Source organism: Pseudomonas sp. Sample_16, from assembly GCF_004307665.1.
Classification (GTDB): domain Bacteria; phylum Pseudomonadota; class Gammaproteobacteria; order Pseudomonadales; family Pseudomonadaceae; genus Aquipseudomonas.
The window spans coordinates 3,467-61,137 of the sequence record NZ_RCOB01000219.1; the positions used below are offsets into that span (position 1 = coordinate 3,467).

Sequence of the window (57,671 nt, forward strand, 5' to 3'; positions counted from 1 at the left end):
GAGCAAGCTCCCTCGCCACAGGTTCGGCGATCAATCCTGCGGATCGAGGTTATCCAGCACGCGATTCACCGCCAGTTCCGCCAGCATGATGATCTGTGCGATCGCCAGCGCCGTGTTGCGCTGGCTGCCTTCCAGAAACGTAGCAAAGTCATTGGTCATCACACTCGCCGAGGCCAGTGATTCGCAGGCGTGCGCCAACAGCGTTTCGTTATTGATGTCTGGAGCGATGAAGAACATCGGGCTGGGACAGCGCGGAGGGTTGGGAGTGGGTTTGAACATGGCAATACTCCTAGAGTAGTGGAGCTGCCACGATTCGCTGCTAGACGAAAACAGGGTGGCAGCTGTACGCGGGCTAGCAGACCAGGACTCTAGAACCCGGTAGACCCGAAGGTCTTCCCGCGCACGGCCGCCATAACGTGAACTGGCGGGCAGATCACGATGGGTGGACGTCATGCGTCTAAAGTATCCAGGCTGCTAGACCCGATCGCTGAATTTGCAGCGATACGGAACAATAGAGTCCGGATACCAAGCACACAAGTCGGCGGATTCTGGCGTAGCTGTAGGCAAATAGGCAAGAAAACCAACTTCGCAGAAACGATCTGAAATCCATTGCCTACAGACTTTTCCCACGCGCTTGATGTCGACCGCTGCCAGGCTCACTATGATTTCCCGACGCCTTGATTCGCTGACGGAGTAGCAATATGGATCACACACTGAAAATTCTCGGTAAAGCCTCGTCGATCAACGTCCGCAAGGTGCTGTGGACCTGCGAGGAACTGGGGCTGTCCTTTGAGCGCGAGGATTGGGGCAGCGGTTTTGCCTCGACCCACAGCCCCGAGTTCCTCAGGTTCAACCCGAACGCCCAGGTTCCGGTGATCATCGATGAAGCCGGGGTGTTGTGGGAGTCCAATACCATTTGCCGCTACCTGGCCGGCAAGCACCAACACCACCATGAATTACTGCCCGGCGAACCGGCCGCCCGCGCCCGGGTGGAGCAGTGGATGGACTGGCAGGCCACTGATCTCAATTCATCCTGGAGCTACGCGTTCATGGCGCTGGTGCGCAAGGACCCGGAATACCAGGACGCCCATCGCATCGAAGTCGGCGTGCGTGGCTGGAACCAGAAAATGGCCATCCTCGAACATCAACTCGCGACCACCAAAGCCTATGTCGCTGGCGCGCGGTTTACCCTGGCCGATATTGTCATCGGCCTGTCGATCAACCGCTGGTTGATGACGCCGATGGAACGCCCCGATTACCCGGCCATCGATGAGTATTTCAAACGTCTGGCGCAACGCCCCGGCTTCCTCAAGCATTGCTGCAACGGCTTGCCTTGAGCACGCGATCTGGGCGGTAGGGCTCTGCCGCCCAGCGGCAAGGCCTTACCGCAAACACGTTTACCCGCTGCAAGAAAAATACATAACGCACTGATTTATTTAGCTTTAAATGTTCAGGCACAGACTTTGCTCAGCGCACCTCACCACAAACACCTACAAGGTCTCTCCTTATGTTGGTCAGTGCAAAGTCAAATCTGGTCACACCACTCCCCAAACGTCCTGGTGAAGATCCAACCGCTGAAGCCGCCGCCGGTCTGCAAAGCGTCATGACTCAAGCCCTGCAAAACAACGTGCAGGCACAAACCGCGCAAACCGACACGCAGGTTCAGGAATCAGCGACCCAGATCGCGACGCAACAGGTCAGCGAGGCCGCCAAAGTGAGCGACAACGTCGATGAGGCGTTCGCCAAGACCCGGGTGAATCTGCAAGCGGTCTACGCGCCACTGCCGGATGACGTCAAAGACCGTTTCAAGGGCGGTTCGGCTACGGATGAGTTCAAGGACTACATGAGCAAAACGCCGGAGCAGCGCCTGCGTGATGCGATCCTTCAGGAGATGGGGCTGACTCAAGAGGAGGTAGACGCCATGCCCCCGGAGAAACAGCAAGCGATCGGTGAAGAGATCGCCCAGCGCATGGAAGACAAGAGGAAGATGGCCCAGGCCGAGGAAGCCAACGAACGTAACCACGACAAGCCGGGCGCCGAGGCCGTGGACAAACTCATCGCTACGCTTTAAGGCATTGCACGAGATAAAGAAGGGTCCCTCTACCGGGACTCTTCTTTATTTGTTGCTCTTAATTCAACTGCAAGGTCGAGTTGAATTGACTGATCGCATCCACCACGTGTCGCGACCCTTGCTGAATTTCCAGGATCACCTCCCCCGCCTCGTTCGCCAATTCCACACCGAGCCCCGTTCGACTCAAGCTCGACTGCATGCTCGACACGGCACTCAATGACAAATCGTGGTTCTTGCGCACCACGTCGACAATCTCCAGCGTCGCCTGACTGGTGCGGGCGGCAAGGCTGCGCACTTCATCGGCCACGACCGCAAAACCCCGCCCATGCTCGCCGGCGCGGGCGGCTTCGATGGCGGCATTGAGCGCCAGCAAATTAGTCTGATCGGCAATGCCACGGATGGTCTGCACGATAGTGCCGATGATGTCCGACTGTTTGCTCACCGCGTCGATACTCAGCGCGGCCTGATTCAGATCCCGGGAAATGTCCTGGATGATCTGCACCGTTTGCTGCACCACCTCGGAACCTTTGCGTGCGCAGGCGTCGTTTTGCACGGAAGTGCTATGGGCCGATTCAGCAGCGGTTTGCAGCGTGGTCATCTGGTGGGTGATGTCGCTGGCGAACTTCACCACCTTGTACAACCGCCCTTTGGTGTCGAACAACGGGTTGTAGGACGCTTCGAGATAAATCGTCTGACCCTGCTTGTTCTTGCGCTCGAATCGGTGCGAGTGATATTCGCCGCGATTCAGCGAAGCCCAGAACGCCTTGTAACTTGCCGATTCGGCTTCGGCCCGGTGACAGAACAGACTGTGATGCTGCCCGATCACTTCGTTGAGCGAGTACTGCATGGTTTTCAGGAAGTTTTCATTGGCGGTGATCACTCGCCCGTCGGGGGTGAACTCGATCACCGCCATGGAGCGACTGATAGCTGCCAGCATGCTCTCGTTTTCGTGTTCCTTGTTGACTCTGGCCGTAATGTCGGTGGCGACCTTGATCACGCTTTTGACTTGCCGATCGGGGCCAAACACCGGCATGTAACTGGCTTCGAGCCAGATTTCCTTGCCGTTCTTGTTCAGGCGCAAAAAGGTGCCGCTGACCGGCTCGCCACGGGCCAGATCACGCCACAACTTGGCGTACTCCTCGCTACGGTAAAACGCCTCTTCGCAAAACACCCGATGGTGCTTGCCGCGAACTTCTTCTGCGCTGTAACCCATGACGCCGCAAAAGTTTTCATTGGCGTCGAGGACGATACCCTCCGGGGTGAATTCAATCATCGCCATCGAACGACTGACGGCTGCCAACTTGGCATTGGCCTCGGTCAGTGCGCAACTGAAACGCTCGATCTCCAGCAGGTCAGCCTTGTGATGTAGGTTGAACATGGTCTTATCACCCTATTGCTTGCGCGGTCTTTTGAATTATTGAAAGTTGCTGGTCTTTCAAATCCACCACTACGTTCCACAGAACAGGCACACGCGCCCCTCCAAAAGAGGAAGGACCAGTCAGGTGATTAATGATGTTCAATCGGAGGGTCCCTGGCGCGACACTCTCATCAAGACATCCTTCTCTTGATAACCCGCAGGCGGGTCAACCCTAACGTGCTCTTAACGAAATTCCCTTTCCACAACAGCTCCATTGAATGCATCGGTGCCTTGGATTGCGCACTCTGGGAGTCACCGCGTCGTTGCGGTCGACATGGTTAGTTACACGAGAGCATAGACAGACGAGTGAGGCTTGCAAGGCCACTAGTCGGCCAGCATTGGGTACAAAATCGGTTCAGCGTCAGGCGAAGACCTGGGAGGGAGCGATGACAGGCAAGGCTTGATCAGCGGGGGCGAATGGGCGTGAGTCTTGGGATTGATTGCGAGCAGGCTCGCTCCTGAAGGAGATCTGCGGTGATCAACATTTTTGTGAACACCGGGAGACACTGTAGGAGCGAGCCTGCTCGCGATGGCTATCTACACGTCACCCCGAAACTACAAACTGGCACTCACTTTCGTAGCCACCTCACCCGGCACCCAACCCTTCCAAACCTGCGGCTGTTCACGCAAAAACGCTTCGGCGACTTCACGGGGTTTCTGGCGTTTTTCACTCATCTGCCCCAGCGTCTGGTTGAGCAGATCAATCGGCAAGTCGACTTTTTCGAAAAACGCCACCAGGTCGGGATACTGCGCCTTGAACGGTGCCGATACGCCAATGGCCAGGCTGGCCGGCATCGAGCTAGTACCTATGGGGTTTGGGTTACTGGCGTCGGCCAGGGTTTTCCAGGCTTGGGCATCGAACGGCGGTTCTTCGAGTTTCACCAGTTTGAAGCGACCTAACAGCGGCGTTGGCGACCAGTAATAGAACAACACCGGTTTGCCTCGACGAATCGACGACGCCACTTCGGCATCCAGCGCCGCGCCGGAACCGGTGCGGAAATTGACGAAACTTTCGCTCAGGCCGTAAGCCTTGAGCTTCTGGCTGTTGACGATCTCCGAGGTCCAGCCCGTAGGGCTGTTGAGGAAGCGGCCACGCCTTGGGTCTTCCGGATCGCGGAACACATCTTTGTACTTGGCCAGGTCTGCCACCGACTTCAGCTCCGGCGCCAGGGGTTTGATGCCGCGTTCCGGGTCGCCCTTGATCACATACTCCGGCACCCACCAGCCTTCGGTGGCTCCCTTGACGGTGTCGCCCAGGCCGAACACTTTACCTTCCGCGGCAGCCTTGACCCACGCGGGGCTGCGTCCGGCCCATTCTTCGCCGATCACCTGGATGTCATTCTTCGCCAACGCGGCTTCAAGGCTGACGGTGCTGCCCGGCAGCGTGTCTGTCGGGTAGCCATAACCTTTCTCGACGATCAGCCGCAAGATCTCGGTGATCAGGCTGCCGCTTTCCCAGGTGATGTCGCCAAAATGGATAGGTGCCGGTTTTTCCGTCGCAGGGGCCTGGGTGGCAAACAGGCTCAGGGCCAGCAGCGAACTGCCGAGCAGGGTTTTGATCGATCTCATGCGGACCTCTTGTTTGGCAGGGGGCGGTTCAGGGATTGATTGGCGCTGTGGCGGATGCACAGAGCCTCGGAGCGAGTCATGTAGACGCTGACCGAACGCAGGGAAATGCCCAGCTCGGCAGCGATTTGCGGGTAGGTCAGACCGTCGACCCGCGACAACAGAAAGGTCGCCCGAACGTTGTCGGGCAGACGCGACAGTGTGCGGTCAAGGCTTTGCAGGGCCTGGGTCGATTGCGCCAGTTCTTCAGGTGAAGGCGATAACGGCGGATCCAGCTGCAATATATGGTCGACATGCTGGCGCTCCAGGTCGCGCCGGCGCCAGAGTTGATAGATCAGGCGTCGCGTAATGGTGGTCAGCAAGGCACGCGGTTCGCGGATGGCAAGCGGCTTTGGGGCTTCGAGCAATTGCACAAAGGCTTCGGCGGCGATGTCTTCGCAACCGCAACCCACGTGCTGGCGCAACCGTGCACAAAGCCAAGGGTAATGCGTGCGGAACAGTCTGCTTATTACGTAATGATGGGAACGGTCGATGCCGGACATAGAGGCTCCAAGGTCTAGGGGGTCACTGGATGTCCGGTCATCCGGTGAGGTGATCCTAGCAATGGGCCTTATTCATTAACAATACTAAAAATGCATTTTTATATTGCTGAAAAGAATATTAACGCAGTTGCCCGTATCCCAATGTTTCAGCTTCGCGTTGATAATCGAGTATCACTTGATAGTCACCTTCACTGGCCGGCAACACTTCTCGCAAGCCAAGGACTTCAGCTACCTGCGGCAACTCGCCGAGGGCCTGATTCATCACGTGTCGAATCTTTTCCGCTTGCCCGGCGCAAAGGCTTGCTGCGGTGATGTAGGGCAAGGTCGGGCTGAAAGCGCTGCGAGCTACGACCCGCAAGCCAGCCACTTGCGCTTCGGCGTGACGGGCGAGAAAAGCGAAGGTCACACTGTCGATGGCCGCCAGATCAGCACGGTTCTGCTGTAACCAGCGCAAGCTTTCGCGATGACTGCCGCTGGTACCGACCGAGGCAAAAAACTGCCCGTCCCGATGCAGCGGCGCCAGACGATGACGCAACAGGTTCATGCCGCTGTTGGAGTCTTCGCCATTGATCACCCCACGGCTGCCAAGAAATTCCGGCAAGGTTCGTCGTCGATCGTCGGCGCGGCTCAACAACAGGCTGCAATGGTGGCCGCCGCTACTGTCCGGCAGCTCGTAACGCGGACGTCCCAGCACCCTGACCTTGCCACGCAAAGCCGTCATCAGCGGATAGCCGCAGGTTTGTGTCAACAGCAGTTGCGGGGATAGCCACAGGTCCATCAAGGACAGACTTTCGGCGCTGCGGCGAGTGACGCCCAGGTGTTCGACGATACGTGCCAGCCACTGTTCGTTGACTTGTTGAACAGGCTCAGGAGCAACGTACATCAGTAATTCAGCAATCTGTTGAGTCATCAAAATCCTCCATACAACGAAGATCCCAAACGAGCCTGCTCGCGATGGCTATGTCACATTCAACACATCTGTTGATTGGCCCAACGCTATCGCGAGCAGGCTCGCTCCTACAGGGTACAGAAGTGGCCTTACGTCAGTGAAACGGATGCAGCGGACTGTCGATCGCCCTCACCCCATGCTCACGCCAAAAATGGCCATAGCCCTGCACCAGAAACCCGCCGCTGCGCGCCAGCCATTGCTCGCGACGCATGCGGTAGGCGCGGGGCAAGTCATACCAGGGCAGTCCCGGCAAATCGTGGTGCACCAAATGCAGATTGAGGTTGAGGAACAGCCAGCGCCACGGCCAGGCCGCTTCATTGAGTACGGTGCGTTGCTCCGGTGCCGCATGCGGGCGGTGTTCATAGTAGGAGCGAATCATCGCAATCGACAGCGCCGGCACGCTGACCAGCAACAGGTAATGCCAGATCGGCAGCACGCTGAAGTGGGCGATAAACAGCAACATCAACAAGGTCACGGCGCCATGGCTGAGCCACATCAACCAGGCTTGGCGATCGCCCTTTTTCAAGCGTTTCAGTTCATCCCGGGCCAGACCCAGCAGGGCAACTGGCGCTCCGAGCAGAAAGCGGCCGAGCATGGTTTTATTCAGCCAGTGCAGGCTTTTTTTCAACCAGGAGCTGCCTTGCCACTGCTCGGCACTCAGGTAACGGCTTTCCGGATCGCGACCGGGGATGGTCAGGTCTTCATCGCGGTGATGCAGCAAATGGCTGTCGCGATACAAGGTGTAGGGATACCAGACGGCGAACGGCGCGTAGCCAAGGATTTTATTCAACAGCGGCCAGCGCGTCGGATGACCGTGAAGCAGTTCGTGCTGCACCGACAGCCACAACACCACCACGGGAATCAGCAACCCGGTACTCAACCACAAGCCCAGGGAGTGACTGGCCATCACGAGGGCGAACCACGCGCTGTAGACGCCAATCAACAGCAACCAGGTCGGCCACTCGGTGCGGGCGGTCAGGCGTTGGCGTAGCGTTTCGATTTCTTTTCGGTGGGCAGTATCGAAGTAATGAGGCATGGCGTTGCTCGGATCGGGGACCAATCCTCTTCTGTGCAACGACGCCTGGATTTCCTGCAGATTATTTTCAAACTGATCGCTCCCGCATTGCGCGGGAGCGAACGATCAGCGCAGGCTCAATGCCCGAACACATTGACCTTTTTGGCTTTTTTGTCGGCGCGTTTTTCAATAGCGGTTTTCGCCGGCTTTTTCTTGTCCGCTTTCTTTGAATCCATACCTTTGGACATGATGCGTACTCCACTCACAGGGGATGTGAGATCAGGTATACACCTATCTTTGCAGGTGCGTTCTTTTATAATCGCCCGCTTCGCGTACCGACAGTCCGAGACCATGCCCGACACCCGTTTCAGCCGACTCGATGAGCCGCTTTGGCCATTGATGAACAAGTTCTACCGCGCCCATCAATCGTCGATGAAAGCGGTTCGAGAGGCGCAATTGTGGGTGGCCCGGCGCGACGAAATCGTCGGGGCGTTGTGTTTGCGTCCGGTTTCCGGCGGGCATTGGTTGACCGGTTTATTTGTCGATCCGGCGTGTCGCGGGCAAGGCATCGCCGCAGCGTTGATCAGCGCGGCGGTAAAGGAGTGCGAACTGCCGGTATGGCTGTTCTGTCATCCCGACCTGCGTGGTTTTTATGAGCGCTGCGGTTTTACCTTTGACCCGCCAATGCCCTACGCGATGGTCGAGCGACTGAGCCGCTATGCGCGCAGCAAACCGATGATTGCCATGGGCCTGGCACCGGCGATCAGGGCTCGTTGCGCGTAAACGGTGGATCAATCGTCGGCGTTGGGATCGAGGTCCGGAAACATCACTTCGGTGAAGCCGAACTTGCTGAAATCGCTGATGCGCGACGGGTAGAGCCGGCCGATCAGGTGATCGCACTCATGCTGCACCACCCGCGCGTGGAACCCGGATGCAATGCGCACGATCGGCTCTCCCTTGGGGTCGAAACCTTCATAGCGGATCTGCTGGTAGCGATCCACCGCGCCACGCAAGCCGGGCACTGACAGGCAACCTTCGAAGCCCTCTTCCATCAGCGGGCTCAATGGCGTGATCAACGGGTTGATCAGTATCGTTTGCGGCACCGCCTCGGCGTCCGGGTAACGTTCGCTGTGCTCGAAACCGAAGATCACCAGTTGCAGGTCAACACCAATTTGCGGTGCAGCCAGGCCGACGCCACCCACGCTCTCCATGGTCTGGAACATGTCATCGATCAGTTGCCACAATTCGGGGCTGTCGAACATTTCGGCGGGCACCGGCGGAGCAATGCGCAGCAGGCGCTCATCACCCATTTTCAGGATTTCACGAATCATGGTCAGGTTTCGTCAATGGTCGGTTTGGGTTGTGAATGATCGCGGCCAAGTCCCGATACGTGCTGTTTTTCATGGACAGGGCCCTTCTCGCCGGCAACTTTCTCGCCAGGGTCCTTGCCCTCGCGGGACATGTGCTCGATCACCGCATTCATCTCCGCGCCGAGCAGCAACACCGCCGCGGAAATGTAGAAGTACAGCAACAGCACGATGATCGCACCGATACTGCCATACATGGCGTTGTAGTTGGCGAACTCCTTGACGTACAAACCGAAGCCCAGCGACGCAATGATCCACACCACCACGGCCAGCACCGAGCCGGGGGTGATGAAGCGAAATTCCTGTTTGACGTCAGGCATGACGTAATAGATCAGCGCCACCGCGACCATCAACAGGATCACGATCACCGGCCAACGCGCGATGGTCCACAGGGTGACGATGAAGTACTCGAGGCCCACTTGCGAGGCGATCCAGCTCATCACTTGCGGCCCGAGTACCATCAGTGCGGCGGCGATCAGCAGCATGCCGGCGATGCCGACGGTGTAGATGATCGACAGGGGAAAACGCTTCCACGCCGGGCGACCTTCAACGACATCGTACGCCGCGTTCATCGCACTCATCATCAGCCGCACACCGGCTGAGGCGGTCCACAGCGCAATCACGATACCCACCGACAGCAATCCGCCCTTGGACTGCTGAAGCTGGTCGATGACCGGGTTCACCTGTTCCAGGGCCTGGGGCGGCAGCACCAGCTCCGATTGCAGGCGCAGCCAGGAAAAGAAATCCGGCAGGTGCAGGAAACCGATCAGGGCAATCAGGAACAGAATGAAGGGGAACAGCGAAAACAGCATTTGATAGGCCAGTGCCGAGGCATAGGTCGACATCTCATCGTCGACGAACTCGGTGACCGTGCGCACCATCACACGGTGGATGGGCAGACCTTTCATGTCCGGGAAAATCATTAGCGTCTCCATTCGCCGCAATCAGGATGGGATGTAGTCATGGCGACTCAGGGGCCGTTTTCTTAGATCAAAGTAGCCTACCTGGCGACTTTGAAACAATTTCCTCAATCAAGTTCAGGCTGACACAAAAACGGCCATCTGTGGATGGCCGTTCGAGGCTTGTTCAAAGGCCGGATCAAGCCTTGTCGACACCTTTTTTCACGGCATCCTTGGCCTTGCCGACGGCTTGTTGAGCTTCGCCTTTCTTTTCCTGCACCACGCCTTCGGCGCGCATCTTGTCATTACCGGTGGCCTTGCCGACGCCTTGCTTGACGTTGCCGGCGGCTTCGTTGGCCATGCCTTTCACTTTATCGCTTGTGCTGCCCATGATGAATCTCCTGCGTGCGTTTCATTGGGAGGAAAGTGGTTACACAAGGTTGACCGAGGGCATTCGCGCGGAGTTTCATTTATTTTCCGCGCGACATTTCATCGTTCCATGCAGGTTGGGCTTTATGTTTGCCCGGCAACCCCCGAGAATGCGCAACGTATCGGCGCGTGGCGCTGAAGATCCAATACCGCAGGAATGTTATGAAACTCGATAAAAAGCAGGCCATTGCCCGCAGAAACCAGGAACTTGGTGGTGCTGTGCTTGGCGTCAACAACTGCCACTTCACCGAACTGAACCGCAACCGCAACATCTGGTGGTTCGATATTCCGGTGGCACGCCTGGCCGTGGGTCAGTACGAGTGGATTCACCTGCTGATGCACACCCCGGACACCGACGAACTGCTGCATTTGAAAGTGCCGACGGTGTTTTTGCGCGAGAAGCTCGAAGGCCTGGTGGTGCGCAATCAGGGCAAGCGCAAAGCGGCCCTGAGCCTGGAACTGAGTGCCGACAAGGACTCGTATCTGCAGGACATGCGTCCGGCAGGTACCAACGTCAACTTCGCACCGTTCCGCCAATAACTCCTGCCGCTTGCGGAGTAAAGGACTCCCGCGACAGAAAAGTTTTGCAAAGAAGAATCCAGCACCAACAAAAAGCCCCGCATTTGCAGTAATGCTGTTCAGTCAAGGAACATTACCCTGTGGCGAGGGAGCTTGCTCCCGCTGGGGCGCGAAGCGGCCTTGAAAAGGCACTGCTGCGCAGCGCAGCGGGAGCAAGCTCCCTCGCCACAGGATGCTAACGTTCTCTTCAGTGAACAGCATCACCGCATTTGCGGGGCTTTTTGGTTTACGCGGCGTTCTTCGCCTTGAGCTTTTTCAGCTCCTCATCGCGCAGTTCCCGGCGCAGGATCTTGCCAACGTTGGTGGTCGGCAACGCGTCGCGGAACTCCACCGAACGCGGAACCTTGTAGCCAGTGACGTTGGCGCGCATGTGCTCCATCACCTGTTCCTTGGTCAGGGTCACGCCCGGTTTGGCGACGATGAAAATCTTGATCGCCTCACCCGACTTCTCGTCCGGCACGCCGATGGCCGCGCATTGCAGCACGCCCGGCAAAGTTGTCAGCACGTCTTCCAGTTCGTTCGGGTACACATTGAAACCGGACACCAAAATCATGTCTTTCTTGCGATCGACAATGCGCATGTAGCCGTCGGGCTGGATCAGTGCGATGTCACCGGTCTTCAACCAGCCTTCGCTGTCGAGGATTTCGTCGGTGGCTTCCTGGCGCTGCCAGTAGCCTTTCATGACCTGTGGGCCTTTTACGCACAGTTCGCCAATTTCGCCCATTGGCTGCTCGACACCGGCATCGTCGACGATTTTGCACAGGGTCGACGGTACCGGAATGCCGATGGTGCCGATCTGGATATTCTGGATCGGGTTGACCGTGGCCACCGGGCTGGTTTCGGTCATGCCGTAGCCTTCGCAGATGGCGCAACCGGTGACCGCTTTCCAGCGCTCGGCTGCCGCCAGTTGCAGCGCCATGCCGCCGGACAGGGTGACTTTCAGCGCGGAGAAGTCCAGCTTGCGGAAACCTTCGTTATTGCACAGGGCCACGAACAGAGTGTTGAGGCCAACAAAGCCGCTGAACTTCCACTTCGACAGTTCCTTGACCATCGCCGGCAAGTCGCGCGGGTTGCTGATCAGGATGTTGTGGTTGCCGATCAGCATCATCGCCATGCAATGAAAGGTGAAGGCATAAATGTGGTACAGCGGCAGCGGCGTGATCAGGATCTCGCAACCTTCGTTGAGGTTGGACCCCATCAGCGCCTTGCACTGCAGCATGTTCGCCACCAGGTTGCGGTGGGTCAGCATCGCGCCCTTGGCCACGCCGGTAGTGCCACCGGTGTATTGCAGCACCGCGACATCGCTGTTGGCCGGGTTCGCTTCCGCCACTGGCTGGCCCTGGCCCTTGCTCAGCACGTCGTTGAACTTGACGGCTTTTGGCAAGTGATAGGCCGGCACCATCTTCTTCACGTACTTGATGACGCTGTTGATCAGCAGGCGCTTGAGCGGCGGCAACAGGTCGGCGACTTCGGTGACGATGACGTGCTTGACGCCAGTCTTGGGCACCACGATTTGCGCCAGGTGCGCCATGTTGGCCAGGCAGACCAGGGCCTTGGCACCGGAGTCGTTGAACTGGTGTTCCATTTCCCGTGCGGTGTACAACGGGTTGGTGTTGACCACGATCAGCCCGGCGCGGATGGCACCGAAGACGGCCACGGGGTACTGCAGGACGTTGGGCAGTTGCACGGCGATTCGATCGCCCGGCTGCAAATCGGTATGCTGTTGCAGATACGCGGCAAAGGCACCGGACAATTCGTACAGTTCACCGTAGGTGATTGTCTTGCCCAGGTTGCTGAATGCCGGCTTGTTGGCGAAGCGTTGGCAGGATTGCTTCAACACTGCCTGAATATTCGGATACTCGTCTGGATTGATGTCGGCAGCAATCCCAGCTGGGTACTTATCCTTCCAAAAGTCTTCGATCATGGAAGCCCACTCCTCAGCAACGCGAATTCAGCACCGCATTTGATGCGATTATTATTGGTGTTTGGTCATTGGTGAATCTGGCTGACAGAAGGCCGAGAAGTCACAAAGCGCGCCGAGAGTAGCAGCTTTGCCAAGGGTCGACTAGAGCCAAAAGCGGCCTCTACGGTCACAAATGTGACTCAAGAATGACAAGCGGTCATTTTAGAGCAAAAATTCTATAAAGCTTTGAAAGCCCCTGAATCCTGGGCTTTCTCTCCTTTAAAAGCATCGCGGGCAAGCCATGCTCCTACAAGTTCGATGCGTTTTGTGCACACCACGGAACCCGTAGGAGCGAGGCTTGCCCGCGATCCGCGTGAAGCGCGGCGATTCAACGATCAGGCGATATCACGCAACTCGCGTCGCAAGATCTTGCCGACCGGTGTCATCGGCAACGACTCCCTCAACACGATGTGCTTGGGTACTTTGTACGCCGTGAAGTTTTCCTTGCAGTACGCCTTCAGCTCTTCAAGGCTGACCCCTGCCTCACGCGCCACCACAAACAGCTTGACCGCCTCACCGGAACGTTCGTCCGGTACCCCGATGACCGCACAGTTGGCGACTTTCGGGTGGGCCATGACCACGTCTTCGATCTCGTTCGGGTACACGTTGAAACCCGAGACAATGATCATGTCTTTCTTGCGATCGACAATGCGCACAAAGCCGTCCGGGTCGATCACAGCAATGTCGCCGGACTTGAACCAGCCCTCGGCGTCCAGCACCTCGGCGGTGGCCTCGGGTTTCTGCCAGTAGCCCTTCATGATCTGCGGGCCCTTGATGCACAGCTCGCCGCGCTCGCCCAAGGGCTGTTCGACCCCTTCATCATTGATCACTTTCAACGTGGTGCCCGGCACTGGCAGCCCGACCGTGCCGATGCGCGATTGGTCGCCGTACGGGTTGGTGCAGGCCACTGGCGAGGTTTCGGTCAAGCCGTAGCCTTCGGTGATGCGACAACCGGTGAGCTGTTCCCAGCGTTCGGCGGTAGCCTTGACCAGCGCGGTGCCACCGGAGTTGGTGAGCTTGAGGCTGGAGAAATCCAGGGTCTTGAAATCCGCGTGGTCCATTAGCGCAACGAACAGCGTGTTGAGCCCGAGCAACGCCGAGAAGCGCCAGTTTTTCAGTTCCTTGATGAAGCCGCCGATGTCCCGCGGATTGGTGATCAGCACGTTATGGTTGCCGGACACCATCATGCACATGCAATTCGCCGTGAATGCATAGATGTGGTACAGCGGCAGCGGCGCGATCATCACTTCCTGCCCTTCGCGCAACAGCGGCTGACCGTCGTTGCCGAACTGCTCCAGACAGGCCCGCACTTGTTGCATGTTCGCCACCAGGTTGCCGTGGGTCAGCATGGCGCCCTTGGCCAGCCCGGTGGTACCACCGGTGTATTGCAGCACGGCGATATCGTCGAGGCCGACTTTCAGCGGCTTGATGCCCAGGCCACGCCCCATGCGCAACGCACTTTTGAAGGAAATGGCCTGGGGCAAGGCATAGGCCGGGACCATTTTCTTCACCTTGCTCACAACCGTGTTGACCAGCCAGCCTTTGGCGGCGGGCATGAAGTCGCCCATTTTGGCTTCGATCAGGTACTGGATGTCGGTGTCGGGCAGGACTTCCTGGACCTTTTGCCCGAACATGTTGAGGTACACCAGTGCCCGGGCGCCGGAGTCCTTGAACTGGTGACGCATCTCCCGCGCGGTGTACAGCGGGTTGGTGTTGACCACGATCAACCCGGCACGCAACGCGCCGAACACGGCTACCGGATAATGCAGGACGTTAGGCATCTGCACCGCGATGCGATCCCCCGGCACCAGGTCGGTATGGGCTTGCAGGTAACCGGCGAACGCTGCGCTGTAGCGTTCCAGTTCGGCGTAGGTCAGGGTGATGCCCATGTTGCTGAACGCCGGGCGATCAGCGAATTTCTTGCAGGAACGTTCAAACACCTCGATGACCGACTTGTAGGCACCCGCGTCGATGTCCAGGGGTACGCCGGCCGGGCGCTTGTCATTCCAGAAATCAGGTTGCATTGTTCTTGTCCTCTTTACCTGAGCCTATCCGGGCCGCTTTTCTGTCATTTCTCTGTGATCCCTCAAAAAGCAGAAAGCGAAAAGCGGAGCTTCACGGACACTAGCAGTTATGGCCAATCAGGCAAATATGCGTCAACGCGTCATTGACCGTGTGAATCTTCCTGCCGTGGCGTGAGCTGATGCCGGCAGGATTTTGCGCTATACAATGCAACCACCCCGCGCCCATGCATGGAAAGGAATCGCCATGATCCACGACACGTTCTGGCTGACCACCAGTGACCGCAGCCGCCTCTTCGTCAATCAGTGGCTGCCCATGGGCAAGCTAAAGGCGGTGATCCTGCTGGCCCACGGCATGGCCGAACACAGTGGCCGCTATGCGCGCCTTGCCGAAAAATTCTGCGATCAGGGCTACGGCCTCTATGCACCGGACTTGCGCGGACATGGCAAAACTGCCGAAAACGGGACGCTCGGCCACTTCGCGGACAACGATGGCTGGGCCAAAGTGGTGGGTGACCTGGCCTGCCTGAATCAGCACATCGGCCAGCAGCATCCCGGTGTGCCGATCGTACTGCTCGGCCACAGCATGGGCAGTTACATCGCCCAAGGTTACCTGTTGCACCACAGCGCCAGCCTGCAGGGGGCCATTCTCAGCGGTTCGAACTTCCAGCCCGTGACGCTTTACCGAGCGGCGCGGCAGATTGCCCGCCTCGAACGCCTGCGCCAAGGCTCCAAGGGCCGCAGCGCGCTGATCGAATGGTTGTCGTTTGGCTCGTTCAATAACAAATTCAAACCGGTGCGCACCCGGTTCGACTGGCTCAGTCGCGATCCTTCAGAGGTCGACTTGTACGCCAATGACCCGCTGTGCGGCTTCAGGTGTACCAATCAAATGTGGATCGATTTGCTCGGCGGGTTGCAGCAAATCAGCAAAGCGTCCAATCTCGCGCAGATCGATCCAGGCCTGCCAATGCTGGTGATTGGCGGTGAATGTGATCCGGTGAGCGAAGGCAAGCGTCTGAAAGATCTGGCCGACGCCTTGCGCGAAGCCGGCAGCCAGAGCCTGCAACTGACGATTTATCCGCAGGCTCGGCACGAACTGTTCAACGAAACCAACCGCGATGACGTGATTGCCGACGTGCTGGGCTGGATCAACCAGACCCTGAGCAACCCCAGGCCACATCGAGCCGAATAGTTTTTTGTGAATTCTTTTATTCGTCACAGGAATTGAGACACATGACCCAGGTTACCAACACCCCTTACGAAGCCCTTGAAGTCGGCCAGACCGCCAGCTTCAGCAAGACGGTCGAAGAGCGCGACATTCAATTGTTCGCCGCGATGTCGGGCGACCACAACCCGGTGCACCTGGATGCCGAATACGCTGCCAGCACCATGTTCAAGGAGCGCATTGCCCATGGCATGTTCAGCGGTGCACTGATCAGCGCTGCGGTGGCTTGCGAACTGCCTGGGCCGGGCACCATCTACATCGGCCAGCAAATGAGTTTCCAGAAGCCGGTGAAGATCGGCGACACCCTGACGGTGCGCCTGGAAATCCTCGAAAAACTGCCGAAGTTCCGCGTGCGCATCGCCACCCGCGTATTCAACCAGCGCGATGAACTGGTGGTCGACGGCGAGGCGGAAATCCTCGCGCCGCGCAAACAGCAGAGCGTGACGCTGACCGAGTTGCCACCGATCAGCATCGGCTGACCTGTGGCGAGGGGGCTTGCTCCCGCTGGGGCGCGAAGCGCCCCCAACTCAGACACCTCAGTTCACCTGAACGAATGCGTTGGCAGGATTTGCGACGGCTGCGCAGCCGAGCAGGAGCAAGCGCCCTGGCCACAGGACAGCATCACGAACACGAACTAGCGCTCACCCTCCTGCACCTGCACGCTCGCAGTCATTCCCGCACTCAAGTTGATCCCTTCGGGCACTTTGTCCAGCTTGATCCGCACCGGAATCCGTTGCGCCAGTCGCACCCAATTGAATGTCGGTTCCACCTCTGCCAGTAACTGGCCGTCCGGTGTGGTATTGCGATCGGTTATCCCGCGGCTGATGCTTTCAACGTGCCCCTGCAACGCTTCCCCGGCGCTCATCAACCAGACTTTCACCGGGTCGCCGACCTTGATCCGTGGCAGCTTGGTTTCTTCGAAATAAGCCTGCACGTAAAAGGTTGAATCATCGATCAACGCCATCACCGGTTGCCCGGCATTCACATAATTGCCTTGAGCCAGACGCAGGTTGGTGATGTGACCATTGCGCGGCGCATGGATCTGGCTGCGCGCCAGGTTGATCTCTGCGACCTTGGCCTCGGCCTGTGCTTCACGCAGTTCACCACGGGCGATACCGGCATTGATTTGTGCGTTTTCCCGCAGTTCGGCGCTGATCGCGTGCGGCCCGAGGCTGGCGCGGCGGCTGGCTTCGCGTTCACGCAGGTTCAGTTGTTGCTGGCGGGTTTGCACCACCGCCTGGGCTTTTTCCAGGGCGGCTTCGAAACGGTCGCGGTCGATACTCAACAACAGGTCCCCCGCCTTCACCTGCTGGTTATCGTAGGCCTTGAGCTCACGCACCCAGCCCGACACATCCGGCGCGATCACCACCACGTCGGCGCGAATACGTGCATCGCGGGTCCAGGGCGTGAGCATGTAGTACTGCCACAAATGCACGCCGGCAAATATCGCCACCGCCACCAGGCACAGGGTCAACGCGACACGTACGGGGGTACGCATATTCAGCTCCTTATAAAGGTCCGAGGACGACGGTGATCACGGTCAATACACAGACGTACAAGGCACAATCAAACAATGCTTCGTGCCAGACCCAACGACCAATCGGGGTCAGCCGCAACAACAGGCGCAAGGCGCCGGTCACCAGCAGCGCCAGCAGCACATAAATCAGAAACGGGCTGAGCAACACCCCGCCCACCGCCCACTCACGCAAGCCCATGGTTTGCCTCCTGTTGGCGGCACCAGGCGCGCCAGCTGTTCTGCAATTGCAGCACCGCGCCCCGGGCCAGTTTCACTGCATCACTCGAGGGCAAGGCGTAAAGGTTTTGCACGAAAGCCTCGCTGGCTTCGGCCAGCGCTTCGCCGCGATCTGGCGCCGGACCTTTTTTCAGGACGCTTTCCAGTTGCTCGAGGTATTGCTGTTGCGCTGTAGAAACCGGAACCTGCGCAACCGCCAGGCTCAGGCGCAGGTGCAGCAATTCATCGCCGATATCCAACCCGAGCAGCCCGTCATCCCAGCGGCTTCGCGCCGGCTCGGGCAACTCCGGATAATGCCGCGCCAATTGCAGCAAGCGGTCGGCCATGCGCCCGCCGAACCAGCTCTCGGCGCCGGCCAGATTGCGCCGGGTCAGGCGCACCAGATCGTCAAGGGTAGCCGCGAGCAATCGACGGCCATGCCACGCCGGGTTACGCAGGATCAACAGATGGAATGCGAGCACCGCCGCACCGACGCCGATGACCATGGCCTGGGCGCTGTTGAAGAACGTCGCGACGTCGAACTTCATCTGGTTGAGCGGAGCCACCAGCACAATGAAATGCAGGCAGAATGACGTGGCCGTAGCGCCGATCTGCGGCTTGGCCATGCCCAGCGCCCCGAAAAACAACGGCACGCCCATACCCATGCACAACATGGCAAAACTGCTCCATTGCGGCAGCAGAATTTGCCCGACGATGAACGCCGCCGGAATGGCCAGGAATATCCCGCGCATGAAGCTCATGCCGATTTGCGCACCATTTTCCCGGCTGGCGAACAGGCTGCACACCACGCACGTCAACAACATCGCCCCCGCTGCCGCGGGCCAAGCGGTCGCCAGCCAGAAACTCGCAACCACCAGGAACGCCAAGGCACTGCGGGCGCCGAACACCAGGGCCAGCGACAGATCGCGGTGAGGTGTCAGCGTCTTGGGCGGCGCGACCGGATCACCGCCCTCCTCAACGGCGCTCAACGCCGCCGTCGCCGCCATGGCCGTATCCATCAGCAAGGTGAAACGCACCAGGCAGTAACTCTGTGCCGAACTGATCTGCGGGTCGTGGGACGCGTCGAGCAAACGCGGGCGCAGGGCATGCAACGTCGCAGGATCGGCGACTTTCAGCGCCTCCAGCACTTCGTTCATCCACGGTGACAACTGCGCCGACTCTTGCGGTTCCAACTGTTTCCACTGCCGGCGCACTGAACGGGCGATACGCAGCAGCATCAACAATTTCTGGCTCAAACCGCTGATGGCGCGTGCCCGTTGCCGACCGAGAGGCCCTTCGAACCAGGCGTGTTCGCGTTGCGCGTCCACGGCAACGATTCGACCGAGAATTTCCAGCAAGCCTTTGCGTGCCTGTCCATCCCCGGCCAGTGTCGCCCGCGCGGCATTCATGCCACTTTGCCAGGCTCCTCGGGCCTGGTCCGACAGCTGTCGCTCGACCCGCAATGGCCAGAGCAAAGCACTGCTGGCGGTGGCGCAGATAATGCCCAGGCTGATTTCGGTGCAGCGTGCCACGGCTTGGTCAAATACGGTCAACGGATGATTGATGGCCGGCAGCGCGATGATCGCCACGGTGTACCCGGCCAGTACAAATGAATAGGACCAGGCACTGCGCAGTAATGTCGAACTGGCCGTACACAGTCCAAGCCACAATGCCAACGCCAGCAAAAACAGCCACGGTGTCTGGGCGAACAAGCCCATGAACACCACCGACATGATGGTTCCGACCAACGTCCCCAACAGCCGCGCCAAGCCCTTTTGCATCACCATGCCGGACAGCGGCTGCGCGACGATGAACGCAGTCATCAACGCCCAGGCCGGTTGCTCCAGGCCCCAGCGCAATGCCAGCCACAGCGCCACTCCTCCGCCGATCAAGGTCTTGATCGCGAACTGCAAGGCGCGGCGGTCAGGCGCAAACAACGCCTGCAAAGTAATGGGCACGTAAAGCACTCTTGAAAAGTCGTTTTAACGATAGTCGGCTTCAGGCCGGTCACTTGAAAAACAAATTATTAGCTAGCTATCTATACCCCGTCCAGCGCTAATTCCCGAGCACAAAAAAACGCCAGACTAGCTGGCGTTTTTGACAGCAAACGAACGCTTACGAACGTGCGCGCGCTTGGTTACGCAGGGCTTTTACCTGATCGTGGTTACGTTGCACGCCGTGGTACTGACGCTCAACGAGATCACGAATGCCCACCAGGTTGTGCTTGTTGATTTTCTCCATGGCATCGCGATACGCCTTCAGCGCATGGTCCTCGCCACGTTCGGCTTCATTGAGCACCGCTTCTTCATCCTTGCCGGTGAACATCGACTTCACATCGACCCAGCGACGATGCAGATCGCCACTGACGCTGGTGGACGTTTCCGGATCGCCGCCCATTGAACGCACCGCAGCCTGCAGCTCAGCGGCGGCGGTGCCACAGTCGGCAGCACGTTGCACAAACAAGGTTTTGAGTTCAGGGTGTTTGATGTCTTCGGCGCAAGTCTTGAACCCTTCCTGACCGTCTTTGCAGGTTTCAATCAGGTCATTGAGTACAGAAATCGCTTCTTTATTCATGTCGGTCATTTTTCAATTCCTTGCGGTTGATGAAAGATGACTTACTCATTGCAGGGCGCATGCCAGCTCAACAGACATAAATTTCCCTATATTTTTCAATTAGTTACCATTACGGCGAAAATCTGTATCCGTTTTTTTTGCATGATCTGTCAATTGGCCTGCATGCAGAATGCCTGTATTTTCCAGACTGAATGAATCAAGACGACTGCGTGATGAACCCTGAAAAGCTCGAACTGCTGATCACCCGGGAAATGCCCTTCGGCAAATACAAGGGACGGATCATTGCCGACCTGCCCGGCCCATACCTGAACTGGTTTGCCCGGGAAGGTTTTCCCCACGGCGAATTGGGTGGCTTGCTGGCCCTGATGCAAGAGATTGATCACAACGGCTTGTCGGAGTTGCTGGAACCCTTGCGCGCCAAGCATGGCAAACCGGCACCACGCCACTGATCCACGCCCCCCGCCCCTGATTGAGTAAGCCCATGCCCGACAATACCCGCCGTGCCCGTGATGAAGCCTTTTGGCGGACCTTTGCCGATCGCTACGATCGGCAACCGGGACCGATCAATCTGGAAAACGGCTACTTCGGACGCATGTCGCGCACCGTGGTCGAGGAGTATCAGCGCAACATCGAGCTGATCAACCGCAGCAACTCGGTGTATGCGCGCCAGCGCTTCGAGCAGGGCGACAGTGTGAAGATCCGCGCGCAGTTGGCCGGGCTGATCGGTGTACCTGCCGAAAGTGTCGCCCTGACCTGCAACGCGACGGATGGTTTGCAATCGTTGATCCGCAACTACAATCGCCTTCAACCGGGCGATCAAGTGCTGATCTGCGACCTGGAGTACGACACGGTCAAGGGCGCGATGCGCTGGCTGGCGCGTCATCGGGGTGTCGAGGTGATCGAGATCGACCATGGGCACCCTGCCAGTTTCGACAGTTTACTGGCCACCTATCGCGAGACCTTTGCACGCTACCCACGACTCAAGCTGATGGCCTTGACCCACGTCACTCACCGCACAGGCCTGGTGATGCCGGTGCAGGCGATTGCCGCCGCCGCCAGGGAGCATGGCATCGATGTGATCCTCGACGGCGCCCATGCACTGGGGCAACTGGAATTCGATCTCGAAGAGCTGGGCATCGCCTTCGCCGCCTACAACCTGCACAAATGGATCGGTGCACCGCTGACCCTGGGCTTTCTCTACATCGCCCCCGAGCGCCTGGCTGACATCGACCCGGACATGGAGGAGATGCATTTTCCGATCACCGACATTCGCGCTCGCACGTCTTACAGCACGCCGAACATCCCCGCACTGCTGACCCTGCCGCTGGTGCTCGAAGAGCATTGGGCCATGGGTGGTGCCGCGGCCAAGGGGGCACGGCTCAACTACCTGCGCAACCTGTGGGTGCGCGCGGTACGTGGGCACCCGGGTATCGAAGTCATGATCCCGGATGATCCACGGTTGTACTGTGGCATCACCTCGATGCGCTTTACCGCCCATGCCGACCAACAGGCGATGGCCGAAAAACTGCTCAGCGACTACAACCTGTTTACCGTAGTGCGCAACGGCGCTGCCAGCGGTCCATGCATTCGCATTACGCCGGGGCTGACCAGCACTGCGGCGGACATGAACCGACTGGCTTCGGCGTTGGCGGAACTGGCCTGACGTCACACGGTGTATTTATCGAAGTCTTCCGGCTTGATCTGGGTCGACACTGCAAAGGTGTCGATGCCGATGGTCATGTGCCCGAAAAAACCGTCGTCCCTGGAGTCTCGAGAGAGGGTATGTACATTCAGGGTCGAGGCCTCGCCGCCCATGGTTGTGTAAAAGTGATCTTGCTCATTGCTCAGCGGTCGCACAGCCCGTCCGCTGTACTGCCGACTGCCAAGCACTGAACGCGAAGCCACTTCGGGAAAGTACAGCTGCCCCACCCAGGCGACGTGTCGTTCTTCCAGATAGTTGTTGCCCGAGGTGATTCGCACGGCCACATGAATGTGCAGGGTACGGCCAGCATAGAAACCCGGGTAGATGGTAGTGAAGCGCACGTTCCCCGCTTTATCAGTGAACTGAGCACCACGCAGGTACGTATCGTCGTCGGTTCTCGGGATTGCGCCGATGTCGCCGACATCGACTTCCAGGTCCGGATTGATCTTGCTCCAGCCTGAATAGGCGCCCCGCGCATTGCAGTGCCAGATATCCACCAGCGCATCGGTGACCGGTTGGCCAGTCATGGCATCGATGATTTGCAGGCGCAATACCAATGGGATGCCGTCGGCGCCTTCGCTGATATTGCGTCGAATCAGTTTGGGATTGCGAAAATAAGGGCCGGCGATTTGTTCCGGGGACAGCAGGCAAACGGGTGTATCGGTAATGTTGGCGTCCATGACGTTCTCTCTTCCATAAGATCAACGCAGGCTAGCACTGGCCGCTTTTCCGGATGCGGTAACTATGTATCGCAGGATGTCTTGACGCCGGTTTTCATCAGGCAAAAAAAACGGTGCACCGACCAAGCGCACCGTAAAGCCGTAGAACACACAACGAAGTGTCGGGTGAAGCGATCAGTCCAGCAGCGCCAGTGCCTCGGCGGTGCATTCCTGAATGCGGGCCCAGTCGCCGTTCTTGATCCACTCAGGATCAAGCATCCAGCTACCGCCCACGCACATGACGTTCTTCAACGCCATGTAGCTCTTGATATTGGCCGGGCCCACGCCGCCGGTCGGGCAGAATTTCACTTCGCCGAACGGACCGCCCAAGGCCTTGATAGCGGCAACGCCACCGCTGACTTCCGCCGGGAACAACTTGAAGCGGCGATAACCCAGACCATAGCCTTCCATGATGCCCGAGGCATTGCTGATGCCTGGCAGCAACGGGATCGGACTGGCAACGCTGGCTTCCAGAAGGTCACGGGTGATGCCTGGCGTAACGATGAACTGCGAGCCCGCCGCTTCTGCCGCGGCCAGCATGTGGCGATCGAGCACGGTGCCGGCACCGGTCATCAACTCCGGACGCTGTTCGCGCAGGATCTGGATGGCCTTAAGGCCGAACTGCGAACGCAGGGTCACTTCCAGCGCGGTCAGGCCACCCGCCGCGAGGGCATCGGCCAGCGGCAGCACGTCCTGCTCGCGGGCGATGGTAATCACCGGCAGGATCCGCGCCTTGGCGCAGAGGCTGTCGATCAGGGCAACTTTATCCGCCATGGAAACGGTCGGGGATGGGATTGTCATAGCGGCTGTTCCTTGGCTCATGGGCACCAGTAAATCTCTAACGTAGGTTGCAGAAACGCGCGAATCGGCATTGCGGCGACATCGTCACCGGCCAGTGCGGTACTCAGGGTGGTCAGCTTGGACTGACCGGAAATCGATAGAACCTTGTGCTTGGCCGAAGCCAGCAGCGCACGGCTCATGGTCAGGCGCTGATGCGGCACGGTCGGTGCGAGCATTGGATAGCAACGACGGCTACCGTCGGCCTGCAAGGCCTCGGCAAGCTTCGGACTGTTGGGGAACAGCGAGGCGGTGTGACCGTCATCGCCCATGCCCAGTACCAGCACGTCGATCACCGGCAACTCGGAGAGCAAACGGTCAGCCTGCTCTGCCGCCTGTTCCAGGTTGGCGCTGGCGCTATACAGGCTCAGAAACTGAGCCTTGGCCGCCGGGCCTTGCAACAGGTATTTCTTGATCAGGCCGGCATTGCTGTCGGCATGCTCGACCGGCACCCAACGCTCGTCAGCCAGGCTGATCACGACGTTGGGCCAGTCCAGTTTCTGCTTGGCCAGGTGCTGGAAAAACGCCACCGGACTGCGGCCACCGGACACCACCAGGGTCGCAGTGCCCTGGGTGTCGATCGCGTCGCTCAGTTGTTTCGCCACGCTCAGCGCCAGGCCTTCGGCCAACAGCGTCGGGCTCTTGAACTCATGGGCGCTTACACCCTGAGGCAGTTTCAAATCAGATATCGCCATACCACGACCTCCCATCCCGCGTAATCAGTGCAATGGAGCTCATCGGCCCCCAGGACCCTGCCGCATACGGCTTGGGCGCATCACCGGATTTTTTCCACCCGGCGATCAACTGGTCACACCACTTCCACGCGGCTTCGATTTCATCTTTACGGACAAACAGGTTCTGATTGCCGCGCATCACTTCCAGCAACAACCGCTCGTAGGCATCGGGAATCCGTGCGCTGCTCCAGGTGTCGGAAAAATTCAGCTGCAACGGACCGCTGCGCAGCTGCATGCCTTTGTCCAGGCCTTGATCCTTGGTCATCACGCGCAAGGAAATGCCTTCGTCCGGTTGCAGGCGGATAATCAGCTTGTTGCTGATTTGCAGGCGCTGCTCGGGGGCGAAGATGTAGTGCGACGGTTCCTTGAAGTGGATGACGATCTGCGACAGTTTTTGCGGCATGCGCTTGCCGGTGCGCAGATAGAACGGTACGCCGGCCCAGCGCCAGTTGCGGATATCGGCTCGCAGGGCGACAAAGGTTTCGGTGTCGCTCTGGGTGTTGGAATTGGGTTCTTCCAGATAACCCGGCACGGCTTTGCCTTCGCTGTAGCCGGCGATGTATTGGCCGCGCACCACCTGGGTGGTCAGGCCTTCCGGGCTAATGGGCGCCAGTGCCTTGAGCACTTTGACTTTCTCGTCGCGGATGCTGTCGGCGGACAGGTCGGCCGGTGGGTCCATGGCGATCAGGCAGAGCAATTGCAGCAGGTGATTCTGGATCATGTCCCGCAGCTGGCCGGCCTTGTCGAAGTAGCCCCAGCGGCCTTCGATCCCGACCTTCTCGGCCACGGTGATTTCCACGTGGGAAATGTAATTCTGGTTCCACTGGGTTTCGAACAGGCTGTTGGCAAAACGCAGGGCGATCAGGTTCTGGACGGTCTCTTTGCCCAGGTAATGGTCGATGCGGTAGGTGCGGTTTTCCGGGAAGAACTGCGCCACGGCATCGTTGACCTTGCGCGAGGATTCCAGGTCCGAACCGATGGGTTTTTCCAGCACCACGCGGGTGTTTTCCGCCAGGCCGACCTTCGCCAGGTTCTCGCAGATCGCGCCGTACACCGCTGCCGGCGTAGCAAAATAGGCGATGACCCGCTGGGCACTGCCTGCCGCTTCGGCCAGGGCCACATAGTCTTCGGGTCTGAGGAAATCGACGTGCAGATAGCTCAGGCGCGCGAGAAAACGTTCGACGACGGCTTCGTCCAGATCTTTGGCACCCACGTAGCGGCGCAGTTCGGAGGCGATGAACGCCAAATGCTCCTGCTCGCTGCCGGGCTCACGGGCCAGCGCGATGATCCGCGTGTCCTCGTGCAAGAGGCCTGCACCGTCGAGTTGATAAAGCGCAGGAAACAGCTTGCGCAAGGCCAGATCGCCAAGGGCGCCAAACAAGGCAAAGGTGCACGGTTCAACCGTAATCGAGAGCATGATGTTTGTTCTTTTATCAAGTTAAGCTACAAATACCTTTTTTCAAGGCATCACTCAAGGGAAAATGTAGTAATAACCACAACATTTTCGCAAAATACAGATTCCGAGTGGTGGTCGGTCGGAGCCATCAGTAGGATAGGCCACCGTTATGGGCCACACCAAAGGCCCTTTTTGCATTAGCCGCGCGCTTATCGGCGCTGGTGAATCAAGGAAACTCATATGGACCGCGTGCGAAATTTACTGGAACAGATCCAGAATCGCCTTGAAGAGCTGAACAAGGCCGAGCGCAAAGTCGCCGAGGTGATCCTGCTCAACCCGCAGCAGGCCACCCGTTTCAGCATCGCCGCCCTCGCCCAGGCCGCTTCGGTCAGCGAGCCGACGGTCAACCGTTTCTGCCGTTCGTTCGGCGTCAGCGGCTACCCCGAGCTCAAGCTGCAATTGGCGCAAAGCCTGGCCAGCGGCGCGGCGTATGTCAGCCGCGCAGTGGAGGCCGATGACAACCCTGAGGCCTACACGCAGAAAATCTTCGGCAGCGCCATCGCGTCCCTGGACAGCGCTTGTCAGGCACTGGACCCGAACCTGATCAGCCGCGCCGTCGACCTGTTGATCCAGGCGCGGCAGATCCACTTTTTCGGTCTCGGCGCCTCGGCCCCGGTGGCACTGGATGCGCAGCACAAGTTCTTCCGTTTCAACCTGGCCGTGACTGCCCACGCCGACGTGCTGATGCAACGCATGATTGCCTCGGTGGCGCACACCGGCGAGTTGTTCGTGATCATTTCCTACACCGGGCGCACCCGCGAACTGGTGGAAGTGGCGCGCATTGCCCGGGAGAACGGCGCTTCGGTGCTCGGCTTGACCGCGGAAAACTCACCACTGGCCAAAGCCAGCACCTTGAGCCTGAACATTCCATTGCCGGAAGACACCGACATCTACATGCCGATGACGTCGCGGATCATTCAACTGACCGTGCTCGACGTGCTCGCAACAGGCATGACCTTGCGACGCGGAGTGGATTTCCAGCCGCATTTGCGCAAGATCAAAGAGAGTTTGAATGCCAGCCGGTATCCGGTGGGTGACGAATTCAACTGATCCGAAATCTGCGCTGACCGGTCCGGCCTCATCGCTGGCAAGCCAGCTCCCACAGTGTCCGCGCCGAACCTGAAATGCTGATTGTTCCCACGCTCCGCGTCACTGGACGCGGAGCGTCCCTTGAGGTATTCCCACGCAGAGCGTGGGAACGATCCCCATTAAGCCGCCACCCGCGCCTGCAAACTCAAATGCGCCCGCTCCCCCGGTTTCAGGCACAGGCTGTCGGTGCCGCCGCTGGCCGCTTCCACGCAAACGAATTCAGATATCTCGTTCCAGCTCACCCCGAGCAACGGTCGTGATCCCGGATGCCACACCACCGTGTCAGCCGTATCGCCGGTATCGATGCACAACGCCCGATCCCAGGCGTGATCGTTAAGCTGCAACTCCCCGTCATGCTGAAACACCCGCTGGCATCCGCCATCGACCCGCAACTCGCCTTCCTGCTGGCAAATCTGTCGGTTCAACTGGTCGTAACCTTGCGCGCCTTCGAGCCCAGACAGCGCTACCTCACCGACATCGCCAATACGCCAGTAAGCGTGCAAAGCCTGGCTCAACTGGCATGGCATGTCGTCCTGATGCTCGGTACTCAAACGCAACTCCATGCGTTCCCCCAGGTGTGCATGCAGGTCCACTTGCCAGTCGCAGAGTTCAAGTTGCCAGTGCAAACGCACGCCATCCTCGTCACTGCTGCTATCGATCAGCTTCCAGTCGAGCAACCGCGCCCAACCATGGGACGGCCAGGCATTTTCGCTCGGATGACGGCCATACCATGGCCAGCACACCGGCACGCCACCACGGATCGCGCCTACCTGCGGCCACTTCGCCGCGCACCACAGCCAGGGTTTCTGCCCCTTGGGCTGGAAGTGCAACAACTGCGCGCCCTGGCGACTGAATACCGCCTGACACAGCGGGTGATCAATGACCAACACGTCGCGCTTCTGATAGCGCTCCCAGGCAAACACCGGTCGTTCGCGCAAGGATTTGAAGAAGCGTTGTAGCGGATGCTCATGCATGTGCCACGGTCCTGAAAATCATCTGTCAGCGGGGTGCGCGGCCCTCCAAAAAAAAGCGGACAGCCTTGGCCGTCCGCAAAATGCGCACATAGAGAGGAGCTTATCGCAGTCGCGTTAGAACACCGACTGAATTTTCAGACCGGCCACCAGCGCGTTGTCGACTTCATCCACACCGCCCGGGTGGGTGATGTATTGCAAGTTAGGACGCACGGTCAGCCAGTTGGTGACGTGGAAACCGTAGTTAAGCTCGTAGTTGTACTCGGTCTCACGCAGTGGCGAGAACAGTGGATCGTTGTAGTCGCTGACGCCATTGGCGGCGTTGGTCAGCTCGGCGTTTTTCTTCACGTCATCGTTGACATGGATGCGGGCGAAACCGATACCGAGGTCATCTTTCGGACGTGCATCGAACGGGCCTTTGTACACGAACATCAGCGACTGGTAGTTGTCGACGATGTTGGTGTCCTTGTCGTGGAACGTCGCGTTGGCGGCGATGTTCAGACCGCGAGTGGCGTCACCGTTGTGGCTGGTGAGTTGCTGTTGCGCCACGAACCAGTAGCCGTGCTTGCTGCTGTGGCTGCGATAGGCATTGCCGCTGGTGGCCGCATCATTGCCGTTGTCATCCTCACGAACGTCATCGGCGCTGGCGGTGCTTTTGTAGTAACCGACACGGTATTCGCCCGGCAGGTTGCCAGGGTTGGGCAGCCACACCAGTTCAACCGGCAGGACGGTGCCTTTGGTACCACTGCCGCTGAGCTTGAAGCCGTTGCCGTGCTCCAGTTGCGACGGGTTCTGGTTGTACGCGCCGATCTGCGCATACCACTCAGGCGAGATGTTGTACTTCACGCGGATCGCCGCCTGGCTGACCGGCCAGTTGTACCAGATGTTGGTGGCCCAGTTACCCACTTGGGAACCGCAGAATGCCAGGTTCTGGAATTCGCACGGGAAGGTGTTGAAATCTTCACCCTCACCGAAGTAACCGGCCTTGACGTCGAGTTTGTTGTCGAAGAACTGATGCTTGATCCACAGTTGGGTCAGACGCACCATGTGGCCTCGGCCGTAGACTTCCTGGGACGAACTCAGGGTGCCGGCCCGCGGGTCGCCGACGCGGTCGTTGGAAATGTTTTCGCCGTTACGGTTGGTCAGCTGGATCTTGGCCTGGGTGTTATCCCAACCGAACAGCTTTTCCAGGTCCAGCGCCGCGCCCAGACCAAACTGGTCACTGTAGCGCGCGGTCTTGTCGTCGTTGAAACCGCCATGCAGGTTGCCACCGACTTCACCGACGTAGTCCATCTTGATGTCGATGCCCTGCTCGATCAGCTTGGTACGCTCGCCACCCCAATCACCGGTCATCCATTCCGAATCGGCGCTGAACGCGTCAGCCGCGTGCACGCTACCGGCCAGCATCATTGCCGCAACGGCTGACAACTGGCAGATAAGCTGAGCACTGTTGTTCTTCTTCATCCCTACTTCCTCGTTTTATTGTTATTAACTTTTCTTTTTCCAACGCGGTTACATCAGTTGCGGCGGATGACAGGCCATCCGCCACGGATTCCCCCTGTGAAGATTGGCTTTTGTGTGGGAGCTGGCTTGCCAGCGATGGCATCACCTCGGTTCGACGTCAAAACCAGTCGCCTGCATCGCTGGCAAGCCAGTCCCACAAAAATCCATTCCCACCTATGATCTTCAGCGGCCTTTGAACTGGGCGACGTTGGCAGCGTGCGCCTCGGTTTTCGGCACACCGGCAACCCCCAAGCGCTCGCCGGTCTTGGCATCGAACAGCAGCACTTTCGCCGGATCGAATTGCAGGGTCAGGGTCTCGCCGACTTGCGGCGCCACGTCCGGGGCCAAGCGGCAGCAGACCTTGGTGTCGTTGAGATTGACGAAAACGAGAGTGTCCGGGCCGGTTGGCTCGGTAACCTGGACTTCGGCGCGAATGGTCGGCAAACCATTGGCTTCACCGTTGGCCAGTACGATCTGCTCCGGGCGCATGCCGAGAATCACTTCGCGATCCTCGAGACCGGCGTCCTGGATGCCCAGCGGCAATTCGCAACGGGCCTGGCCACTGTCGAGCAGCGCCACCAGACGACCGTCCTTGCGCTGCAACCGCAGCGGGATGAAGTTCATCGGCGGCGAACCGATGAAGCTCGCCACGAACAGGTTGGCCGGGTCGTTGTAGATCTCTTTCGGTGTACCGAACTGCTGGATGATCCCGTCCTTCATCACCGCCACCTTGTCGCCCAGCGTCATCGCTTCGATCTGGTCGTGGGTCACGTAGACCGTGGTGGTTTTCAGGCGCTGGTGCATCAGTTTCATTTCGGTGCGCATCTCGACCCGCAGCTTGGCGTCGAGGTTGGACAGCGGTTCGTCGAACAGATAAATCTTCGGTCGGCGCGCCAGGGCACGGCCCATCGCCACGCGCTGTTGCTGACCGCCGGAGAGCTGGCCCGGCTTGCGATCGAGCAGGTGCTCGATCTGCAACAGCTTGGCCACGCGGGCGACTTCTTCGTCGATCGCCGACTGGCTCATCTTGCGGATTTTCAGGCCGAACTCGATGTTCTCGCGCACGCTCATGGTCGGGTACAGCGCATAGGACTGGAACACCATGGCGATGTCGCGATCCTTGGGGCTCATGCCGCTGACGTCCTGGTCGCCGATCATGATCGCGCCGCCGGTGATGGTTTCCAGGCCGGCGATGCAGTTCATCAGGGTCGACTTGCCGCAGCCCGACGGGCCGACAAGGATCAGGAACTCACCGTCCTTGATCGACAGTTCGATGTTCTTCAGGGTGTCCGGCAAGCCGGCGCCGTAGGTCTTGTTTACATTGCGAAGTTCGAGCGTAGCCATGATTACCCCTTGACTGCGCCGGCCGTGAGCCCGCGCACGAAATACTTGCCTGCGACCACATAGACCAGCAGGGTCGGCAGCCCGGCGATCATCGCCGCTGCCATATCAACGTTGTATTCCTTGGCGCCGGTGCTGGTGTTGACCAGGTTGTTCAGCGCCACCGTGATCGGTTGCGAATCACCGCTGGAGAACACCACGCCGAACAGGAAGTCGTTCCAGATCTGGGTGAATTGCCAGATCAGGCAGACCATGATGATCGGCGTCGACATCGGCAGAATGATCCGGCGAAAGATGGTGAAGAAACCCGCACCGTCGAGGCGCGCAGCCTTCACCAGCGCATCCGGAATGCTGATGTAGTAGTTACGGAAGAACAGCGTGGTGAACGCCAGGCCGTAGACCACGTGCACGAACACCAGGCCCGTGGTGGTACTTGCCAGGCCCATCTTGCCGAGGGTGAACGAGGCCGGCAGCAGGACGGTCTGGAACGGCAGGAAGCAACCGAACAGCAGCAGGCCGAAGAACAGCTGCGAACCACGGAAACGCCACATCGACAGCACGTAACCGTTCAAGGCACCGATGGCCGTGGAGATCAGCACCGCCGGAACGGTGATCTTGATCGAGTTCCAGAAGTAACCATCAACCGTGGCCCAGGCCTTGACCCAGCCGATGCCGCTGACCACGGTCGGCCAGCTAAGCAGATTGCCGGTGCTGATGTCTTCCGGGGTCTTGAAGCTGGTCAACAGCATGACCACCAGCGGTATCAGGTAAAGCAGCACAGCCAGGATGAGCACCGCGTAGATCGCGATGCGACTCAGGCTGATGGCAGGTTTGGCAGCGAGACTAGTCATGACGCTTGGTCCTCAGCTCGGAGTACAGGTAAGGCACGATGATTGCGAGAATCGCACCGAGCATCAGAATCGCACTGGCCGAGCCCATGCCCATCTGGCCGCGGCTGAAGGTGAAGGAATACATGAACATCGCCGGCAGGTCGGAGGAGTAACCCGGGCCACCGGCCGTCATCGCCGCCACCAGGTCGAAACTCTTGATCGCGATGTGCGCCAGAATCATCACCGCACTGAAGAACACCGGACGCAGGCTTGGCAGCACCACTTTCCAGTAGATGCGCGGCATGCTCGCGCCATCGATCTGCGCGGCACGGATGATCGATTGATCAACGCCCCGCAGGCCGGCGAGGAACATCGCCATGATGAAACCCGAGGCTTGCCAGACAGCGGCAATCACCAGGCAATAGACCACGCGATCCGGGTCGATCAACCAGTCCAGGCGGAAGCCTTCCCAGCCCCAGTCACGCAACAATTTGTCCAGGCCCATGCCGGGGTTGAGCAGCCACTTCCATGCGGTACCGGTGACGATCATCGAGAGCGCCATCGGGTACAGGTAAATGGTGCGGATGAAACCTTCGCGCCGGATGCGCTGGTCGAGGAACACCGCCAGCAGCACGCCGATCACCAGGGTGATGCCGATGAACATGCCGCCGAACAGCGCCAGGTTCTTGCTCGCCACCCACCAGCGGTCGTTGTCGAACAGCCGCGCGTATTGCGCCAGCCCTGCCCACTTGTAATTGGGCAGGAATGTTGAGGTCGTGAACGACAGAATGAACGTCCACAGGATGTAGCCATAGAAGCCCACCAGAACGATGAACATGCTCGGCGCCAGCACCAGTTTTGGAAGCCAGCGCTGCAATGCATCGAACGGCGAGGCCTTGCTGAACACAGCAACAGAACTCATGGGGAAATCCAGAATAATGATTTACGAAGGCATTCCCTTGTAGGAGTGAGCCTGCTCGCGATTGCGATGTGTCAGTTGATGCTTCTGTTCCTGACACACCCCTATCGCGAGCAGGCTCACTCCTACAGGTATGGGTACTACTTGGCCGACTGAACCGCCGCGCCCAGTTTCTTGGCCGCATCGGCCGGGTCGGCTTTCGGGTCGTTGATGAAGTTGGTCACGACATCGAAGAACGCACCCTGTACCGCCAGCGTGGTCGCCATGTTGTGCGCCATGCTTGGCTGCAAGCCGCCGGACTTGGCGTCAGCCAGGAAGTCCTTGGCTGCCGTCTGGGCGCACGAGTCGAAACCGTACTTGCCCATGTCGGCCAGCATGTCGTTGCGCACCGGGATCGAACCTTTGTTGATGCTGAAGACTTTCTGGAAGTTTTCGCCCAGCACGACTTTGGCGATGTCCTGCTGACCGGCAGCGGTGCCTTTGTCTTTCTGCTTGAACACCGCCAGCGAGTCGATGTTGTAAGTGAACGCCTTGTCGGTGCCCGGGAACGCTACGCACTCGTAGTCCTTGCCGGCGACTTTCCCGGCGGCAGTCCATTCGCTCTTGGCCCAGTCACCCATGATCTGCATGCCGGCCTTGCCGTTGATGACCTTGGCCGCTTCCAGGTTCCAGTCCTGGCCTTTGCCGTCGGCATCCATGTAGGTCGCGACTTTCTTCAGCTCGGTCAGCGCCTTGACCATTTCCGGACCGGTCAGCGCCTTGTTGTCCAGATCGACCAGGGCTTTCTTGTAGCCATCAACGCCCATGACCGACAGCACGACAGCTTCGAACACGGTGCTGTCCTGCCATGGCTGACCGCCGTGGGCCAGCGGGATGAAGCCGGCAGCCTTGAGCTTGTCGCCAGCGGCGTAGAATTCTTCGAGGGTGGTCGGGTTCTTGGTGATACCGGCTTTCTTGAAGACTTCCGGGTTGATCCACAGCCAGTTCACCCGGTGAATATTCACCGGCACGGCCACGTAATCACCCTCGTACTTCACGGTATCGGAGACTTTCTTGTCGAGCAGGCTGTCCCACTTCTCTGCTTTGGCAACGTCTTCGAGCACGTCGGTGTCGAGCAGACCGGTCGACGCCCACTCCTGGATGTCCGGCCCCTTGATCTGCGCAACGCCTGGCGGGTTGCCGGCAACGGCGCGGCTTTTCAGCACGGTCATGGCCGTCGCACCGCCACCGCCGGCCACGGCGCCGTCTTTCCAGGTGAAACCGTCTTTTTCGACTTGGGCCTTGAGCACATCAACGGCGGCTTTTTCACCACCGGACGTCCACCAGTGCACGACTTCGACCGAACCTTTGGAGTCGGCAGCGGAAACACTGAGCGGCAGCATTGCGAGCGGGAACAGGGAGGCGACAGAAATGACAGTAGCGAGGCGAGAAATCGCATTCATCTGAGATGTACCTTTCTTGTTGTTATGCATGCAAGTCTGGTGCTTGCGCTGCACAGGAGTTTAAACAGGACGCCTCCCCTCGCAGGTAACGAAGGGACGCGCGAATGTCACCGCATGGTTACACAGAACCGCCCTGGGACATTTGCGCCAGAGCCGTTGCCATACTGGGCGACAACGGTAGTCGAGGGATCAGCACGGCTTGCCAGGCGTGATACAGATCCGGCTTGCCGGGCCAGATATCAGCACTAGGGCGATTCAGCGGATCGAGTTCGTGATGCCAGCTGCCGTCGCATCGGTCGATGAAAAAACTGTCACAGAATTCCCAGAACAGTCGGTACCAGCGCTCGAATTGTTCATCACCGGTACGCTGCAACAAGGCGCTGGCGGCGGCACTGGCTTCGCAATGAGTCCAGTGCAGGCGATGGCGGACCACTGCTTTGTTGTCCCAGTCGAGGGTGTAGACAACGCCCGGTGCGCCGTCGACATCCCAGCCGTGCAGGCAATTTTGCTCGAAGAGTTTTTGCGCGTCGGTGGCCAGCCATCCGGGTGTCAGCATGCCGGCCTGCACTCGCGCCGCTTCGAGATGCAGGAGCAACCGCGCCCATTCGAATCCATGGCCCGGCGTGGTGCCGTAAGGACGGAAACCATCGGCCGGGTTGTCGTGGTTGTATTCGCGCAGAGGCTGCCAGTCGCGGTCGAAATGCTCGATCACCAGGTAGTCGTTGGCAGCGGCATGGCCGTGGATCACTCGCTCGACGATACGCTGCGCACGGCACAGCCAGCGGTTGTCGTCAGTGACATCGGCCAGGGCGAGAAAGGCTTCGGTGGCGTGCATGTTGCTGTTCGCGCCGCGATACGACTCCTCTTCGCTCCAGTCGCGATTGAAGGACTCGCGCATGGCACCCTCCTCCTCACTCCAGAAGTAGGTGTCGATAATGTCGATGGCGTCATCGAGCAACGCTTGTGCGCCGGGACGCTGGGCGACTAACGCGGAACTGGCGGCCAGCGCGACAAAGGCATGCAGATAGGCATTCTTGCCGGTGTTGCCGTCGCGGTGTTCGGCCACCGCAAACCAGCCACCGTGCACGGCATCGCGCAACGGTCCGCGCAGAGCTTCGACGCCATGATCGACCAGCGCTGCAAACCCCGGCAGGCCTTGAATGTGGGCCATGGCGAAGCTGTGGGTCATGCGTGCGGTGATCATGGTTTGCGCTTGCGCATTGGCCGCAAGGTGACCTTTTTCATCGAGGTTACCGAAGCCTTCGGGAAGCTTCGAAGCTTTGGCGAACGCCAACAGGCGCAACCCTTCGGTGGCGAGCCATTGCTGATGGGCAGGTGCGTTCAGCCAACTGCTGAAGGCAGGTTGGAAGCTGTGCATGGAGGACCTTTTTTGTTGTTATGACTGAGGGCCAGCATAAACAACGGGCAATGGCGGGCTTGTAACGAAGGGGCCGGGTTTTGTCACCAGTCTGTGACATTTGCTCGCGATGAACGATAACGCGGTCGTCAGTCTAGACTTCGAGGCAATTGAAGGGTTACGCGCAACCCGCCCTCACGCAAATTCTGCAGGCTGACTTCACCACCATGGCTATGGGCAATGTTGCGGGCGATTCCCAGCCCCAGGCCATACCCCTGCTGCTGCCCGGCCAAACGAAAGTGCGGCTCGAACACCTGCTCCAGCCGCTGCTCCGGGACCCCCGGCCCTTCATCATCGACGTGCAAAACAAACGCACTGTCGTCGTCATCGATGTGCAGATGCGCGTTCTGCCCGTACTTGAGGGCATTGTCGATCAGGTTGCCGATGCAGCGCTTGAGCGCCAATGGCTTGCCCGGATACGCCGCCAGCGCTCGTCCCTGCTGGGTCACGCGGCCATTGCCGTTGGGTGCCAGATACGGTTCCACCAGACAATCGAGCACATGATTGAGATCCACCGGCTCGATGTTCTCGTGAATGTCGGTGTCTTTCACGCATTGCAGCGCGCCTTTGACCAGCAGCTCCAGCTCATCCAGATCACGGCCGAACTTGGCTTGCAGCTTTTCGTCTTCGAGCAGTTCGACGCGCAGACGCAAGCGGGTGATCGGTGTGCGCAAATCGTGGGAAATCGCGCTGAACAACTGGCTGCGTTCAGTCAGGTAACGGCTGATGCGCTCGCGCATGGTGTTGAAGGCGCGACCGACTTCGACCACTTCACTGCCGCCACCCTCGGCCACCGGCTCGACGTCGGCGCCCAGCGACAAATCCCGCGCGGCCCGCGCCAGGCGCTTGAGCGGACGGCTCTGCCAGTGCACCAACAGACCGATGAACAACAGCAGGAAACCGCTGGTGAGTACGATGAACCACACCTGCTGCGCCGGCAGGCCTTGTTCTTCGAGGCTGGTGTAGGGCTCGGGCAGCAGCGAGGCGATGTACAACCATTCGCCGGGTGCCATCTGGATTTGCGTGACCAGCACGGGCGGATTAACCGGCTCCAGGGTCAGCGCGTAATGCGCCCAGGAGCGTGGCAGCTCGTCGAGCTTCAGGCCGGCGTTGAAAATCCGCAGATCCTCGGGGCTGACGAAGGTCACCGAAATATCGGTGTCATGGCCAAGGGACTGGCGCAACACTTCGTCCACCGCGTTGATCACCGCTTCCTTGCGCGGGGTGATTGGCAGCACGTCCATGCCCAGGGGTTTGTCATTGAGCGTCACCACGAATCGCGTACCGCCCATGCTACGCAACTGGTCGAGCACCAACGGCCGAAACGCCACGGGCAACGAACGGAAGTAACTCACGCTGGCGGTCATCGAATGGGCAAGGCTGCGGGCGCTGGTGACCAGGCCTTCAAGCTGGGTAGCACGCAATTGCGAGACCCAGATCACGCTCGATAACGTCTGGGCGAACAGCACCGCCAGCAGGGTCAGCAGCAACATGCGCCCCAACAGCGAGCGCGGCACCGGCACGCGCCCTGCGAGTTTGCGCAGGGATTCAGTGACCATTGCTGGCAATCACATTGGCTGCCAGTTGATAACCGCTGCCACGCACAGTGCGAATCAGCCGGGGCGGTTTCTCGGTGTCGCGCAGACGCTGGCGCAATCGGCTCACCGCCATGTCGACAATGCGGTCGAGCGGCATCAGTTCACGACCGCGGGTGGCGTTGCCGATGGTGTCGCGGTCGAGGATTTCCTGGGGGTGATCGAGGAACAGTTTCAGCAAGGCGAAATCGGCGCCGGACAGAATCACTTCTTCACCGTCGATGTGAAACAGCCGGTGGCTGACCATGTCCAGCCGCCAGTCATCGAAGGCCAGCACTTCCCCACCGCTGCGCTCCTGGCCGAACTGCGCACGACGCAGCAACGCCTTGATGCGCGCCTGCAGTTCGCGAGGGCTGAAGGGTTTGCCGAGGTAATCGTCCGCGCCCAGCTCCAGGCCGATGACCCGGTCAGCCTCGTCGGAGCTGGCGGTGAGCATGATGATCGGCACCTGAGCCCGCCGCGGGTGCTGACGAATCCAGCGACACAAACTGAAACCGTCTTCGTCCGGCAACATCACATCGAGGATCACCAGATCACTGGGTTCGTCATTCAAGGCCTGGCGAAAACCGGCGCCATCGGGCGTGGTACGTACCTGAAACCCGGCGCGGGTCAGGTAGGTGTCCAGCAACTCGCGTATCTCTTGATCGTCATCGACCAACAAAATCGACTTGTTGACTGAGCTCACTTCGAAGGCATCCTTGTTGTTGGAATTGGGGCGGATTATGCCTGATGAACGGATCGTTCCCACGCTCTGCGTGGGAATGCCTCAAGGGACGCTCCGCGTCCAGTGACGCGGAGCGTCACGGGCTGCATTCCCACGCGGAGCGTGGGAACGATCACTGGTGTGCCTGTTCGAGGGCCACACCGGCGCCAACAAGGCCCGAATACGGAGCCGTCACCAGCCACACCGGAATCCCCTTGAAGTAATCGCTCATGCACCCCTTGTCGGCGAAGCATCTTGCGAAACCGCTTTCGAGGAAGAAATCGGCAAAGCGTGGAATCACCCCGCCCACGATGTACACGCCACCGCGCGCACCGGTAGTAAGTACGTTGTTGCCGGCCACCCGACCGAGCCAGCAGCAGAACTGCTCAAGCACTTCCACCGCAATCGGGTCTCCCGCCAGACCGGCAGCGGTGATCGCTTCCGGTGTCTCAAGCACCGGCTCATGCCCGTCCACCGCACAGATTGCCCGATAAACCCGTGGCAAGCCGCCGCCGCTCAATGCCGTTTCAGCGCTGACATGCCCGATTTCATTGAAGATGTGCTGCCACAGTTGAGTCTCGCGAGGGCTGCTCAGCGGCAAGTCGACGTGGCCACCCTCCCCCGGCAGTGCGGCAAATCGGCCTTCGCCGAGATCGAGCAAAGTGCCGACGCCCAACCCCGTGCCGGGACCGATCACCACCGCCGGCCGCAACGGCTCCGGCGTGCCTTCGCAGACCACGCGGAATTCGCCGGGCTGCAAACGGGTCATGCCCAGCGCCATGGCCGAAAAATCGTTGACCAGCAACAGCTGATCCACCTGCAAGGTCTGGCAGAAGACCTTGCGGCTCAAACGCCAGTGGTTGTTGGTGAACTTGAATTCATCGCCGCTCACCGGGCCGGCCACCGACAGGCACACCGAACCGATAGCCCCCGGTGCCAGGCCGAGCCCGCTCAGGTAAAGGCTGATTGCCTGTTCCGGATTGGCGAAATCTGCTGTCGCCAGCACCTGGACCGATTCCAGCTGCTGGTTTTTCCACAACGCGAAACGTGCGTTGGTCCCACCGATGTCACCGACCAAAGCCAGTTTCAATTAAGCGTCTCCAGGGCAGAAGTAAAGGCGCTGGCGCCCTGCTCCGCCGAGCTGAAGGCCATGCGCATGAAACCAAACAGTTCGCGACCGGTGCCGATGTTGTTACCCAACAGGCCTTTGGCCGGCGTGCGCGCTGCGAATTCTTCGGCGTCCACCTTAAGCTCCAGGGTGCCTTTGACGCCATCGACGCGGATGATATCGCCCTCTTGCACCCGCGCCAAAGCGCCGCCGACATAAGCTTCGGGGCTGACGTGAATCGCTGCCGGGATTTTCCCCGACGCGCCGGACATGCGCCCGTCGGTCACCAGCGCAACCTTGAAGCCGCGATCCTGCAGCACACCGAGGAACGGCGTCATCTTGTGCAGTTCCGGCATGCCGTTGGAGCGCGGCCCCTGGAAGCGCATCACCGCGACAAAATCCTTCTCCAGCAATCCGGCCTTGAACGCATCCGCCAGGTCCTGCTGATCCTGGAACACCATTGCCGGCGCTTCCACAATCTGGTTTTCCAGCGCCACGGCGGACACCTTCATCACGCCGCGACCGAGGTTGCCTTCCATCACGCGCAAACCGCCTTCTGGCGAGAATGCCCGAGCGACCGGCCGCAGAATGCTTTCATCAAGGCTCTCGGTCACGCCTTCGCGCCATACCAGTTCACCGTTGTCGAGGAACGGCTCCTTGGTGTAGCGGCTCAGGCCATGGCCGAGCACGGTGTTGACGTTTTCATGGAGCAGCCCGGCTTCCAGCAGTTCGCGGATCAGGAACGACATGCCACCCGCGGCCTGGAAGTGGTTGATGTCGGCCTTGCCGTTCGGGTAGACGTGGCTCAGGGTCGGCACCACCTCGGAGAGGTCGGCCATGTCCTGCCAGGTCAACTGAATGCCCGCCGCCATGGCAATGGCCGGCATGTGCAGGGTGTGGTTGGTCGAGCCACCGGTGGCATGCAGCGCCACGATGGAGTTGACCAGCGAACGCTCGTCGACGATTTCACCGATCGGCAGGTAGTCGCCGTTCTGTTTGGTAATGCGCGTCACCTGATGCGCCGCTTCGCGGGTCAGGGCGTCACGCAGTGGCGTGTTCGGGTTGACGAAGGACGCACCCGGCAAGTGCAGGCCCATGACTTCCATCAATAACTGGTTGGTGTTGGCGGTGCCGTAGAAGGTGCAGGTGCCGGGGCTGTGGTAGGAATTCATTTCCGACTCCAGCAGTTCCTCGCGGCTGGCCTTGCCTTCGGCGTAGCGCTGGCGCACGTCGGCTTTCTGCTTGTTGGAAATACCGGAGACCATCGGCCCGCCCGGCACGAAGATCATCGGCAGATGACCGAAGCGCAGCGCGCCCATCATCAGGCCCGGGACGATCTTGTCGCAGATGCCGAGCATCAGCGCGCCGTCGAACATGTTGTGGGATAACGCCACGGCGGTGGACAGCGCGATCACTTCACGGCTCGGCAGGCTCAGCTCCATGCCCGGCTCGCCCTGGGTCACGCCATCGCACATGGCCGGTGTACCGCCGGCGAACTGGCCGACGGAGCCGATTTCGCGCAGGGCTTTCTTGATCAGTTCAGGGAAGACTTCGTACGGCTGGTGCGCCGAGAGCATGTCGTTATATGACGAAACAATTGCAATGTTCGCGGAATTCATCATCCGCAAGCTCTTCTTGTCGTCGCTGCCGCAACCGGCCACGCCGTGGGCGAAGTTGGCGCATTGCAGCTTGCCGCGCATCGGGCCGTCGCTGGCCGCACCGCGAATCAATGCAAGGTAAGCCTCACGCGTGGCGCGACTGCGGGCGATAAGCCGTTCGGTGACCTCAAGGACGCGGGGATGCATGTGTAGAACTCCAGGCTAACGGATGTGGCGACCTGATTGTCTATGCTGATCAAACGCCGGTGTCGATGGGATGACAGACGGTTTTTTTGACCATTCGGACCAGTTGATTCAGGTCACTCGTTGTAGATAAAACAAAATATTGCCACTAAAAAGGCTTGTTTTCTATTTTTTTGCGAATAATCTTGTAATTCCAACAACAAAACGACGGTGGCGCTGTTAATGACTCTTCGAATTGCAATCAATGGTTTTGGCCGGATTGGCCGTAACGTCCTGCGCGCACTCTATACCCAGGGCTACCGTCAGGATCTGCAGATCGTTGCCATCAACGATCTCGGAGACAGCGCTATCAATGCGCACCTGCTCAAATACGACACCGTTCACGGCACATTCGACGCGGATGTCCAGCACGATCAGGAAAGCCTGACCGTCAATGGCGACCGTATTGCCGTCAGCGCCATTCGCAACCCGGCCGACCTGCCCTGGGCCGCGGAAAAAATTGACGTGGTGTTCGAATGCACCGGCCTGTTCACCGACCGCGCCAAGGCTGCCGCGCATATTACGGCCGGCGCACGCAAAGTGATCATCTCGGCGCCAGCCAAAGGCGCCGACGCCACGGTGGTCTACGGGGTCAACCACGACATTCTGCGCCAATCGCACCAGATCATTTCCAACGCCTCGTGCACCACCAACTGCCTGGCCCCGGTGGCCCAGGTGCTGCACCGCGAGTTGGGCATCGAAAGCGGTTTGATGACCACCATCCACGCTTACACCAACGACCAGAACCTGACCGACGTTTACCACAGCGACCCGTACCGTGCGCGCTCGGCCACCCAGAACATGATCCCGAGCAAGACTGGCGCCGCTGAAGCGGTCGGTCTGGTACTGCCGGAACTGGCGGGCAAACTGACCGGCATGGCGGTGCGTGTACCGGTGATCAACGTATCGCTGGTGGACCTGACCGTGCAGCTGAAAAAAGAAGCCAGCGCGGAAGAAGTCAACGCCCTGCTCAAGCACGCCAGCCAGCATTCGAAGATTCTCGGTTACAACACCTTGCCGCTGGTTTCCAGCGACTTCAACCACAACCCGCTGTCATCGATTTTCGACGCCAACCACACCAAGTCCAGCGGCAAGCTGCTCAAGGTACTGGCCTGGTACGACAACGAATGGGGCTTCTCCAACCGCATGCTCGATAACTGCCTGGCGCTGTGCAACGCCGAATAACCTTCGCCTGTTGCGCCTTATACGATCCTGCAGGAGCCAGGCTTGTCGGCGAAGAACGATAACGCGGTACCAATGAATAACCGCGGTGTCGGGTTCGCGGGCAAGCCTCGCTCATACAGGCAGGCGATGGCGTCCTCAGCCCCCTCGCAAATCGCCCTGTGGAAAACCCCATGATCGGTATCAGCTTCACGCAAAAAACCATGGCAGCGCGCAAGCGTATCGCCCTGGTGGCCCATGACCACTGCAAGGTATTTCTGCTCGATTGGGCCGCACGACAGAAAGACCGTCTCGCCCAGCATGAACTGGTCGCCACCGGCACCACGGGATTGTTGTTGCAACAACGCCTCGATCTGCCAGTGGAAAGCATGATCAGCGGCCCACTGGGTGGCGACCAGCAGCTTGGCGCGCGAATCGCCGAGCAACGGGTCGACATGCTGGTGTTCTTCTGGGACCCATTCGAACCGCAACCGCACGACCCGGACATCAAGGCGTTGCTGCGGGTCGCGGCGGTCTGGAACATTCCGGTAGCGTGCAATGAATGCAGCGCCGATTATTTGCTCAGCAGCCCGATGATGGATCAACAACACTCGCATCGGATTCCGGATTACGCGACCTATTTGCAGGGCCGCGCGTAATCATCAACAAAATCAAGACTTGACCATGCGCGTGGATGATAAGCATTATCATTAACTCAAAATGGATCAGGTCTTCCCGTGAGTCAATCGCGCTTCAACGACGTTTTCATTACCCAGCGAGTCTCCCTGCTGCGCACGCTGGAGCGAATGGTCAACAATCACAGCACCGCCGAAGACCTGTTGCAGGAGACCTACCTGCGAGTGACCCGCGCTCTCAGTGAGCGGGCCATCGATCATCTTGAACCGTTTGTCTTCCAGACTGCCCGCAATCTGGCACTGGACCATTTGCGTGCGCGACGCATCCATTCTCGGACCATGGTCGAGGACGTGCCCGTGGACGTGGTGCAAAGTGTTGCCGCCCCCGCCAGCAGCGCCGAAGACGCCGCCCATGCCGAAAAATTGCTCGAGCGTCTGAACCTGCGCCTCAGTCAACTCAGCCCTCGTCAGCAACAGATTTTCATCCTCAGCCGCCTGCACGGTCACAGCTATCTGGAGATCGCTGAAAAACTCGGCGTTTCGCTCAGCACCGTGCAGAAGGAACTGAAACTGATCATGACGATCTGTATCGGCGTCGCCGAACGGTCAAGCGGCCACTGAACCGGCTGCGGCTCGACGGGTTTGTCCATCAGGGCTACCCTTGCCGCTCTTTTCAGTTTCACCACAAAAACAGCCGTGCGTAGACACTGCCGAGGAAACACCGTGACGGACACCCACCGCTCCCCTTCGCCCTCACCGGCGCAGGCTACTGCAGACGCGATGGACCAGGCCCTGGACTGGCTGATCGTGCTGGACAGCCCGAGCGAAGAGCAGACGCGCCAGTTCCATGCATGGCTCGCGGCGGACCCGGCGCATGCCGACGCGTTCGCCAAGGCTCAGGCGATCTGGAACGGCCCGCACGTCACGCAATGCGCACAAAGCCTGGCTGCCCGCCCGGCCAAGGTCACGCTTTTGGCTCGCTTGCGCCCGCACTGGAAACCCTTGGCCACGGCGGCCGTGCTGATCCTCGGTCTGTTCAGCTTCAGCAATCTGCCCATGCGCCTGCAGGCCGATCACCTGACCGTGGTTGGCGAGCGCCAGCGCCTGCAACTGGAGGACGGCTCGAAAGTCCTGCTCAACACCAACTCGGCGTTTTCCAGCACCATCAACGACCAGCAACGCCAGGCACGTCTGTATCAAGGCGAGGCATTTTTCGAGGTTCAGCCCCATCGTGATCGGCCGCTGGAAATCAACGCGGGCCTGGTTACCGCCAGCGTGCGCGATACGGCATTTGCCGTGCGCTACCTTGACGGCGTGACCCAGGTTCGCGTGCAGCGCGGTGATGTCGACTTGCGCGCCACCCATGACGACGCACGGGTTCGCCTGACCGCCGGAGAGAGCATCCGCATCGGCCCCAACGGCTTCGACCGACCGGCCAAGCTGGATGCAGCCACCGACCTGGCGTGGGTCCAGGGGCGCCTGGTGTTTGAAAACTGCCCGCTGAACCAGGTACTCGCTGAGCTGCGTCGTTACTATCCGGGCTGGATCATCAACAACAACGAGCAGTTGGCCGCGGTTGCCGTGACGGGAAATTATCGTCTCGATCAGCCGCTGGACGTGGTTCGCTCGCTGGCCCACATCACTTCCGCGCAACTGAAGGAATACCCGGCGCTGGTGATCTTGAACTGAATGAGAATTATTTTTACTCGATAGCCGTTCCCCGTACGTCTCGTTATAGCCAATGCAATTGATTCGCATCTAAACCTGCCAATCAGCACCTATAAAGATTCGTGCGACACGGAGCGCTATCGATGTCCTCTCGCCTTACCCGCCAATCCCCTTCACCTTCCCGTGTGCTGTCGCTGCTGACCGCCGCCATCCTGATGGCCGGCAGCGCCCCGCTGATGGCGGCTACTGCTACCGAACAGCAGACCCGCAAAATGGGCGACTACGCATTCACCATCGCGCCGCAATCACTGGTCTCGGCGCTCAATGCCTTTACCGCCGTGACAGGCTGGCAGGTAGGCTTGCCGGCCGAGCTCGCGCAAGGGGTCGCTTCGCCGGGTGTGCGCGGCTCGTTGCCTGCGGACAAAGCCCTGGATCGCCTGTTGGTGGGGACCAACCTGAGTTATCGCAAACTGGGTAACAACAACATCGTGCTGGAGCGTAGCACCACCGGCAGCGCGCTCAATCTGCAACAGACGACCATCAGCGCCACCCGCCAGGAGCAATCGGTGGACAGCGTGCCCAGCACGGTCACTGTCCACACGCGCGAAGAACTGGACCGCAACAACGTCAATACCATCAAGGATCTGGTGCGCTACGAGCCGGGCGTTTCGGTAGGCGGTGCCGGCACCCGCGGCGGGATCAGCGGCTTCAACATCCGCGGCATCGACGGTAACCGGGTTCTGACCCAGATTGACGGGGTCGAAGTCCCCAACGGTTTCTTCAACGGCCCCTATGCCAAGACCCAGCGCAACTACGTCGACCCGGAAATCGTCAAACGCGTCGAGATCCTCCGCGGCCCCGCTTCGGTGCTCTACGGCAGCAACGCCATCGGCGGCGCGGTCAGCTACTTCACCCTCGATCCGGACGACATCATCAAGCCCGGCCAGGATGTTGGCGCACGCTTGAAGACCGGCTACAGCTCCGCTGACGAGAGCTGGCTGAAATCCGCCACCGTGGCCGGTCGTGCCGATCAATTCGACGGCCTGCTGCATTACAGCCAGCGCGACGGTCACGAAACCGAATCCTATGGCAACAACAACGGTACCGGTCTGAGCCGCACGGCGGCCAACCCGGAGGACGTACGCACCAGTAACGTCCTGGCCAAGGTCGGCTGGAATTACCAGGATGACGCACGCCTGGGCCTGACCTACGAGAAGTACAAGGACGATCGCGATAGCGACCAGAAAAGTGCCTATGGCGGCCCGTTCTTCGAGGGCGCACCCACCATCCCGGCGAGCATTTTGCCTGGTGGCATGTACCAGTGGCGCACCGGTAACGACACGATCACCCGCGAGCGTTTTGGCCTGGAACACAGCTTCGCCCTGGACAGCCTGCTGACGGACAATATCAAGTGGAGCCTGAACCATCAGATTGCCAAGACTGACCAGAGCACCGACGAGTTCTATTTCCCGATCACTCGCCAGGTACTGCGAACCCGCGACACTCTCTACGAAGAAAAGCAGTGGGTGTTCGATTTGCAGCTGGATAAATCTTTCAGCATTGCCGACACCGAGCACTTGCTGACTTACGGCACCACCCTCAAGCAACAGAAAGTCACCGGCTCGCGCAGCGGTAACGGCACCTGCCTGGCGGTCGGTCGCGGCTGCACTGCCATTGGCGCCAGCAGCCCAGCGGACGTGCTGAAAAAATCCTCGGATTTCCCAGACCCGACCATCAACACCTACAGCGTGTTCGCCCAGGATCAGATCAGCTGGAACAAGTGGACCTTCCTGCCGGGCTTGCGCTACGACTACACCGAACTCAAGCCGGACATCACCGACGAATTCCTCAACACCGTTTCGGCTGACGGTCGCGGCACCGTCAGCGACGAAAACAAGACCTGGCACAAAGTCTCGCCCAAGTTCGGCCTGACCTACGCCCTGACAGAACACTACACCTGGTACGGCCAGTACGCCGAAGGCTTCCGCACCCCGACCGCGAAGGCTTTGTACGGGCGTTTCGATAACACCGCGGCGGGTTACAGCGTGGAACCCAACCCGGACCTGGAACCGGAAAAAAGCCAAAGCTACGAGACGGGCCTGCGGGGCAACTTCGAGCAGGGCTCATTCGAAATGGCGGTGTTCTACAACAAGTACCGCGACTTCATCAACGAAGACGCTGTCACTCCGGGTTATGACCAACCGACCTTCCAGAGCGCCAACATCAAGCACGCCACCATCAAGGGCGCAGAAATCAAGGGTCGCCTGAACCTCGATACCTTGGGTGCGCCACAAGGTCTCTATACCCAGGGCTCGGTGGCCTACGCCTACGGTCGCAACAACGACAATGGCGAGCCGATCAACAGCGTCAACCCGCTGACCGGCGTGTTTGGTCTGGGTTACGACCAGGACAACTACGGCAGCTTGCTCAGCTGGACCCTGGTGAAAAAGAAGGACCGCGTCGACGACAGCAACTTCAAGTCGCCGGATGGCGTCAGCAGCCAGTTCAAGACGCCGGGCTTCGGCATCCTCGACCTGACCGGGTTCTACAAGGTGACCAACGACGTCACCCTCAGCGGCGGCATCTACAACCTGACTGACAAGAAGTACTGGCTGTGGGACGACGTGCGCGGCTACGACAGCGTCGGCGAAGCCTCGGTGACCCAACCGGCCAACCTTGATCGCCTGACCCAGCCGGGTCGCAATTTCGCCATCAACCTGATCTGGGATATCTGACTGGCCTCACCTCTCTGCGCGGCTTCACAGGGCTGCGCAGTGAGGTTTTTTACTGCCTGGCCCGAGCTGATTCGTCTCGTTAACAAGCGCTTCTTTTTCTTCCAAAGGATTTGTCATGACCACTCAGGACACCGTTCAATCCCCGAGCCTGCGTTCCCAACGCCTGAACCAGATCACCCACGAGCCCCACACCAGACTCGATGCCCTGGTCAAAGCCCACGCGCCTTTTGAATCCCGGGCCAGCTTCGCCCGCTTCGTGGTGGCGCAGTACCTGTTCCAGTCGGAACTGGTGTCGCTGTACAACGATGCTCAACTGAACGCCATCGTCCCGGACCTCTGCGCTCGCTGCCGCGCCGAAGCGGCCAAGGCCGACCTGGCGGACCTGGACACCGACGTTCCGGCACCGGTCGCCGGTGCGGTGAACAACCCAGGCAAGGCCCAAGCGCTGGGCTGGCTGTTCGTTTCCGAAGGCTCGAAGCTGGGTGCGGCGTTCCTGATCAAGCGTGCCGTGGGCCTGGGTTTGAGCGAAACCTTTGGTGCGCGGCACTTGGGCGAGCCGGCCGGTGGTCGTGCGCAAGGCTGGAAGAGCTTCGTCAAAACCCTCGATGGACTGTCGCTCAGCGCAGAGGAAGAAGCCGAACTGGATAAAGGCGCCATCGATGCGTTCAATCGGTTCACGGTGTTGCTGGAACAGGCTTACGCCACCACCCCGGAAATCGCCTGACTGTATAAAAATCCTGTGGGAGCGGGCTTGCCCGCGATGGCGGCTTCACATCCATTAGAGATGCTGAATTGGAAAATGCTATCGCGGGCGAGCCCGCTCCCACAGGGACCGAGCAACTTCCCCAGATCCTGATCTAGCCTCGATACCTGCCTTGAGCCCATGCCCGCCTCCTCAAAACTAACCCGCGTTCTCTTCGGCCTGCTGGCCTACGTCAGCCTGGGTATCGGCCTGATCGCCATCGTCATTCCCGGCCTGCCGACCACCGAATTCATCCTGCTGGCCGCCTGGGCCGCCACTAAAAGTTCGCCACGCCTGAGTGCCTGGCTGGAAAGTCATCGATTGTTCGGTCCCATCCTCAGCAATTGGCGCAACGGCAGAATCATCGCGCGCCGGGCCAAAGTCAGCGCCACGGTCAGCATGCTGTTATGTGCCGGTCTCATGCTGGTAATGCTCGACCATGGCTGGCCGATTTATCTGGCGATCGTCGGAATGGGGCTGGGCAATCTGTGGATCTGGTCGCGGCCTGAATCGCCGACGCGACGCACCTGAATGCACCGCGATTTTTCCTGTTTTTGAGCCTGCTTTCGGCACATTTTCCCGCGCAAACGTTCAACCATGACCGTTCGTCGGCATGCTGCTCATGCAATCTCGGCTTCGCGCCGATGTGGATGGAATGGCGCTAAATGGATTTGGCGGATCGAGCCGCTCCGGCTCACAGCCAACTATTCATCCATTCGCGAGCTCGCCCCATGTTCGACTCACTGTCCATCCGCCTGAAAATTGTCCTGCTCTCCGGCCTCTGCCTGCTCGGCGTCGTCGCGTTGATCGTGGGCATGAACTTCTACCAGACCAATCAGAACGATGAACTGGTCAGCGACTCCAGCAGCAGAATGCTCACCGCCAGCGTGCAGGACTTGCTGCAGGCCAAGGCCGCCGAGCAAGCGGTTCGGGTGCAGAAGACGTTCGGTGAAACCCTGACGGTAGTGACCGCGTTGGCGGATCAGATCAACGACATGCGCAACCTCGCCGCCAAGCGCTCGCTCGAGCCCGGTGCCCTGCGCGAAGAGTTGAACCAGAGCTTGAAGACCGCATTCGAGCGCAACAGCAAGGTGCTGGGGATCTGGCTGGCGTTCGAACCCAACGGCCTCGACGGCAAGGACAGCGAGTTCGCCAATGATGCAGCCCGACAGTCCAACGAGGCGGGTCGCTTCGCTACGTACTGGAGCCGCGCCGGGGGTGAAGCGCTCAATACCATCATGGTCGAAGAGGACATGACCAAGACCACGCTTAACCTCAGCGGCACGCCCTACAACATCTGGTACACCTGCCCGCGGGACAGCAAGCGTACCTGCCTGCTCGACCCGTACGCCGATACGGTCGGTGGCAAGGAAGTGTTGATGACCACCATTTCCGTTCCGCTGCTGGTTGAGGGCAAAGCCATCGGCGTGGTCGGTATCGACATCGCGCTCGACGCCCTGCAAGCTGCGGCGGTCGATTCCCAGCGTGAACTGTTCAACAGCGCCGGGCACATGCTGATTGTCTCCGGCACGGGCGTCATGGCGGCCTACAGCGTCGACGCCAGCAAAGTCGGCAAAAGCATCGGCGATACCCTGGGCGCAGATGGCAAGGATGTCTTGCAACTGCTCGGCGCCGGCACCGCGAAAATTCTCCAGCAGGGTGACCTGATCCGCGCGGTGTACCCGGTCAGCCCGATTGCCGATTCCAAAGCCTGGGGCGTGGTCATCGACCTGCCCAGGCAAGTGCTGCTGGCGGATTCGGTGAAGCTGCAATCAGTGCTCGACGACGCCCAGCAAAGTGGCACGATCAAAGCCGTGCTCGTGGCAATCATTGCCGGCCTGGTCGGCTTGCTGCTGATGTGGCTCACCGCTTCGGGCGTGACCCGGCCGATCAACAGCGTGGCCGACATGCTCAAGGCGATCGCCAGTGGCGACGGCGACCTGACCCAGCGTCTGCACTACAGCAAGAAGGATGAATTGGGCGAGCTGGTCAGTTGGTTCAACCGGTTCCTCGACAAGCTGCAACCGACCATCGCGCAGATCAAGCAAAGCATCACTGACGCTCGCGGCACCGCTGACCAGTCTTCGGAAATCGCCCGTCAAACCAGCGAAGGCATGCAGGTGCAGTTCCGCGAAATCGACCAGGTCGCCACCGCTTCCAATGAGATGAGTGCCACCGCCCACGACGTCGCCAACAGTGCGTCGAATGCGGCAAGCGCCGCCAAAGGCGCCGATCAATCGGCCCGCGATGGCATGCAGATCATCGAGCGCAGCACCCGCGACATCAATCAACTGGCCGACGAAGTCAGCAAGGCTGTGACCGAAGTCGAGGCACTGGCAGTCAACAGCGAGCAGATCGGGTCGGTGCTGGAGGTGATCCGCAGTATCGCCGAGCAAACCAACCTGCTGGCGCTCAACGCGGCGATCGAAGCCGCGCGTGCCGGCGAGAGCGGTCGTGGTTTTGCGGTGGTGGCCGACGAAGTGCGCAACCTGGCCAAACGCACCCAGGACTCGGTGGAAGAAATTCGCCTGGTGATCGAACGTATCCAGAGCGGCACACGCGGCGTGGTTGCCACCATGCATTCAAGCCAGACCCAGGCCCACAGCAACGCCGGGCAAATCCAGCAAGCGGTGCAGGCCTTGAGCAAAATCAGCGACGCAGTCACCGTGATCAGCGACATGAACCTGCAAATCGCCAGCGCCGCGGAACAGCAAAGCGCCGTAGCCGAAGAGGTCAACCGCAACGTCTCGGCGATCCGCACCGTCACCGAAACCCTGACCGGCCAAGCTACCGAATCGGCGCACATCAGCAGCCAACTCAACAGCCTGACGACCCAGCAAATGAAGTTGATGGATCAGTTCCGCGTTTGAAAACGCACCCGGCAGGAGCAAAGCTTGCTCGCGATAGCGCAGGGTCAGACACTGCATAGCTGACTGTCACGCCGCCATCGCGAGCAAGCTAAGCTCCTGCAAGGGGTTTTCATCAATCTATGCTCGGCCTCTCGTTGCGCAAGCCCTTCGATGCGAGCGGGCTCACTCCCGCAGGTTGATGCAGTCCATGCAGGAGTGCTCACAACCTCAACACCCCGCTGTACAGCCCATAGGCTGCCAACCCGGCGCCGCAGATGACACAGGTGAATATGCCCTTCTCGACCGGTGTGAACAGCGGTTTGCCCTGTTCACGCCTGGCCTTGGCGAACAGGATCACGCCCGGGGCATACAGCAAGGCCGAGAGCAGCAAATACTTCAAACCACCGGCGTACAACAACCACACCGCGTAACTCAGGGCCACGCCGCCGATCAACAGATCCTTGGTCCGTTCTGCCGAAGCGTGCTCATAGGTTTCACCGCGCCCGCTCAACAACACCGCATAGGCCGCCGACCACAGATACGGCACCAGAATCATCGACGAGGCCAGGTAAATAAGGCTGGTGTAGGTGCCGGCGGAAAACAGCGTGATCAGCAGGAACAGCTGAATCATCACGTTGGTCAGCCATAGCGCATTGACCGGCACATGATTGGCGTTTTCCTTGGTCAGGAACGCCGGCATGGTCTTGTCTTTCGCCGTGGCGAACAGGATCTCGGCACACAGCAGCGCCCAGGAGAGCAACGCGCCCAGCAGTGAAATCGCCAGCCCCACGCTGATCAGCAACGCGCCCCAAGGGCCGACGATATGCTCCAGCACCGACGCCAGCGACGGGTTCTGCAAGGTGGCCAACTCCGGTTGGCTCATGATGCCCAGCGACAACACGTTGACCAGCACCAGTAACGCCAACACACCGAGAAAACCAATGACCGTGGCCCGCCCCACATCCGAACGTTTCTCCGCCCGCGCCGAATAGACACTGGCGCCTTCGATACCGATGAACACAAAGACAGTGACCAGCATCATGTTGCGCACCTGGTCCATCACGCTACCGAAACTCGGGTTGCTGCGCCCCCAGATGTCACGGGTAAACACATCGGCCTTGAACGCCACCGCAGCAATCACGATGAACAGGATCAACGGCACGATCTTGGCCACCGTGGTCAGCAGGTTGATGAACGCCGCCTCTTTGATTCCGCGCATCACCACAAAATGCACCGTCCACAACAGCACCGAGGCACAGGCAATGGCAATCGGCGTATTGCCCTCGCCGAAAACCGGAAAGAAAAACCCCAGCGTGCTGAAGAGCAAAACGAAGTAGCCGACGTTGCCCAGCCAGGCGCTGATCCAGTAACCCCATGCCGAGGAAAACCCCATGTAATCGCCAAAGCCGGCCTTGGCGTAGGCGTACACCCCCGAGTCCAGCTCCGGTTTGCGATTGGCCAGGGTCTGGAACACAAACGCCAGGGTCAGCATGCCGACGGCGGTGATTGCCCAACCAATCAATATCGCACCGGCATCGGCTTTGGCGGCCATGTTCTGCGGCAAGGAAAATATTCCACCGCCAATCATCGAGCCCACGACCAGAGCGATCAGCGCGCTCAGGCGAAGCTTTTGCTGGGTTTGCGACATTGTTGCGCCTCCAATGGCTCGGAAAATACCGGGTTATCTTCTTATTATCTAATTGGGTAGAGCGTAATAACCTTTATTCGTTAACGCCAATTTACGACTCTTACTGAGCGCTTATAGATTTACCCTTTTTTATAGCGATTCGCTTTAACCGTGCCCCTCAATAAAACTATTTGCTACTGAATTTACCTCCGCAAAGTTTGCGTCCGCCTAAAAACGAACTAGCGTCATAAAGCAGCAACACGATCCGTTAAATACTTAAAACACGACGCCTCTAGGACAGGCTTTTCAGAATGCTGACTTGTGCCTGCGAATATTTGGTGAGCTTTTATCCACAATGTGAGCATGCACTGATCCATGTCAGCTGATTGAGTTGTAAACAGAACCAAGCTGTTAACCCTCTTCATCTGCAATGGAGTCATGCAATGTCTGAAACCCCTGGAAAACTTCGACTGGGAGCACTGGTTGCCCTGGTAGTTGGTTCAATGATAGGTGGAGGGATTTTTTCTTTGCCACAGAACATGGCCGCCAGTGCTGACGTCGGCGCCATTCTGATTGGCTGGGCCATCACCGCCGTGGGTATGCTGACGCTCGCTTTTGTGTTCCAGACCCTGGCCAACCGCAAGCCTGACCTCGACGGTGGTGTCTACGCCTACGCCAAGGCCGGCTTCGGCGACTACATGGGCTTTTCTTCCGCCTGGGGCTACTGGATCAGCGCCTGGCTGGGCAACGTCGGCTATTTCGTCCTGCTGTTCAGCACCCTGGGTTACTTCTTCCCGGTCTTCGGTGAGGGCAACACGGTGGCTGCAGTGATTGGCGCCTCTGTCCTGCTCTGGGCCGTCCATCTGCTGGTGCTGCGCGGGATCAAGGAAGCCGCCTTCATCAACCTGGTCACCACCGTAGCCAAGATTGTGCCGCTGGTGCTGTTCATCCTGATTGCCGTGTTCGCGTTCAAACTGGACATCTTCACCGCCGACATCTGGGGCCTGAAAAACCCTGACCTGGGCAGCGTGATGGATCAGGTGCGCAACATGATGCTGGTCACCGTCTGGGTGTTCATCGGCATTGAAGGTGCGAGCATTTTCTCGGCGCGTGCGGAAAAACGCAGTGATGTGGGTAAGGCCACGGTGATCGGCTTTATTTCCGTGCTGCTCATTCTGGTGCTGGTGAACGTGCTGTCGCTGGGCATCCTGACTCAACCGGAACTGGCCAAGCTGCAGAACCCGTCGATGGCCGCCGTGCTCGAGCATGTGGTGGGTAAATGGGGGGCGGTACTGATCAGTGTCGGCCTGATCATTTCCCTGCTTGGTGCGCTGTTGTCATGGGTGCTGCTGTGTGCGGAGATCATGTTCGCCGCCGCGAAGGACCACACCATGCCGGCCTTCCTGCGCAAGGAAAACGCCAATCAGGTGCCGGTCAATGCGCTGTGGCTGACCAACGCCATGGTTCAGGTGTTCCTGATCATCACGCTGTTCTCGGCCAGCACTTACCTGTCGCTGATCTACCTCGCCACCTCGATGATTCTGGTGCCATACCTGTGGTCGGCCGCCTATGCCCTGCTGTTGGCGGTACGCGGCGAAACCTATGAAGGCGCGGCGGGTGAACGGCAGAAGGATCTGATCATCGGCGCCATCGCGTTGATTTACGCGGTCTGGCTGCTCTATGCCGGCGGTATCAAGTACCTGCTGCTCTCGGCCCTGCTCTACGCACCCGGCGCCATCCTGTTCGCCAAGGCCAAGCTGGAACTCGACAAACCGGTGTTCACCAACGTCGAGAAACTGATTTTCGCCGCGGTGGTCGTGGGCGCGCTGGTAGCGGCCTACGGTCTCTATGACGGCTTTCTGACCCTGTAATTTGTAGCTGGAGGATCACTGAAATGACCACGGAAAAAGTTAAGTACGGCGTCCATTCCGAAGCCGGCAAATTGCGCAAAGTCATGGTTTGCTCCCCCGGGCTTGCCCACCAGCGTTTGACCCCGAACAACTGCGACGAACTGCTGTTCGACGACGTACTGTGGGTGGCTCAGGCCAAGCGCGACCATTTCGATTTCGTCACCAAGATGCGTGAGCGCAATGTCGATGTGCTGGAAATGCACAACTTGTTGACCGACATCGTCGCCATCCCCGAAGCCCTGGACTGGATTCTGCAACGCAAGATCACCGCCGATTCGGTGGGCCTGGGCTTGATCAATGAAACGAGTTCATGGCTGCGCAGCCTGGAGCCGCGCAAGATCGCCGAGTTCCTGATTGGCGGGGTCTCTGCCGATGACCTGCCGGACAGTTTCGGCGGCAAGACCATCCAGATGTTCCGTGAATTCCTCGGCCACTCCAGCTTCATCCTGCCGCCGCTGCCCAACACCCAGTTCACCCGCGACACCACCTGCTGGATCTACGGTGGCGTCACCCTCAACCCTATGTACTGGCCGGCGCGTCGCCAGGAAACCCTGTTGACCACCGCCATCTACAAATTCCATCCGCAGTTCACCAACGCCGAATTCGAAATCTGGTATGGCGACCCGGACAAGGACCACGGCAGTTCCACCCTCGAAGGCGGCGACGTGATGCCGATCGGCAACGGCGTGGTGTTGATCGGCATGGGCGAACGCTCATCCCGCCAGGCCATCGGCCAACTGGCGGTCAACCTGTTCAAGAACAAAGCCGTCGAGAAGGTCATCGTCGCCGGCCTGCCGAAATCCCGCGCGGCGATGCACCTGGACACCGTGTTCAGTTTCTGCGACCGCGATGTGGTGACGATCTTCCCGGAAGTGGTGAACCAGATTGTTGCCTTCACCCTTCGCCCCGACGAAAGCAAACCGGGCGGCATCGACATCCGTCGCGAAGAAACCAACTTCCTCGACACCGTGGCCAAGGCCCTCAACCTCAAGGCCCTGCGCGTCGTCGAAACCGGCGGCAACAGCTTCGCCGCCGAACGCGAGCAATGGGATGACGGCAACAACGTGGTGGCCGTGGAACCGGGGGTGGTCATCGGCTACGACCGCAATACCTACACCAATACTCTGCTGCGCAAGGCCGGGGTGGAAGTGATCACCATCAGCGCCGGCGAACTCGGACGCGGTCGCGGCGGCGGCCACTGCATGACCTGCCCGATCATCCGCGATCCGATCGACTACTAACCTATTAACTTCGGCCCGCACTTACCGAGTGTGGGCCGAAGGGATAACCGACACCTTAGGAGATCCAAAATGGCGTTCAATATTCATAACCGCAATCTGCTGAGCCTGGAACACCACACCCCTCGCGAATTGCGTTACCTGCTCGACCTGTCCCGCGACCTCAAGCGCGCCAAATACACCGGCACCGAACAGCAGCACCTCAAGGGCAACAACATCGCGCTGATCTTCGAAAAAACCTCGACCCGCACCCGCTGTGCGTTCGAAGTCGCGGCCTATGACCAGGGTGCCAACGTCACCTACATCGATCCCAACTCTTCGCAGATCGGCCACAAGGAAAGCATGAAGGACACCGCCCGCGTACTGGGGCGCATGTACGACGCGATCGAATACCGTGGTTTCAAACAGGAGATCGTCGAAGAACTGGCCAAGTTTGCCGGGGTCCCGGTGTTCAACGGTTTGACCGATGAATATCACCCGACGCAAATGATTGCCGACGTGCTGACCATGCGTGAACATGCCGACAAACCGATCCACGACATCAGCTACGCCTACCTCGGCGACGCCCGCAACAACATGGGCAACTCGCTGCTGCTGATCGGTGCCAAGCTCGGCATGGACGTACGCATCTGCGCGCCGAAAGCCTTGTGGCCGGCGGACGACCTGGTGGCCCGCTGCAAACAGTACGGTGAAGAAAGCGGTGCCCGCATCACCCTCACCGAAGACCCGAAAGCCGCCGTCAAAGGCGTGGACTTCATTCACACCGATGTCTGGGTGTCGATGGGCGAACCCGTGGAGGCCTGGGCCGAGCGCATTCAGCAACTGCTGCCGTATCAGGTCAACGCCGAACTGATGAAAGCCACCGGCAACCCGCGCACCAAGTTCATGCACTGCCTGCCGGCCTTCCACAACAGCGACACCAAGGTCGGCAAACAGATCGCCGAGCAGTATCCACACCTGAAGAACGGTATCGAAGTGACCGATGACGTCTTCGAGTCGCCGGCGTGCATTGCCTTCGAGCAAGCGGAAAACCGCATGCACACCATCAAGGCGATTCTGGTGTCGACGCTGGCTGATTTGTAAGGACTGCCCCCAAACGATCGTTCCCACGCTCTGCGTGGGAATGCCGCCACGGACGCTCCGCGTCCGATGTGACGCGGAGCGTCACCAGATGCATTCCCACGGGGACCGTGGGAACGATCCAGGATCACCGACTCTAAAAGGACAACCACCATGCGTATCGTCGTTGCACTGGGCGGTAACGCCCTGCTCCGTCGGGGTGAACCGATGACCGCTGACAACCAGCGCGCCAACATCCGGATCGCCACCGAGCAGATCGCCAAGATCCACGCCGGCAACCAACTGGTCATCGCCCACGGCAATGGCCCGCAGGTCGGGCTGTTGTCATTGCAGGCCGCGGCCTACACCTCGGTTTCTCCCTATCCGCTGGACGTGCTCGGTGCCGAAACCGAAGGCATGATCGGCTACATCATCGAACAGGAACTGGGCAACCTGCTGGACTTCGAAGTGCCGTTCGCGACCCTGCTGACGCAGGTCGAAGTCGATGCCAATGACCCGGCCTTCCAGAACCCCACCAAACCCATCGGCCCGGTGTACACCAAGGCCGAGGCAGAAAAACTGGCTGCCGAAAAAGGCTGGGCAATCGCCCCGGACGGCGACAAATATCGCCGGGTAGTCGCCAGCCCCAGACCGAAACGCATCTTTGAAATACGCCCGATCAAGTGGCTGCTGGAAAAAAGCAGCATCGTGATTTGCGCCGGCGGTGGCGGCATTCCGACCATGTACACCGCCCCCGGCAAGCTCGAAGGTGTCGAGGCGGTCATCGACAAGGACCTGTGCTCGGCGCTGCTGGCCGAACAGCTTGAAGCCGATTTGCTGGTGATCGCCACCGACGTCAACGCGGCGTTTGTCGACTTCGGTAAACCCACCCAGAAATCCATCGCTCAGGCTCACCCGGACGAAATGGAAAAACTCGGCTTCGCCGCAGGCTCCATGGGACCAAAGGTGCAGGCAGCCTGCGAGTTCGCACGCCATACTGGAAAAGTCGCGGTGATCGGCTCACTCGCCGACATCGAATCGATCGTCCAGGGCAAGGCTGGCACCCGCATCAGCACCGCGACACCTGGCATTACCTACCTGTAAGGAGAGACGTGAATGGCACAATTCGAGCCGGGACACTTGCACATCGAACGTCATGCGCTGACCCCGGATGATGTCAGCTACAACGTGCACCTCGATTATGAAGTCAGCAAGAATGCCAAAGGGGAAAAAGGCATCCAGTTCACCTTGCATGGCAGCATTCAGGGCAAGGACGTGTCGGAGCCGTTCTTCCTGCCGAAAGAGGAAGCCTACAACTTCGCCAGCAACGTGACGAAAATCGCCGAAAAGTACGGAATTCCCAAGACCCACAGCCAGATCGGCTCTGTCCACAAGCATTACGATCTGATGTTTGAAGACATCCGGCAGCAGTTGAATATGAAATCCGGCGACCCGGTCAACCTCGAACACTTCGAGTAACTCAGGTACCTC

At 59.4% G+C, this 57,671-nt stretch carries 53 protein-coding genes; 22 read left to right on the forward strand and 31 right to left on the reverse strand.

The features are described from left to right. Nucleotides 1–30: 30 nt before the first annotated feature. Complete coding sequence (locus tag D8U69_RS28810) at nt 31–279, reverse strand: DUF6124 family protein (RefSeq protein ID WP_056852597.1); 249 nt, start codon at nt 277–279, stop codon at nt 31–33. Nucleotides 280–701: 422 nt separating this feature from the next. Between D8U69_RS28810 and D8U69_RS28815 the strand changes: the two genes are divergently transcribed. Both D8U69_RS28815 and D8U69_RS28820 read left to right on the forward strand, forming a co-directional pair. After that, complete coding sequence (locus tag D8U69_RS28815) at nt 702–1,337, forward strand: glutathione S-transferase (RefSeq protein WP_130908625.1); 636 nt, start codon at nt 702–704, stop codon at nt 1,335–1,337. A 170-nt stretch (nt 1,338–1,507) separates the two neighbouring features. After that, a complete protein-coding gene (locus D8U69_RS28820) occupies nt 1,508–2,071 on the forward strand; it encodes a hypothetical protein (RefSeq protein ID WP_130908626.1) in 564 nt (187 codons plus the stop codon). Nucleotides 2,072–2,129: 58 nt separating this feature from the next. Here D8U69_RS28820 and D8U69_RS28825 read toward each other — a convergent pair whose 3' ends face one another. From D8U69_RS28825 to D8U69_RS28845, 5 genes are all read right to left on the reverse strand, one after another. Then, nucleotides 2,130–3,449, reverse strand: a complete 1,320-nt coding sequence (locus D8U69_RS28825; RefSeq protein ID WP_130905875.1) for a PAS domain-containing methyl-accepting chemotaxis protein — start codon at nt 3,447–3,449, stop codon at nt 2,130–2,132. Between the two features lie 594 nt (nt 3,450–4,043). Beyond that, nucleotides 4,044–5,057, reverse strand: a complete 1,014-nt coding sequence (locus D8U69_RS28830) for an ABC transporter substrate-binding protein (RefSeq protein ID WP_130908627.1) — start codon at nt 5,055–5,057, stop codon at nt 4,044–4,046. Then, nucleotides 5,054–5,596 carry a sigma-70 family RNA polymerase sigma factor gene (locus D8U69_RS28835; RefSeq protein WP_130908628.1) on the reverse strand — a complete coding sequence of 181 codons (543 nt, stop codon included), beginning with the start codon at nt 5,594–5,596 and terminating at the stop codon, nt 5,054–5,056. The genes D8U69_RS28830 and D8U69_RS28835 overlap by 4 nt, the downstream gene beginning before the upstream one ends. A gap of 118 nt (nt 5,597–5,714) precedes the next feature. Continuing rightward, entirely contained in the window at nt 5,715–6,506 is a 792-nt protein-coding gene (locus D8U69_RS28840) for a PhnD/SsuA/transferrin family substrate-binding protein (RefSeq protein ID WP_130908629.1), read from the reverse strand. Nucleotides 6,507–6,639: 133 nt separating this feature from the next. Next, nucleotides 6,640–7,581, reverse strand: coding sequence for a fatty acid desaturase (locus tag D8U69_RS28845; protein WP_130908630.1), 942 nt, complete (start codon nt 7,579–7,581; stop codon nt 6,640–6,642). A gap of 330 nt (nt 7,582–7,911) precedes the next feature. On the opposite strand from D8U69_RS28845, the gene D8U69_RS28850 reads away from it, so the two are divergent. Further along, the gene (locus D8U69_RS28850) at nt 7,912–8,343 is read left to right on the forward strand and encodes a GNAT family N-acetyltransferase (protein WP_130908631.1); all 432 of its coding nucleotides are present in this window, start codon (nt 7,912–7,914) and stop codon (nt 8,341–8,343) included. Nucleotides 8,344–8,351: 8 nt separating this feature from the next. Here D8U69_RS28850 and def read toward each other — a convergent pair whose 3' ends face one another. From def to D8U69_RS28865, 3 genes are all read right to left on the reverse strand, one after another. Further along, nucleotides 8,352–8,891 carry a peptide deformylase gene (gene def / locus D8U69_RS28855; RefSeq protein ID WP_056852606.1) on the reverse strand — a complete coding sequence of 180 codons (540 nt, stop codon included), beginning with the start codon at nt 8,889–8,891 and terminating at the stop codon, nt 8,352–8,354. 2 nt (nt 8,892–8,893) lie between these two features. Beyond that, a complete protein-coding gene (locus D8U69_RS28860) occupies nt 8,894–9,850 on the reverse strand; it encodes a YihY/virulence factor BrkB family protein (protein ID WP_056852607.1) in 957 nt (318 codons plus the stop codon). Nucleotides 9,851–10,025: 175 nt separating this feature from the next. Next, the gene (locus D8U69_RS28865; protein ID WP_056852608.1) at nt 10,026–10,217 is read right to left on the reverse strand and encodes a CsbD family protein; all 192 of its coding nucleotides are present in this window, start codon (nt 10,215–10,217) and stop codon (nt 10,026–10,028) included. A gap of 200 nt (nt 10,218–10,417) precedes the next feature. Between D8U69_RS28865 and D8U69_RS28870 the strand changes: the two genes are divergently transcribed. Beyond that, nucleotides 10,418–10,795 (forward strand): hypothetical protein, encoded by a 378-nt coding sequence (locus D8U69_RS28870; protein WP_007990351.1) that lies wholly within the window; start codon nt 10,418–10,420, stop codon nt 10,793–10,795. 265 nt (nt 10,796–11,060) lie between these two features. On the opposite strand, the gene fadD1 is transcribed toward D8U69_RS28870, so the two are convergent. Next, the gene (gene fadD1 / locus D8U69_RS28875; RefSeq protein WP_130908632.1) at nt 11,061–12,758 is read right to left on the reverse strand and encodes a long-chain-fatty-acid--CoA ligase FadD1; all 1,698 of its coding nucleotides are present in this window, start codon (nt 12,756–12,758) and stop codon (nt 11,061–11,063) included. Between the two features lie 374 nt (nt 12,759–13,132). Then, nucleotides 13,133–14,821, reverse strand: coding sequence for a long-chain-fatty-acid--CoA ligase FadD2 (gene fadD2 / locus D8U69_RS28880; RefSeq protein ID WP_130908633.1), 1,689 nt, complete (start codon nt 14,819–14,821; stop codon nt 13,133–13,135). 244 nt (nt 14,822–15,065) lie between these two features. On the opposite strand from fadD2, the gene D8U69_RS28885 reads away from it, so the two are divergent. Both D8U69_RS28885 and D8U69_RS28890 read left to right on the forward strand, forming a co-directional pair. Then, nucleotides 15,066–16,010, forward strand: a complete 945-nt coding sequence (locus tag D8U69_RS28885; RefSeq protein ID WP_130908634.1) for an alpha/beta hydrolase — start codon at nt 15,066–15,068, stop codon at nt 16,008–16,010. A 41-nt stretch (nt 16,011–16,051) separates the two neighbouring features. Next, nucleotides 16,052–16,522, forward strand: a complete 471-nt coding sequence (locus D8U69_RS28890; protein WP_056852612.1) for a MaoC family dehydratase — start codon at nt 16,052–16,054, stop codon at nt 16,520–16,522. Between the two features lie 155 nt (nt 16,523–16,677). Here D8U69_RS28890 and D8U69_RS28895 read toward each other — a convergent pair whose 3' ends face one another. The 4 genes from D8U69_RS28895 to D8U69_RS28910 form a co-directional block, all read right to left on the reverse strand. After that, on the reverse strand, nt 16,678–17,541 hold the full coding sequence (locus tag D8U69_RS28895; protein ID WP_130908635.1) for an HlyD family secretion protein: 864 nt from the start codon (nt 17,539–17,541) through the stop codon (nt 16,678–16,680). 10 nt (nt 17,542–17,551) lie between these two features. Further along, nucleotides 17,552–17,758: a DUF1656 domain-containing protein gene (locus tag D8U69_RS28900; RefSeq protein ID WP_056852614.1), complete on the reverse strand. Its 207-nt coding sequence runs from the start codon at nt 17,756–17,758 to the stop codon at nt 17,552–17,554. Beyond that, the gene (locus tag D8U69_RS28905; protein WP_130908636.1) at nt 17,745–19,733 is read right to left on the reverse strand and encodes an FUSC family protein; all 1,989 of its coding nucleotides are present in this window, start codon (nt 19,731–19,733) and stop codon (nt 17,745–17,747) included. Before D8U69_RS28905 ends, D8U69_RS28900 begins: the two co-directional genes overlap by 14 nt. Before the next feature lie 157 nt (nt 19,734–19,890). Next, complete coding sequence (locus D8U69_RS28910; protein ID WP_056852616.1) at nt 19,891–20,358, reverse strand: PA2169 family four-helix-bundle protein; 468 nt, start codon at nt 20,356–20,358, stop codon at nt 19,891–19,893. A 203-nt stretch (nt 20,359–20,561) separates the two neighbouring features. Between D8U69_RS28910 and D8U69_RS28915 the strand changes: the two genes are divergently transcribed. Both D8U69_RS28915 and D8U69_RS28920 read left to right on the forward strand, forming a co-directional pair. Beyond that, nucleotides 20,562–20,798: a DUF3820 family protein gene (locus tag D8U69_RS28915; protein ID WP_003213031.1), complete on the forward strand. Its 237-nt coding sequence runs from the start codon at nt 20,562–20,564 to the stop codon at nt 20,796–20,798. Nucleotides 20,799–20,830: 32 nt separating this feature from the next. Then, nucleotides 20,831–22,012: an aminotransferase class V-fold PLP-dependent enzyme gene (locus D8U69_RS28920; protein WP_130908637.1), complete on the forward strand. Its 1,182-nt coding sequence runs from the start codon at nt 20,831–20,833 to the stop codon at nt 22,010–22,012. A 2-nt stretch (nt 22,013–22,014) separates the two neighbouring features. On the opposite strand, the gene D8U69_RS28925 is transcribed toward D8U69_RS28920, so the two are convergent. From D8U69_RS28925 to zwf, 4 genes are all read right to left on the reverse strand, one after another. Further along, nucleotides 22,015–22,731 carry an intradiol ring-cleavage dioxygenase gene (locus D8U69_RS28925; protein ID WP_130908638.1) on the reverse strand — a complete coding sequence of 239 codons (717 nt, stop codon included), beginning with the start codon at nt 22,729–22,731 and terminating at the stop codon, nt 22,015–22,017. 174 nt (nt 22,732–22,905) lie between these two features. Further along, the gene (locus tag D8U69_RS28930) at nt 22,906–23,571 is read right to left on the reverse strand and encodes a bifunctional 4-hydroxy-2-oxoglutarate aldolase/2-dehydro-3-deoxy-phosphogluconate aldolase (protein WP_056852619.1); all 666 of its coding nucleotides are present in this window, start codon (nt 23,569–23,571) and stop codon (nt 22,906–22,908) included. Between the two features lie 17 nt (nt 23,572–23,588). Further along, a complete protein-coding gene (pgl, locus tag D8U69_RS28935) occupies nt 23,589–24,302 on the reverse strand; it encodes a 6-phosphogluconolactonase (protein WP_130908639.1) in 714 nt (237 codons plus the stop codon). After that, complete coding sequence (gene zwf, locus D8U69_RS28940; RefSeq protein WP_056852621.1) at nt 24,289–25,758, reverse strand: glucose-6-phosphate dehydrogenase; 1,470 nt, start codon at nt 25,756–25,758, stop codon at nt 24,289–24,291. The genes pgl and zwf overlap by 14 nt, the downstream gene beginning before the upstream one ends. Before the next feature lie 228 nt (nt 25,759–25,986). Between zwf and D8U69_RS28945 the strand changes: the two genes are divergently transcribed. Continuing rightward, entirely contained in the window at nt 25,987–26,847 is an 861-nt protein-coding gene (locus D8U69_RS28945) for a MurR/RpiR family transcriptional regulator (RefSeq protein ID WP_170948639.1), read from the forward strand. A 158-nt stretch (nt 26,848–27,005) separates the two neighbouring features. Here D8U69_RS28945 and D8U69_RS28950 read toward each other — a convergent pair whose 3' ends face one another. The 11 genes from D8U69_RS28950 to edd all read right to left on the reverse strand — a co-directional run bounded on the left by D8U69_RS28950 (nt 27,006) and on the right by edd (nt 40,520). Next, on the reverse strand, nt 27,006–27,860 hold the full coding sequence (locus tag D8U69_RS28950; RefSeq protein WP_056852622.1) for a D-hexose-6-phosphate mutarotase: 855 nt from the start codon (nt 27,858–27,860) through the stop codon (nt 27,006–27,008). Between the two features lie 114 nt (nt 27,861–27,974). Continuing rightward, a complete protein-coding gene (locus D8U69_RS28955; protein ID WP_056852623.1) occupies nt 27,975–29,321 on the reverse strand; it encodes a carbohydrate porin in 1,347 nt (448 codons plus the stop codon). Between the two features lie 222 nt (nt 29,322–29,543). Further along, nucleotides 29,544–30,704, reverse strand: a complete 1,161-nt coding sequence (gene ugpC / locus D8U69_RS28960) for a sn-glycerol-3-phosphate ABC transporter ATP-binding protein UgpC (RefSeq protein ID WP_130908640.1) — start codon at nt 30,702–30,704, stop codon at nt 29,544–29,546. 2 nt (nt 30,705–30,706) lie between these two features. Continuing rightward, nucleotides 30,707–31,552, reverse strand: coding sequence for a carbohydrate ABC transporter permease (locus D8U69_RS28965; protein WP_056852625.1), 846 nt, complete (start codon nt 31,550–31,552; stop codon nt 30,707–30,709). Next, entirely contained in the window at nt 31,545–32,453 is a 909-nt protein-coding gene (locus D8U69_RS28970) for a sugar ABC transporter permease (protein ID WP_056852626.1), read from the reverse strand. The genes D8U69_RS28965 and D8U69_RS28970 overlap by 8 nt, the downstream gene beginning before the upstream one ends. 137 nt (nt 32,454–32,590) lie before the next feature. After that, nucleotides 32,591–33,892 (reverse strand): ABC transporter substrate-binding protein, encoded by a 1,302-nt coding sequence (locus D8U69_RS28980; RefSeq protein WP_056852627.1) that lies wholly within the window; start codon nt 33,890–33,892, stop codon nt 32,591–32,593. Nucleotides 33,893–34,010: 118 nt separating this feature from the next. Continuing rightward, entirely contained in the window at nt 34,011–35,270 is a 1,260-nt protein-coding gene (locus tag D8U69_RS28985) for an AGE family epimerase/isomerase (protein WP_130908641.1), read from the reverse strand. A 128-nt stretch (nt 35,271–35,398) separates the two neighbouring features. Further along, complete coding sequence (locus tag D8U69_RS28990) at nt 35,399–36,868, reverse strand: ATP-binding protein (protein WP_056852629.1); 1,470 nt, start codon at nt 36,866–36,868, stop codon at nt 35,399–35,401. Then, nucleotides 36,858–37,589 carry a response regulator transcription factor gene (locus tag D8U69_RS28995; protein ID WP_056852630.1) on the reverse strand — a complete coding sequence of 244 codons (732 nt, stop codon included), beginning with the start codon at nt 37,587–37,589 and terminating at the stop codon, nt 36,858–36,860. Before D8U69_RS28995 ends, D8U69_RS28990 begins: the two co-directional genes overlap by 11 nt. A gap of 151 nt (nt 37,590–37,740) precedes the next feature. Next, nucleotides 37,741–38,697 carry a glucokinase gene (locus D8U69_RS29000; protein ID WP_056852631.1) on the reverse strand — a complete coding sequence of 319 codons (957 nt, stop codon included), beginning with the start codon at nt 38,695–38,697 and terminating at the stop codon, nt 37,741–37,743. Further along, nucleotides 38,694–40,520 carry a phosphogluconate dehydratase gene (gene edd / locus D8U69_RS29005; RefSeq protein ID WP_056852632.1) on the reverse strand — a complete coding sequence of 609 codons (1,827 nt, stop codon included), beginning with the start codon at nt 40,518–40,520 and terminating at the stop codon, nt 38,694–38,696. Before edd ends, D8U69_RS29000 begins: the two co-directional genes overlap by 4 nt. A gap of 219 nt (nt 40,521–40,739) precedes the next feature. Between edd and gap the strand changes: the two genes are divergently transcribed. The 8 genes from gap (at nt 40,740) to D8U69_RS29045 (ending at nt 50,367) form a co-directional block, all read left to right on the forward strand. After that, nucleotides 40,740–41,741 carry a type I glyceraldehyde-3-phosphate dehydrogenase gene (gene gap, locus D8U69_RS29010; RefSeq protein WP_056852633.1) on the forward strand — a complete coding sequence of 334 codons (1,002 nt, stop codon included), beginning with the start codon at nt 40,740–40,742 and terminating at the stop codon, nt 41,739–41,741. 170 nt (nt 41,742–41,911) lie between these two features. Then, nucleotides 41,912–42,376 carry a methylglyoxal synthase gene (locus D8U69_RS29015; RefSeq protein WP_056852634.1) on the forward strand — a complete coding sequence of 155 codons (465 nt, stop codon included), beginning with the start codon at nt 41,912–41,914 and terminating at the stop codon, nt 42,374–42,376. 78 nt (nt 42,377–42,454) lie between these two features. Beyond that, nucleotides 42,455–42,973: a sigma-70 family RNA polymerase sigma factor gene (locus D8U69_RS29020; protein ID WP_130908642.1), complete on the forward strand. Its 519-nt coding sequence runs from the start codon at nt 42,455–42,457 to the stop codon at nt 42,971–42,973. A 102-nt stretch (nt 42,974–43,075) separates the two neighbouring features. Further along, on the forward strand, nt 43,076–44,041 hold the full coding sequence (locus tag D8U69_RS29025) for a FecR domain-containing protein (RefSeq protein WP_130908643.1): 966 nt from the start codon (nt 43,076–43,078) through the stop codon (nt 44,039–44,041). A 122-nt stretch (nt 44,042–44,163) separates the two neighbouring features. Then, nucleotides 44,164–46,755 (forward strand): TonB-dependent receptor, encoded by a 2,592-nt coding sequence (locus D8U69_RS29030; protein ID WP_130908644.1) that lies wholly within the window; start codon nt 44,164–44,166, stop codon nt 46,753–46,755. A gap of 115 nt (nt 46,756–46,870) precedes the next feature. After that, a complete protein-coding gene (locus D8U69_RS29035; protein ID WP_130908645.1) occupies nt 46,871–47,479 on the forward strand; it encodes a biliverdin-producing heme oxygenase in 609 nt (202 codons plus the stop codon). 159 nt (nt 47,480–47,638) lie between these two features. Beyond that, nucleotides 47,639–48,028 carry a YbaN family protein gene (locus D8U69_RS29040; protein WP_056852640.1) on the forward strand — a complete coding sequence of 130 codons (390 nt, stop codon included), beginning with the start codon at nt 47,639–47,641 and terminating at the stop codon, nt 48,026–48,028. 200 nt (nt 48,029–48,228) lie between these two features. Continuing rightward, nucleotides 48,229–50,367, forward strand: a complete 2,139-nt coding sequence (locus tag D8U69_RS29045) for a methyl-accepting chemotaxis protein (RefSeq protein WP_130908646.1) — start codon at nt 48,229–48,231, stop codon at nt 50,365–50,367. 199 nt (nt 50,368–50,566) lie between these two features. Here D8U69_RS29045 and arcD (D8U69_RS29050) read toward each other — a convergent pair whose 3' ends face one another. Beyond that, nucleotides 50,567–51,994: an arginine-ornithine antiporter gene (gene arcD, locus D8U69_RS29050; protein WP_056852641.1), complete on the reverse strand. Its 1,428-nt coding sequence runs from the start codon at nt 51,992–51,994 to the stop codon at nt 50,567–50,569. 422 nt (nt 51,995–52,416) lie between these two features. On the opposite strand from arcD (D8U69_RS29050), the gene arcD (D8U69_RS29055) reads away from it, so the two are divergent. The 5 genes from arcD (D8U69_RS29055) to D8U69_RS29075 all read left to right on the forward strand — a co-directional run bounded on the left by arcD (D8U69_RS29055) (nt 52,417) and on the right by D8U69_RS29075 (nt 57,659). Beyond that, nucleotides 52,417–53,844 carry an arginine-ornithine antiporter gene (gene arcD / locus D8U69_RS29055; RefSeq protein WP_056852642.1) on the forward strand — a complete coding sequence of 476 codons (1,428 nt, stop codon included), beginning with the start codon at nt 52,417–52,419 and terminating at the stop codon, nt 53,842–53,844. 23 nt (nt 53,845–53,867) lie between these two features. After that, nucleotides 53,868–55,124, forward strand: coding sequence for an arginine deiminase (gene arcA, locus D8U69_RS29060; RefSeq protein ID WP_056852643.1), 1,257 nt, complete (start codon nt 53,868–53,870; stop codon nt 55,122–55,124). A gap of 69 nt (nt 55,125–55,193) precedes the next feature. Then, nucleotides 55,194–56,204, forward strand: a complete 1,011-nt coding sequence (locus D8U69_RS29065) for an ornithine carbamoyltransferase (protein ID WP_056852644.1) — start codon at nt 55,194–55,196, stop codon at nt 56,202–56,204. A gap of 150 nt (nt 56,205–56,354) precedes the next feature. Then, nucleotides 56,355–57,284, forward strand: a complete 930-nt coding sequence (gene arcC / locus D8U69_RS29070; protein WP_056852645.1) for a carbamate kinase — start codon at nt 56,355–56,357, stop codon at nt 57,282–57,284. Nucleotides 57,285–57,296: 12 nt separating this feature from the next. Continuing rightward, nucleotides 57,297–57,659, forward strand: a complete 363-nt coding sequence (locus D8U69_RS29075; RefSeq protein ID WP_056852646.1) for a DUF5064 family protein — start codon at nt 57,297–57,299, stop codon at nt 57,657–57,659. Nucleotides 57,660–57,671: the final 12 nt, after the last annotated feature.

Coding starts and splice junctions, on each gene's coding strand:
- D8U69_RS28850 (WP_130908631.1), top strand. CDS start 7,912: ATGCCCGACACCCGTTTCAGCCGACTCGATGAGCCGCTTTGGCCATTG.
- D8U69_RS28930 (WP_056852619.1), bottom strand. CDS start 23,571: ATGACAATCCCATCCCCGACCGTTTCCATGGCGGATAAAGTTGCCCTG.
- D8U69_RS28870 (WP_007990351.1), top strand. CDS start 10,418: ATGAAACTCGATAAAAAGCAGGCCATTGCCCGCAGAAACCAGGAACTT.
- arcD (WP_056852641.1), bottom strand. CDS start 51,994: ATGTCGCAAACCCAGCAAAAGCTTCGCCTGAGCGCGCTGATCGCTCTG.
- fadD2 (WP_130908633.1), bottom strand. CDS start 14,821: ATGCAACCTGATTTCTGGAATGACAAGCGCCCGGCCGGCGTACCCCTG.
- D8U69_RS28915 (WP_003213031.1), top strand. CDS start 20,562: ATGAACCCTGAAAAGCTCGAACTGCTGATCACCCGGGAAATGCCCTTC.
- D8U69_RS28815 (WP_130908625.1), top strand. CDS start 702: ATGGATCACACACTGAAAATTCTCGGTAAAGCCTCGTCGATCAACGTC.
- arcC (WP_056852645.1), top strand. CDS start 56,355: ATGCGTATCGTCGTTGCACTGGGCGGTAACGCCCTGCTCCGTCGGGGT.
- D8U69_RS29040 (WP_056852640.1), top strand. CDS start 47,639: ATGCCCGCCTCCTCAAAACTAACCCGCGTTCTCTTCGGCCTGCTGGCC.
- D8U69_RS29065 (WP_056852644.1), top strand. CDS start 55,194: ATGGCGTTCAATATTCATAACCGCAATCTGCTGAGCCTGGAACACCAC.
- D8U69_RS28860 (WP_056852607.1), bottom strand. CDS start 9,850: ATGATTTTCCCGGACATGAAAGGTCTGCCCATCCACCGTGTGATGGTG.
- D8U69_RS29015 (WP_056852634.1), top strand. CDS start 41,912: ATGATCGGTATCAGCTTCACGCAAAAAACCATGGCAGCGCGCAAGCGT.
- D8U69_RS28970 (WP_056852626.1), bottom strand. CDS start 32,453: ATGAGTTCTGTTGCTGTGTTCAGCAAGGCCTCGCCGTTCGATGCATTG.
- D8U69_RS28985 (WP_130908641.1), bottom strand. CDS start 35,270: ATGCACAGCTTCCAACCTGCCTTCAGCAGTTGGCTGAACGCACCTGCC.
- D8U69_RS28900 (WP_056852614.1), bottom strand. CDS start 17,758: ATGGGCTTGCGTGAGTGGGCGGTGGGCGGGGTGTTGCTCAGCCCGTTT.
- D8U69_RS28895 (WP_130908635.1), bottom strand. CDS start 17,541: ATGCGTACCCCCGTACGTGTCGCGTTGACCCTGTGCCTGGTGGCGGTG.
- gap (WP_056852633.1), top strand. CDS start 40,740: ATGACTCTTCGAATTGCAATCAATGGTTTTGGCCGGATTGGCCGTAAC.
- D8U69_RS29035 (WP_130908645.1), top strand. CDS start 46,871: ATGACCACTCAGGACACCGTTCAATCCCCGAGCCTGCGTTCCCAACGC.
- D8U69_RS28830 (WP_130908627.1), bottom strand. CDS start 5,057: ATGAGATCGATCAAAACCCTGCTCGGCAGTTCGCTGCTGGCCCTGAGC.
- D8U69_RS28965 (WP_056852625.1), bottom strand. CDS start 31,552: ATGACTAGTCTCGCTGCCAAACCTGCCATCAGCCTGAGTCGCATCGCG.
- arcA (WP_056852643.1), top strand. CDS start 53,868: ATGACCACGGAAAAAGTTAAGTACGGCGTCCATTCCGAAGCCGGCAAA.
- D8U69_RS28920 (WP_130908637.1), top strand. CDS start 20,831: ATGCCCGACAATACCCGCCGTGCCCGTGATGAAGCCTTTTGGCGGACC.
- D8U69_RS28845 (WP_130908630.1), bottom strand. CDS start 7,581: ATGCCTCATTACTTCGATACTGCCCACCGAAAAGAAATCGAAACGCTA.
- D8U69_RS28885 (WP_130908634.1), top strand. CDS start 15,066: ATGATCCACGACACGTTCTGGCTGACCACCAGTGACCGCAGCCGCCTC.
- D8U69_RS28835 (WP_130908628.1), bottom strand. CDS start 5,596: ATGTCCGGCATCGACCGTTCCCATCATTACGTAATAAGCAGACTGTTC.
- D8U69_RS29045 (WP_130908646.1), top strand. CDS start 48,229: ATGTTCGACTCACTGTCCATCCGCCTGAAAATTGTCCTGCTCTCCGGC.
- arcD (WP_056852642.1), top strand. CDS start 52,417: ATGTCTGAAACCCCTGGAAAACTTCGACTGGGAGCACTGGTTGCCCTG.
- D8U69_RS28810 (WP_056852597.1), bottom strand. CDS start 279: ATGTTCAAACCCACTCCCAACCCTCCGCGCTGTCCCAGCCCGATGTTC.
- D8U69_RS28980 (WP_056852627.1), bottom strand. CDS start 33,892: ATGAATGCGATTTCTCGCCTCGCTACTGTCATTTCTGTCGCCTCCCTG.
- D8U69_RS28950 (WP_056852622.1), bottom strand. CDS start 27,860: ATGCATGAGCATCCGCTACAACGCTTCTTCAAATCCTTGCGCGAACGA.
- def (WP_056852606.1), bottom strand. CDS start 8,891: ATGATTCGTGAAATCCTGAAAATGGGTGATGAGCGCCTGCTGCGCATT.
- D8U69_RS28925 (WP_130908638.1), bottom strand. CDS start 22,731: ATGGACGCCAACATTACCGATACACCCGTTTGCCTGCTGTCCCCGGAA.
- D8U69_RS29075 (WP_056852646.1), top strand. CDS start 57,297: ATGGCACAATTCGAGCCGGGACACTTGCACATCGAACGTCATGCGCTG.
- D8U69_RS28955 (WP_056852623.1), bottom strand. CDS start 29,321: ATGAAGAAGAACAACAGTGCTCAGCTTATCTGCCAGTTGTCAGCCGTT.
- D8U69_RS29030 (WP_130908644.1), top strand. CDS start 44,164: ATGTCCTCTCGCCTTACCCGCCAATCCCCTTCACCTTCCCGTGTGCTG.
- D8U69_RS28890 (WP_056852612.1), top strand. CDS start 16,052: ATGACCCAGGTTACCAACACCCCTTACGAAGCCCTTGAAGTCGGCCAG.
- D8U69_RS28840 (WP_130908629.1), bottom strand. CDS start 6,506: ATGACTCAACAGATTGCTGAATTACTGATGTACGTTGCTCCTGAGCCT.
- D8U69_RS28910 (WP_056852616.1), bottom strand. CDS start 20,358: ATGACCGACATGAATAAAGAAGCGATTTCTGTACTCAATGACCTGATT.
- D8U69_RS28820 (WP_130908626.1), top strand. CDS start 1,508: ATGTTGGTCAGTGCAAAGTCAAATCTGGTCACACCACTCCCCAAACGT.
- edd (WP_056852632.1), bottom strand. CDS start 40,520: ATGCATCCCCGCGTCCTTGAGGTCACCGAACGGCTTATCGCCCGCAGT.
- D8U69_RS28865 (WP_056852608.1), bottom strand. CDS start 10,217: ATGGGCAGCACAAGCGATAAAGTGAAAGGCATGGCCAACGAAGCCGCC.
- zwf (WP_056852621.1), bottom strand. CDS start 25,758: ATGCTCTCGATTACGGTTGAACCGTGCACCTTTGCCTTGTTTGGCGCC.
- D8U69_RS28990 (WP_056852629.1), bottom strand. CDS start 36,868: ATGGTCACTGAATCCCTGCGCAAACTCGCAGGGCGCGTGCCGGTGCCG.
- fadD1 (WP_130908632.1), bottom strand. CDS start 12,758: ATGATCGAAGACTTTTGGAAGGATAAGTACCCAGCTGGGATTGCTGCC.
- pgl (WP_130908639.1), bottom strand. CDS start 24,302: ATGGCGATATCTGATTTGAAACTGCCTCAGGGTGTAAGCGCCCATGAG.
- ugpC (WP_130908640.1), bottom strand. CDS start 30,704: ATGGCTACGCTCGAACTTCGCAATGTAAACAAGACCTACGGCGCCGGC.
- D8U69_RS28825 (WP_130905875.1), bottom strand. CDS start 3,449: ATGTTCAACCTACATCACAAGGCTGACCTGCTGGAGATCGAGCGTTTC.